52 protein-coding genes and 4 riboswitches (1 of these 56 only partly in view) are annotated in these 56561 nt (G+C 62.6%); of the genes, 29 read left to right on the forward strand and 23 right to left on the reverse strand.

What is annotated here, in order from left to right:
* Positions 1 to 51: 51 nt before the first annotated feature.
* Positions 52 to 2619 (reverse strand): GumC family protein, encoded by a 2568-nt coding sequence (locus tag AC07UC_RS32155; RefSeq protein WP_494908687.1) that lies wholly within the window; start codon positions 2617 to 2619, stop codon positions 52 to 54.
* Positions 2620 to 2816: 197 nt separating this feature from the next.
* On the opposite strand from AC07UC_RS32155, the gene AC07UC_RS32160 reads away from it, so the two are divergent.
* Positions 2817 to 4112 carry a lipopolysaccharide biosynthesis protein gene (locus AC07UC_RS32160; RefSeq protein WP_494908688.1) on the forward strand — a complete coding sequence of 432 codons (1296 nt, stop codon included), beginning with the start codon at positions 2817 to 2819 and terminating at the stop codon, positions 4110 to 4112.
* Positions 4113 to 4130: 18 nt separating this feature from the next.
* On the opposite strand, the gene AC07UC_RS32165 is transcribed toward AC07UC_RS32160, so the two are convergent.
* Genes AC07UC_RS32165 through AC07UC_RS32175 form a run of 3 tightly spaced genes read right to left on the reverse strand, consistent with a single transcriptional unit; the run spans position 4131 to position 7017 of the window.
* On the reverse strand, positions 4131 to 5057 hold the full coding sequence (locus AC07UC_RS32165) for a DUF6492 family protein (protein ID WP_494908689.1): 927 nt from the start codon (positions 5055 to 5057) through the stop codon (positions 4131 to 4133).
* Positions 5054 to 5848 carry a WecB/TagA/CpsF family glycosyltransferase gene (locus tag AC07UC_RS32170; RefSeq protein WP_494908690.1) on the reverse strand — a complete coding sequence of 265 codons (795 nt, stop codon included), beginning with the start codon at positions 5846 to 5848 and terminating at the stop codon, positions 5054 to 5056. The genes AC07UC_RS32165 and AC07UC_RS32170 overlap by 4 nt, the downstream gene beginning before the upstream one ends.
* Positions 5845 to 7017, reverse strand: a complete 1173-nt coding sequence (locus AC07UC_RS32175; RefSeq protein WP_494908691.1) for a glycosyltransferase family 4 protein — start codon at positions 7015 to 7017, stop codon at positions 5845 to 5847. Before AC07UC_RS32175 ends, AC07UC_RS32170 begins: the two co-directional genes overlap by 4 nt.
* Before the next feature lie 172 nt (positions 7018 to 7189).
* Between AC07UC_RS32175 and AC07UC_RS32180 the strand changes: the two genes are divergently transcribed.
* From AC07UC_RS32180 to proC, 3 genes are read left to right on the forward strand one after another with little or no spacing between them, the layout of a single operon-like run.
* The gene (locus tag AC07UC_RS32180) at positions 7190 to 8188 is read left to right on the forward strand and encodes a glycosyltransferase family 2 protein (RefSeq protein ID WP_494908692.1); all 999 of its coding nucleotides are present in this window, start codon (positions 7190 to 7192) and stop codon (positions 8186 to 8188) included.
* The gene (locus tag AC07UC_RS32185) at positions 8157 to 9485 is read left to right on the forward strand and encodes an O-antigen ligase family protein (RefSeq protein ID WP_494908693.1); all 1329 of its coding nucleotides are present in this window, start codon (positions 8157 to 8159) and stop codon (positions 9483 to 9485) included. Before AC07UC_RS32180 ends, AC07UC_RS32185 begins: the two co-directional genes overlap by 32 nt.
* 60 nt (positions 9486 to 9545) lie before the next feature.
* Positions 9546 to 10361, forward strand: coding sequence for a pyrroline-5-carboxylate reductase (proC, locus tag AC07UC_RS32190; RefSeq protein WP_140774818.1), 816 nt, complete (start codon positions 9546 to 9548; stop codon positions 10359 to 10361).
* Between the two features lie 2 nt (positions 10362 to 10363).
* Here the strand turns inward: proC and AC07UC_RS32195 are convergent, their stop codons facing one another.
* Positions 10364 to 11680, reverse strand: coding sequence for an NAD(P)H-dependent oxidoreductase (locus tag AC07UC_RS32195; RefSeq protein ID WP_494908694.1), 1317 nt, complete (start codon positions 11678 to 11680; stop codon positions 10364 to 10366).
* A 339-nt stretch (positions 11681 to 12019) separates the two neighbouring features.
* Between AC07UC_RS32195 and AC07UC_RS32200 the strand changes: the two genes are divergently transcribed.
* From AC07UC_RS32200 to AC07UC_RS32210, 3 genes are all read left to right on the forward strand, one after another.
* Positions 12020 to 13426: a PTS galactitol transporter subunit IIC gene (locus AC07UC_RS32200; protein ID WP_140774816.1), complete on the forward strand. Its 1407-nt coding sequence runs from the start codon at positions 12020 to 12022 to the stop codon at positions 13424 to 13426.
* A 74-nt stretch (positions 13427 to 13500) separates the two neighbouring features.
* Positions 13501 to 13962, forward strand: a complete 462-nt coding sequence (locus tag AC07UC_RS32205; protein ID WP_494908695.1) for a PTS sugar transporter subunit IIA — start codon at positions 13501 to 13503, stop codon at positions 13960 to 13962.
* A gap of 21 nt (positions 13963 to 13983) precedes the next feature.
* The gene (locus AC07UC_RS32210) at positions 13984 to 14271 is read left to right on the forward strand and encodes a PTS sugar transporter subunit IIB (RefSeq protein ID WP_140513359.1); all 288 of its coding nucleotides are present in this window, start codon (positions 13984 to 13986) and stop codon (positions 14269 to 14271) included.
* A 37-nt stretch (positions 14272 to 14308) separates the two neighbouring features.
* Here the strand turns inward: AC07UC_RS32210 and AC07UC_RS32215 are convergent, their stop codons facing one another.
* Positions 14309 to 15703, reverse strand: coding sequence for a multicopper oxidase family protein (locus tag AC07UC_RS32215; protein WP_494908696.1), 1395 nt, complete (start codon positions 15701 to 15703; stop codon positions 14309 to 14311).
* A gap of 202 nt (positions 15704 to 15905) precedes the next feature.
* Positions 15906 to 16119: riboswitch (cobalamin riboswitch) on the forward strand.
* Between the two features lie 102 nt (positions 16120 to 16221).
* Between AC07UC_RS32215 and metE the strand changes: the two genes are divergently transcribed.
* The gene (gene metE, locus AC07UC_RS32220) at positions 16222 to 18552 is read left to right on the forward strand and encodes a 5-methyltetrahydropteroyltriglutamate--homocysteine S-methyltransferase (RefSeq protein WP_494908697.1); all 2331 of its coding nucleotides are present in this window, start codon (positions 16222 to 16224) and stop codon (positions 18550 to 18552) included.
* A gap of 104 nt (positions 18553 to 18656) precedes the next feature.
* Here metE and AC07UC_RS32225 read toward each other — a convergent pair whose 3' ends face one another.
* The 4 genes from AC07UC_RS32225 to AC07UC_RS32240 are packed head-to-tail and all read right to left on the reverse strand — an operon-like array spanning position 18657 to position 21315.
* A complete protein-coding gene (locus AC07UC_RS32225; protein ID WP_494908698.1) occupies positions 18657 to 19886 on the reverse strand; it encodes an aromatic ring-hydroxylating oxygenase subunit alpha in 1230 nt (409 codons plus the stop codon).
* Between the two features lie 49 nt (positions 19887 to 19935).
* Complete coding sequence (locus AC07UC_RS32230; protein WP_494908699.1) at positions 19936 to 20997, reverse strand: homocysteine S-methyltransferase family protein; 1062 nt, start codon at positions 20995 to 20997, stop codon at positions 19936 to 19938.
* Positions 20998 to 21015: 18 nt separating this feature from the next.
* Positions 21016 to 21138, reverse strand: a complete 123-nt coding sequence (locus tag AC07UC_RS32235) for a hypothetical protein (RefSeq protein WP_494908700.1) — start codon at positions 21136 to 21138, stop codon at positions 21016 to 21018.
* A 33-nt stretch (positions 21139 to 21171) separates the two neighbouring features.
* Positions 21172 to 21315: a hypothetical protein gene (locus AC07UC_RS32240; RefSeq protein ID WP_494908701.1), complete on the reverse strand. Its 144-nt coding sequence runs from the start codon at positions 21313 to 21315 to the stop codon at positions 21172 to 21174.
* Between the two features lie 107 nt (positions 21316 to 21422).
* Positions 21423 to 21628: riboswitch (cobalamin riboswitch) on the reverse strand.
* 165 nt (positions 21629 to 21793) lie between these two features.
* A riboswitch (adenosylcobalamin (AdoCbl) riboswitch) is annotated at positions 21794 to 21883 on the forward strand.
* A 44-nt stretch (positions 21884 to 21927) separates the two neighbouring features.
* Between AC07UC_RS32240 and AC07UC_RS32245 the strand changes: the two genes are divergently transcribed.
* Both AC07UC_RS32245 and AC07UC_RS32250 read left to right on the forward strand, forming a co-directional pair.
* On the forward strand, positions 21928 to 22137 hold the full coding sequence (locus tag AC07UC_RS32245) for a CbtB domain-containing protein (protein WP_140774809.1): 210 nt from the start codon (positions 21928 to 21930) through the stop codon (positions 22135 to 22137).
* A gap of 105 nt (positions 22138 to 22242) precedes the next feature.
* A complete protein-coding gene (locus tag AC07UC_RS32250; RefSeq protein ID WP_494908702.1) occupies positions 22243 to 22989 on the forward strand; it encodes a CbtA family protein in 747 nt (248 codons plus the stop codon).
* A gap of 83 nt (positions 22990 to 23072) precedes the next feature.
* Here AC07UC_RS32250 and AC07UC_RS32255 read toward each other — a convergent pair whose 3' ends face one another.
* From AC07UC_RS32255 to AC07UC_RS32265, 3 genes are all read right to left on the reverse strand, one after another.
* A complete protein-coding gene (locus AC07UC_RS32255; protein WP_494908703.1) occupies positions 23073 to 24191 on the reverse strand; it encodes a ribonucleotide-diphosphate reductase subunit beta in 1119 nt (372 codons plus the stop codon).
* A 24-nt stretch (positions 24192 to 24215) separates the two neighbouring features.
* Positions 24216 to 27104 carry a ribonucleoside-diphosphate reductase subunit alpha gene (locus tag AC07UC_RS32260; protein ID WP_494909024.1) on the reverse strand — a complete coding sequence of 963 codons (2889 nt, stop codon included), beginning with the start codon at positions 27102 to 27104 and terminating at the stop codon, positions 24216 to 24218.
* A gap of 106 nt (positions 27105 to 27210) precedes the next feature.
* Positions 27211 to 27422: riboswitch (cobalamin riboswitch) on the reverse strand.
* A gap of 67 nt (positions 27423 to 27489) precedes the next feature.
* A complete protein-coding gene (locus tag AC07UC_RS32265; RefSeq protein WP_202323938.1) occupies positions 27490 to 28308 on the reverse strand; it encodes an alpha/beta fold hydrolase in 819 nt (272 codons plus the stop codon).
* 191 nt (positions 28309 to 28499) lie between these two features.
* On the opposite strand from AC07UC_RS32265, the gene AC07UC_RS32270 reads away from it, so the two are divergent.
* From AC07UC_RS32270 to AC07UC_RS32290, 5 genes are all read left to right on the forward strand, one after another.
* Complete coding sequence (locus AC07UC_RS32270; RefSeq protein ID WP_202323939.1) at positions 28500 to 29753, forward strand: ABC transporter substrate-binding protein; 1254 nt, start codon at positions 28500 to 28502, stop codon at positions 29751 to 29753.
* A gap of 3 nt (positions 29754 to 29756) precedes the next feature.
* On the forward strand, positions 29757 to 30494 hold the full coding sequence (locus AC07UC_RS32275; RefSeq protein WP_494908704.1) for an ABC transporter ATP-binding protein: 738 nt from the start codon (positions 29757 to 29759) through the stop codon (positions 30492 to 30494).
* Entirely contained in the window at positions 30491 to 31204 is a 714-nt protein-coding gene (locus AC07UC_RS32280) for an ABC transporter ATP-binding protein (protein ID WP_056566014.1), read from the forward strand. The genes AC07UC_RS32275 and AC07UC_RS32280 overlap by 4 nt, the downstream gene beginning before the upstream one ends.
* Positions 31205 to 31316: 112 nt before the next feature.
* Positions 31317 to 32192 (forward strand): branched-chain amino acid ABC transporter permease, encoded by an 876-nt coding sequence (locus tag AC07UC_RS32285; protein ID WP_115144875.1) that lies wholly within the window; start codon positions 31317 to 31319, stop codon positions 32190 to 32192.
* Positions 32189 to 33223, forward strand: coding sequence for a branched-chain amino acid ABC transporter permease (locus AC07UC_RS32290; RefSeq protein WP_494908705.1), 1035 nt, complete (start codon positions 32189 to 32191; stop codon positions 33221 to 33223). Before AC07UC_RS32285 ends, AC07UC_RS32290 begins: the two co-directional genes overlap by 4 nt.
* 22 nt (positions 33224 to 33245) lie before the next feature.
* On the opposite strand, the gene AC07UC_RS32295 is transcribed toward AC07UC_RS32290, so the two are convergent.
* From AC07UC_RS32295 to AC07UC_RS32335, 9 genes are all read right to left on the reverse strand, one after another.
* Positions 33246 to 34562 (reverse strand): M20 family metallopeptidase, encoded by a 1317-nt coding sequence (locus AC07UC_RS32295; protein ID WP_494908706.1) that lies wholly within the window; start codon positions 34560 to 34562, stop codon positions 33246 to 33248.
* Positions 34563 to 34603: 41 nt separating this feature from the next.
* Positions 34604 to 35509 carry a MurR/RpiR family transcriptional regulator gene (locus tag AC07UC_RS32300; protein ID WP_140774800.1) on the reverse strand — a complete coding sequence of 302 codons (906 nt, stop codon included), beginning with the start codon at positions 35507 to 35509 and terminating at the stop codon, positions 34604 to 34606.
* 171 nt (positions 35510 to 35680) lie between these two features.
* Complete coding sequence (locus AC07UC_RS32305) at positions 35681 to 37330, reverse strand: peptidoglycan L,D-endopeptidase MepK (RefSeq protein ID WP_494908707.1); 1650 nt, start codon at positions 37328 to 37330, stop codon at positions 35681 to 35683.
* A 225-nt stretch (positions 37331 to 37555) separates the two neighbouring features.
* Positions 37556 to 38698 (reverse strand): hypothetical protein, encoded by a 1143-nt coding sequence (locus AC07UC_RS32310; protein ID WP_494908708.1) that lies wholly within the window; start codon positions 38696 to 38698, stop codon positions 37556 to 37558.
* Between the two features lie 209 nt (positions 38699 to 38907).
* Positions 38908 to 39447, reverse strand: a complete 540-nt coding sequence (locus tag AC07UC_RS32315; protein ID WP_494908709.1) for a prepilin peptidase — start codon at positions 39445 to 39447, stop codon at positions 38908 to 38910.
* 9 nt (positions 39448 to 39456) lie between these two features.
* Positions 39457 to 40011 (reverse strand): tetratricopeptide repeat protein, encoded by a 555-nt coding sequence (locus AC07UC_RS32320; RefSeq protein WP_494908710.1) that lies wholly within the window; start codon positions 40009 to 40011, stop codon positions 39457 to 39459.
* Positions 40012 to 40064: 53 nt separating this feature from the next.
* Positions 40065 to 40988 carry a type II secretion system F family protein gene (locus AC07UC_RS32325; protein ID WP_494909025.1) on the reverse strand — a complete coding sequence of 308 codons (924 nt, stop codon included), beginning with the start codon at positions 40986 to 40988 and terminating at the stop codon, positions 40065 to 40067.
* Positions 40989 to 41031: 43 nt separating this feature from the next.
* On the reverse strand, positions 41032 to 42003 hold the full coding sequence (locus AC07UC_RS32330) for a type II secretion system F family protein (protein WP_494908711.1): 972 nt from the start codon (positions 42001 to 42003) through the stop codon (positions 41032 to 41034).
* Positions 42003 to 43391 carry a TadA family conjugal transfer-associated ATPase gene (locus AC07UC_RS32335; protein WP_140774795.1) on the reverse strand — a complete coding sequence of 463 codons (1389 nt, stop codon included), beginning with the start codon at positions 43389 to 43391 and terminating at the stop codon, positions 42003 to 42005. The genes AC07UC_RS32330 and AC07UC_RS32335 overlap by 1 nt, the downstream gene beginning before the upstream one ends.
* Positions 43392 to 43920: 529 nt before the next feature.
* Between AC07UC_RS32335 and AC07UC_RS32340 the strand changes: the two genes are divergently transcribed.
* The 12 genes from AC07UC_RS32340 to AC07UC_RS32395 all read left to right on the forward strand — a co-directional run bounded on the left by AC07UC_RS32340 (position 43921) and on the right by AC07UC_RS32395 (position 52618).
* Positions 43921 to 44100 (forward strand): Flp family type IVb pilin, encoded by a 180-nt coding sequence (locus AC07UC_RS32340; protein ID WP_140774794.1) that lies wholly within the window; start codon positions 43921 to 43923, stop codon positions 44098 to 44100.
* A gap of 46 nt (positions 44101 to 44146) precedes the next feature.
* Positions 44147 to 44326, forward strand: a complete 180-nt coding sequence (locus tag AC07UC_RS32345; RefSeq protein WP_140774793.1) for a Flp family type IVb pilin — start codon at positions 44147 to 44149, stop codon at positions 44324 to 44326.
* Positions 44327 to 44444: 118 nt separating this feature from the next.
* Positions 44445 to 44627, forward strand: a complete 183-nt coding sequence (locus AC07UC_RS32350; protein ID WP_140774792.1) for a Flp family type IVb pilin — start codon at positions 44445 to 44447, stop codon at positions 44625 to 44627.
* Positions 44628 to 44702: 75 nt separating this feature from the next.
* Positions 44703 to 45758 carry a Flp pilus assembly protein CpaB gene (gene cpaB / locus AC07UC_RS32355; RefSeq protein ID WP_140774791.1) on the forward strand — a complete coding sequence of 352 codons (1056 nt, stop codon included), beginning with the start codon at positions 44703 to 44705 and terminating at the stop codon, positions 45756 to 45758.
* Positions 45759 to 45813: 55 nt separating this feature from the next.
* Positions 45814 to 47259, forward strand: a complete 1446-nt coding sequence (locus tag AC07UC_RS32360) for a type II and III secretion system protein family protein (RefSeq protein ID WP_494908712.1) — start codon at positions 45814 to 45816, stop codon at positions 47257 to 47259.
* Positions 47260 to 47263: 4 nt separating this feature from the next.
* Entirely contained in the window at positions 47264 to 47542 is a 279-nt protein-coding gene (locus tag AC07UC_RS32365) for a hypothetical protein (RefSeq protein WP_494908714.1), read from the forward strand.
* Positions 47543 to 47620: 78 nt separating this feature from the next.
* On the forward strand, positions 47621 to 49123 hold the full coding sequence (locus tag AC07UC_RS32370; RefSeq protein WP_494908715.1) for a TadE/TadG family type IV pilus assembly protein: 1503 nt from the start codon (positions 47621 to 47623) through the stop codon (positions 49121 to 49123).
* A 5-nt stretch (positions 49124 to 49128) separates the two neighbouring features.
* Positions 49129 to 49671, forward strand: coding sequence for a TadE/TadG family type IV pilus assembly protein (locus AC07UC_RS32375; RefSeq protein WP_246683325.1), 543 nt, complete (start codon positions 49129 to 49131; stop codon positions 49669 to 49671).
* A 2-nt stretch (positions 49672 to 49673) separates the two neighbouring features.
* Positions 49674 to 50309, forward strand: coding sequence for a TadE/TadG family type IV pilus assembly protein (locus AC07UC_RS32380; protein ID WP_140774786.1), 636 nt, complete (start codon positions 49674 to 49676; stop codon positions 50307 to 50309).
* Positions 50306 to 51469: a CpaE/TadZ family protein gene (locus AC07UC_RS32385; protein WP_494908716.1), complete on the forward strand. Its 1164-nt coding sequence runs from the start codon at positions 50306 to 50308 to the stop codon at positions 51467 to 51469. Before AC07UC_RS32380 ends, AC07UC_RS32385 begins: the two co-directional genes overlap by 4 nt.
* A complete protein-coding gene (locus AC07UC_RS32390; protein ID WP_494908717.1) occupies positions 51453 to 52043 on the forward strand; it encodes a L,D-transpeptidase in 591 nt (196 codons plus the stop codon). Before AC07UC_RS32385 ends, AC07UC_RS32390 begins: the two co-directional genes overlap by 17 nt.
* A complete protein-coding gene (locus tag AC07UC_RS32395) occupies positions 52040 to 52618 on the forward strand; it encodes a hypothetical protein (protein WP_494908718.1) in 579 nt (192 codons plus the stop codon). Before AC07UC_RS32390 ends, AC07UC_RS32395 begins: the two co-directional genes overlap by 4 nt.
* Before the next feature lie 56 nt (positions 52619 to 52674).
* Here the strand turns inward: AC07UC_RS32395 and AC07UC_RS32400 are convergent, their stop codons facing one another.
* Positions 52675 to 53211, reverse strand: coding sequence for a hypothetical protein (locus AC07UC_RS32400; RefSeq protein ID WP_494908719.1), 537 nt, complete (start codon positions 53209 to 53211; stop codon positions 52675 to 52677).
* A 446-nt stretch (positions 53212 to 53657) separates the two neighbouring features.
* Here AC07UC_RS32400 and AC07UC_RS32405 point away from each other — a divergent pair, with 446 nt between their 5' ends.
* Positions 53658 to 55106, forward strand: a complete 1449-nt coding sequence (locus tag AC07UC_RS32405; protein ID WP_494908720.1) for a TolC family protein — start codon at positions 53658 to 53660, stop codon at positions 55104 to 55106.
* Positions 55107 to 55146: 40 nt separating this feature from the next.
* A protein-coding gene (locus tag AC07UC_RS32410) for a type I secretion system permease/ATPase (protein WP_494908721.1) crosses the window boundary here: on the forward strand, positions 55147 to 56561 show its 5' portion. The gene runs 718 nt beyond the window's last position; only the first 1415 of its 2133 coding nucleotides appear in the window; it begins with the start codon at positions 55147 to 55149; its stop codon lies beyond the right edge, outside the window.

Genomic DNA, 56561 nt, shown 5'->3' on the forward strand with positions numbered 1-56561 from the left:
TACGCGAAACCGGGTTGCTTTTGTTCGGCCTCGACCACGTATCTTTGTGGCTCAGAAGTAGCGGCGGCGGGCGCGGCTCTCGGTGAGTTCGCGAACCGCCTCTCGGAATTCGCGCAGGCTGGCGCGGATTTCCTCGATTGGCGCGTGTTCGGCGCTTTCCTCGACCTGTGATGGCTCCACCGGCGACTGGGCCGGATAGGCCGGTTGCTGCGGCGGAACGGGCTGCGATGGATGCGGCATTTGCCCGGCATAGGGCGCCATGGCCTGGGCGTAGGGATTGCTAGCCGGCGACTGCGCCTGCCACGGCTGCATTTGCGGATAGCCGGCCTGCTGTGCGGGGGGATAGGGCGGCGGCGGATAGAGCGGCTGCAGCGGCATTATCGGCGACCGCGACGGCGGCCCCATCGGCTGGGAATAGGCGGCATCGAAGCCTGGCGGGAAAGGCGGCCGCGCATAGTCCGACGACCGAGGCATGAAGGCGGAATCCGGATTCGGAAAGCCGGAAGGCATGGCAGCATCCGCCGGCCCCGCGTGTTCACCAAAGGCGGCGAATTCGCTGGCATCATCCGCCTCTGCGGAGGGCTTGCGGGACACGGCATCGCGCAGCTTCGCCATCAGTGCGCCGATCCGCCCGGGCCGTTCCGCGGGAGCGGCTTCGGTCTGCGCGACGGGCGGCGGTGATGCAGGTGGCGGCGGCGGCGCCGGAGGCACCGGCGCCGCCGGCATAGGCGGCGCGGGCGGTGGTGCTGTCCGCAATGTCTGATCTTCGAGAGGCGGCTTGCGGTCGCGGCGCGACCGCGATGTCGCGGTCTCGCGCAGGCTTTCATAGGCACCGCGCATGGCGCCGAGGCCGACGCCGGAGGCAAAGCCCAGGAGCAGGCCGGCAAGTGCTATCACGACCCGCGACGGACCGTTCGGCTCGAGCGGAACGGAGGGCGGCGAGATGACGGTCATATTGGCGGTGTTGATACCCTTCTGCTCGCCAATCTCCTTGGCGCGCAGCAGATATTGTTCATAGACGGAACGCTTGGCCGCGGCGTCGCGCTCCAGTTCGCGCATCGAGACGAGGTCGCTGTTGACGTCACCGCTACGGACCTTCATCTGCGCCAGTTGGGACGCAAGGTCCTGCTGGACCTGGATCGAGCGCTTCAGGTCAACCTGCAGCGACGAGGCAATGCGGCTGAGTTCGGTGGCGATGCGATCTCGCGCCCCGGCAATTTGCGCGTTGAGCGCCTGGAGTTCGGGATGACGCGGACCCAGCCGAACCGCCGCGCGATCGGCCTCCTGCTTGAGCGTGGCATATTGCGCGCGCAGGTCGCTCATCGTGTTGGAATTGATTTCTTCCGGCAACGTACCGCCGAGTACCGAATTGACATTGATCGACCGGGCGGAGGCAGCGCGGGCGTTCAGTTCCGCCGTACGGGCGCGAGCAACGGACAGTTGCTCGTTGACCTTGAGCATCTGATCATCGCTGATCAGGTGGCCCTGCGCATCGACTAGGTCGTGCGTGGCCCTGAAATCCTCGACCTTGCGCTCGGCCGTCTCGACGCTTTTGCGCATCTCCTCGAGTTTCGCCGTCAATTCGTTGTTGGCCCGGCCGGCGGTGAGGGATTGAAATTCACCCGAGGTCTGCAGAAAGACATCCGTCATCGTTTCTGCGATGAGCGCCGATTTCTGTGCGTTCTGCGTGGTGACGCCGATCACGATCGTGGAGGTCTTGCCCGCGCGCTCGACCGAAAGCCTTTCGGCCAGATTGCCTACGGCTAGCGACAGGCGACGCGGTTCATCGCCACCGCCCGGTCCGTCGTGGCGCAACAGGATCGTGCGGATCAGTGACATGACGCCCAGGCCGCCCGTGCCTTGGCCATTGAACTCCGGGTCGTCGGCAAGATTGAGCTTGTTGACGACCTTGCCCAGCACCGTGCCCGAGGTCAGCAATCTGATCTGGTTCTCAACGTTGACGAGTGTCGCGTCAGGAACAACCGCCATCTGGGTGAGATCACGGTCCGAAAGTTTCAGGTCGCGCGGATCGACGACCAATTCGGTCATTGATTCGTATTTCTTCGGCGTCGACAGCGCGATCGCTATGCCGAGGCCGGCACCGATCAGAGTGGTGGTGATGATCAGCAGCTTCGACCTGGCAATGCCGCGCACCACGTGCATCGGATCGATCAGCGGCTTCCATTGCTGGTCGTCCCCACGATCGCCAAAGGAGGCATCCGCTTCACCCGCCCGGCGGGATCCGGATGTTTCGTCGGAACGAACGCTGCCGGGAGGTTCTCCCGCGGCCGGCCGTGCGCGCGGCATGGCCGGCGGCAGATCGCCGCTGCCGGCGTCCTCCCGCGAGCGCCAGGCGTCATCCTGTGCGGCCGCTTCCGGCTGCTCGTCCGGCTGGAACGGCTCAGCTTCGACGGCGGCCGCCGATGGCGTTGGCTTCGCCCGCGCCTCACGCCGTGAACGGGCAAGGCGGTGGCGCGTGGCGGCATCCTCGCGCCATGCCGGATCCGCCCGATCCCCTATCGAGACCAGGGACGCGTCGTCCTCACCGCGCATGGCCTGGCCGAGCGCCAGCAATGAACGCTCGCGCCTCCAGTCTTCACGGTTTTCCCTGTCGACCATGTCTTGGAGCTTCACTCTTTAGCCACTTGGCAGCAGCGGTCGGCTATTCGTTAAGTCACGCTAAACAAGCATAGGAAACAAAAGGTTAATTTTGGCCGGCCGGCGGGTAAGCTTTTCATAACCTCAAGGGCTGGAATCTCAACGCATCCGGGCCTCAGAACGGCACGTTAAGCTTTCCCGCTTATGGCTTCCCAGACATGACCGAAGCTCGCGGCATACCGCAAAGGCGCAGTTTCGCCCGGATCGGCACTTTCGTGGCCGAGCGACGGGGGCTGGTCCGCGACTATTTCTCGGCGATCAGCGGCGCCGGCGGGCGGCTGGTGTTTTCACTGGCCTATTTCATCGCCCTCGCCAACACCTTGTCCATCTCCGAATTCGGCATGTTCGCCACCGCTTCGGCGGCCGGGGTGATGCTGTCGCGGATCCTGGCCTTCGGCTTCATCTCCGCGCTCTATCGCACCGCCACCATCCGCCCCAATCTGATCGGCACCTTCACCGCCGGCTTCCTGCTGCTCGGCATCGTTTCGCTGCCGCTGCTGGCCGCGGCCTCGTTCGGCGTCTACCTGGTCTTCTTCGCCGGTACCGTGCCGCTGTCGGTGTTCTCGGCGATCGTGTTTGCCGAGGCGCTGTTGTGGCGGCCAGTCGAGGTGGCGCTGATCGTCAACAACGGGCTGGGAAAGTTCGGCCGTGCCGCCATACTGGCGATCGTGGCAACGGCGTTCCGGGCGCTTGGCGCAGTGCTGTTCATGGTCTCGGCGCAACACAGCATCTGGGCGTGGTCGTGGTTCTATATCGGCGCCAACGCCGCCTCGCTGCTTCTGGCTTTCGGCTGGTTCTATCCGCGCCAGCGGCTGCGGCTGCGCATCGAGCTTTATCTGCGGCGGCTCGCCGATTCCATCTATGTCGCCGGCGCCGAGGTGCTGTTCTATCTGCAATCGGAATTCGACAAGCTTCTGGTGCTGGCGATCGGCGGCCCGCATCTGGCCGGTATCTATGCCATCATCATGCGGCTGGTCGACCTGACCGCGATCCCGATCCGCACCTTCTCCATGATGCTGGTGCAGCGCATGATGCGCGCGCCGGACCTGTTGTCGCGGCTGACGGTCAAGAGCGGCATCGAGGGGGGCGTCTTCCTCGTTTCGACGCTGGCGCTGCTGGCGCTTGGCATCGTGCTGCACTTCTTCCCCAACGCGCTTGGCAGGAATGTCTCCGAGGCAGCACCCTTGGTGGCGCTGGCGATCTGCGTTCCGGGGCTGCGCAATCTGGTCGAATACCAGGCCGAGCTTCTCTTCGCGCGCGGCCAGACGCTGGTGCGGGCGCTCAATCTGGGCCTGCTTGCCGCGCTGAAGGCGCTGTTGCTCACCTATGTGCTGACCACCATCTCCGATACGTCGAAGTTGGTGCTGTCGCTCAATGTCGTCTTCCTGCTGCTTTATCTCGCATCGATGCTGCTGACCTATTCGGCGCTGCGCAAACCCGCGAAAGCAATCTAGAGCCAGCCGGCCTGATCTCTATCTATCCAGCCCAATCAAACGCCGGATGCGGCCGATATCGGTGCCGATGAAGGATTGCATGCCGATTGCCACCTGCTGCGGCGCCATGCCGGCAACGAAGCGGCGGAACTCGTCGTCCGACAGCGCTTCGCCCGTCCAGTGCACGCGGCAGAATTCTTCCGAACCGTGGAAGTGGCCGGCTCCATCCAGCAGATCGTCGACATAGCGGCCATAGATCATGCATTCGGAGAATCTGCGCGCCGAGCCGACGACCTCGACCCAGTCGCGGCCATGGACCTTCTCGATCTGACCGCACATGGCAAGCACGGTGTCGCGGCGCCAGGCAATCAGGGTCGAGATGTAATCGTGGGTTGATACGCGGGACGGGTCGATGCCAAGTGCCGAACCCGCGTTGCGCGACCAGATGCGATGCTCGTCATGACCTTCGTCCGCCAGCACGCCGTCGCGGCGAAACAGGCGCGCCTTGCCGTCGCGCCAGAAGGCGGCGCAGTCGAAAGGCTTGAGGAAAGCGACGTCGGAATCGCAGAAGACCAATATGTCTTCGCTGGCATGGGCCGATATGGCGATGCGGCGCAGTTGCTGCACGTGCCAGCCGCGCAGCGGCTGCGTCTTCAGGCTGAGCCAGACACGCCGGCGAAACAGGCTGAGCGGATCGTCCAAAGCGCGCAGCCAGCGCGGCAGCAGGTCGCGCTCGTCGACGACAGTGCGCCGGCTTGTTTCCAACTGGCGGAAAAGCGCAACGTCTCGATGCTCGACCAGGATATAATGGTGCGCGGCCCCCGAAACATGCCGGTCGAGGGTCTCGCACAACAGGCGGCAGCGCTCGAAATCCGGCGCGTAGCTTGCCGTCACCACCGCCGCCGCCGGCGTCCTCGGCAGCAGGCCCGGGCCGGCAAGCACGTCTGGAACGAACCGTTTGTTCAACGGAGTTCTCCCGCCGTCTCGGCTCCGCGCGACCATCTCTGCCTGACGACCCGCCACAAGAACACCGGATTGCCGACCACATAGCGGCGCCAGAGCCGGCCCGGCTCGACCGCCAGCCGGAACAGCCACTCCAGGCGCAGGCGGCGCATCCACAGCGGCGCGCGCGGCACCGAACCGCTGAGGAAATCGAGCAGCGCACCGACAGCGACCGGCATGGTGCAATGGCGCTCGTCGATATGGCGCGCTATCCACAGTTCCTGTCTTGGCACGCCCATGGCGACAAGCAGCATGTCGGGCCGCAGCGCCGCGATCCGGCCGATGATCTCGGGTTCCTGCGCGGCGGAGAAATAGCCGTCATGAACGACCACGAAATTGTGCTGCACGGCAAGGGCGGCCAGCTTGACCGACGCCGCTTCGGCATTGACACGCGTCGCGCCGAGCAGCCCGACGGTCAGCGGCCGTGTCGAGGCCTGCAGGAAGGCCGGCACGAAATCGGTGCCGTTGAGATTGTCCGGAAACGACGAGCCATAGAGAAGCTTGGCGGCGAGATCGACGCCGATGCCGTCCGGCAGGATGAGGAAATCATCGAGCGCCTCGGCGAAGACGGGGTCGGTATAGGCGATGTTGGCATTGTGGGCGTTGAGGAAACTGACCTTGGTGAAGCGCCGCTCGGCAATCAGCCGGTTCAGCAGGGCGATCGCATCGTCCCAGCGGATGGCAAGCACCGAAATGCCTAGGACCGTCTTCAGGCTGTCGAGGCCGAATGCGGCGCGGGCGGTGTGCATGTTCATGCAAACACCTCCCGCCTGACCGCCCCCAGCTTTTCCAGTCCGAGTTGGATGGCGGCATCGAGCGCCTTGACCTGCCGGCGATGGAACGCGCTGCCGTCGACGTCCCGGATGTCGGCCGCGGCGGCCTCCAGCGCCCTGGCGAAAGCGGCTGGATCGTCGGTGACGACGCAATTGTCGGGACGATGGTCGATGCCGCGCAGCGAGCGGCCGGTGGCGACCGACGGCAGGCCGAGTTCGAAGGTTTCGATGGTCTTCAGTTGCACGCCGCTACCGGCGGTGCTGATCAGCGGGATGACGGCCGCGCCGCTTACGAACGCCCTTGCATCCGGGACACGGCCGACAAACTCGACACCCGGATGCGCCGAGGTCACACCGGAAGGCATATGGCCGGCGATGCGGATGCGGAAATCCGGCCGCAGATGCGGCACCACCTTGCCCAGGAACCAGTCGAGGCCGATGCGGTTCGGCTGCCAGGTCCAGGTGCCGATCAAGGCGGCGTCGCAGTCGATCCGGCGCGGACCTTTCCGGGCGGGCGCCCTGGCGCCGGTCACCAGCGGCAGCACGGCCGAGCGGTTATCGGTGGCGACGCCGAGTGCCGCGCGGTCTTCCTCGGCCAGCGTGAAGACGAAGCGCGCGCGGCGGCAGAGACGCTCTTCGACGATCCCGAGCAGCCTTGCCTCGCGGCGGAAAAGCAGGCGCTGGAAGAGGCCGCCGGCGGCGGCCGCGTTCTCCCGCGCCGAGAGATGCTCGACATTGTGGGCGACGAAGAGCGAAGGCCGGTCCTCCAGGAGCCGTTCGAAGGCACCGGCGAACTGCACGGAATTCAGCACATAGCCATCGAATGGACCGGCCCGTTCGAGAGCGGCCTGAACATCGCGGTCGGACACCGCGCGCAACTTGACGGATGCGAAGGTCAGGCCTGACAGCATCGCCTTGCCGACCCAGGTGAGCTTTGTCAGTGCCGAGGCACTTTCCGTGCGAACGTCGACCGCACCCAGCACCACGGTATTTTCGGGATCGGAAGCAACTTTCCCGGGCCAAATGAAGCCGATGACCGTGACGCGCGCGCCAGCCCGCCGCAAGGCGGCGATGATCGCAGCATTGGCGATCTCGTAGCCCGAGGCGAGAGCACCGTCGGGCACGATCGATGTGGCGAACAGCAGATGCATCTCACCTATCCTGTGGTGTAGCCGGTAGCAAAACGCGGTGAACCCTTGATTAAGCGAGCACAATCAACGCCCGAAAGCCCCTGTCCGTCGGGCTTCTCCGTGCAAGGTGATTAACGAAACCTTATCACCGTACTGCTACCAGAGCCCCAACTCACCATGTGGCTGGACACGGATGATCCCTTTGCCATCGGATGGTTCGGTATCGATCGCTGGACGGTCTCCCCGGCTTGACGTGGAGGCTGTCGAAGCGGTGGTCACCTTGCCGACCTTCAAGCGGCCCGAACAGGTGCTGGAGACGCTGGCTTCGCTCCGCGCACAGCGGACCGGCAGGCGCTTTGCCGTCATCGTCATGGAGAACGAAGCCGAGGCGCGTGACGGCGCCAAGGCGGTGCTACCGCTGTTCGAGAGCGGCGAGATACCGGGCATGGTCATCATCGCGCATGAGCGCGGCAATTGCAGTGCCTACAATGCCGGCTGGCAGACGGCGATCCTGCACTTCCCGAACTTCAGGCATCTGCTGGTCATCGACGATGACGAGATCGCCGATCCGCATTGGCTGGAGCGCATGTGCCTGGCCGCCGAGACGCTCGGCGCCGATATTGTCGGCGGCCCGCAGGTGCCTGTCTTCGCCGACCCCGCCCATGCGAAATGGGCCGAACATCCTGTCTTCGCGCCACCCTACCGGGAGACCGGACGCGTGCCGGCGCTCTATTCGTCGGGCAATCTCCTGGTCGGTCGCAACGTGCTGATCGCCATGGGGCCGCCCTTCCTCGATCTCAGATTCAACTTCATGGGCGGCGGCGATTCCGACTTCCTCAGCCGATCGGCGCAAAGGGGCTTCGTGCTCGGCTGGTGCGCCGAGGCCAAAGTGCACGAAACCGTTCCGGCGCGGCGTATCGAAGTCGACTGGATCCGGGCCCGCAGCCTGCGCAACGGCGTGATCTCGACATTGGTCGAGAAGAAGAAGCGCGCCGGCACGCCGCTGGCCGGCGCCAAGGTATTCGCGAAGAGCCTGGCGCTGCTTGCCGCTTCGCCGTTTCGCGGCCTGATCCGGCTGGCGCGGACCGGATCGCCGGCGATCGCCATCTACCCCATGCATGTGGCGCTCGGCCGCGTGCTGGCCGAATTTGGATATGCCAATGAGCAGTATCGCCAGCCCGAGAAAAACTGAGCGCGCCCCGCTCAGCGCCGCGTTCACGCGCGACGGCGTGGCGACCGCGATCGCCGCACTCCTGTTCACCGTCATCATGGTGTCCTTCCGCCCGTTCCAGCCGGCCGGCGCCGAACTCACCGGCGAGGGCGGCGACATCGTCAACCAGCTCGGCTTTGGTTCGCTCGGCGCCATTTCGATCTTCTCGTTGATGGCCTTCGCCGATCCCCGCATCGTGCGCTCGCTGCTCAGCCCCTCCTGGGTGCTGATGCTGGGTTTCTTCTTCCTGTCGGTGGTGCTGGCGACCGACCCGCCCTCGGCCATGCGCGCGGCTTCCTTCACAATGATCGGCATCCTGACCATGGCAACGATCCTGGCGCTGCCGCGTGATGCCGAGTCCTTCTCGAAAGTCATCATCTTCACCGCCGTCGTGGTCATGGGCCTTTCCTATCTCGGCCTGATCGTCTTTCCGCACGAAGCGTTGCACACGGCCGACTCCCAGGAACCGGAACATGCCGGCCTGTGGCGCGGCGTTTTCACTCACAAGAACATCGCCGGCCCGATCATGGCCTGCTTCAGTTTCGCCGGCCTTTACCTCTACCGGCGCGGGCAGCGCTGGTGGGGCGCGGGGATCTTCTGCGCGGCGATGATCTTCATGCTGCACACCGGCTCCAAGACCACCGCCGGGCTGGTGCCGTTCTCGATCCTGATCGTGGTGCTGCCGAGCCTGATGGGGATGCGGCTCGGCACGCCGATCCTGTTTGCGCTGGCGATCATCGCGACGGCGGTCGGCACGCTGGGCATTGTTTTCCTGCCGCCGGTGAAACATCTGGCGGCGATCTATTTCCCCGACATGACCTATACGGGCCGCACGACGCTGTGGGAGTTCGCCGGCTCGATGCTGGCGAAGAAGCCCTGGACCGGCTACGGCTATGAGAGCTTCTGGGGCACGCCGCTGCTGCTCAACCAGGATCAGCCCTTCGATCGTCCCTGGGACATCAGAACCATCGTGCACGGCCATGACGGCTATCTCGACATCGCCGTGCTGATGGGCGTTCCGGCGCTTTGCGTGGCGGTCTACACTTTTCTCATCGCGCCGCTTCGCGACTACATGCGCATTCCGCTGCGCAAGGAAAACATCTATCTCGGCGACTTCTTCATGATGGTGGTGCTGTTCACCGCGCTGAACGCCTTCCTGGAAAGCTTCTTTTTCCATCGCGGCGATCCGGTTTGGCTGTTATTCGTGCTTGGCGTGCTTGGCCTGAGGCAGGTGTCGCTGCGTCCGATCGCGGTGCGCAACCCTTCCCGCCCAGTCTGACAGGGCTTTCCGGACGCGGCGCGAACGTTTATGTGAGGCCTTTCCTCGGAGGGCTTTCAAATGACGATCAGGCTTGTTCTCGCCGGCTGCGGCAATATGGGTTACGCCATGCTCGCGGGTTGGCTGAAATCCGGCAAGCTTGCGCCGTCAGCGGTTTTCGTCGTCGAGCCCAACGCCGATCTTCGCCAGCGCGCCGCCGCACTCGGTTGCGGCACGGCTGGAGATGCCGGCGCTCTTCCAGCCGACGCGGTGCCTGATCTGGTCGTCATCGCGGTGAAGCCGCAAGTGATCCGCGACGTCACCGCCGACTACAAGCGTTTTGGGGACGGGCGCACCACGTTCGTCAGCATCGCCGCCGGCACACCAGTGGCGACTTTCGAGGAAATCCTGGGAAACCGCGCGCCGATCGTGCGCTGCATGCCCAACACGCCTGCTTCGATCGGCAAGGGCATGATGGTGGTGTTCTCCAATCAACTGGTTTCCGACGACACCAAGCGTTTCGTCGCCGACCTGCTGTCGGCGAGCGGCGAAGTGGCTGATATCGACGACGAGGGCCTGATGGATGCCGTGACCGCCGTGTCGGGATCGGGGCCGGCCTATATCTTCCACTTCATCGAAGCGCTGACCGTGGCCGCGGAGAAGGCGGGCCTGCCGCCGGCAACCGCCAAGCTGCTCGCGATGCAGACGGTCTATGGCGCCGCCTCACTCGCCGCCGAAAGCCAGGAGGAACCGGGCGTGCTGCGCCAGCAGGTGACCAGCCCGAACGGCACGACAGCAGCCGCCCTTGGCGTGCTGATGGGCGAGGACCGGCTGACCAATCTGCTCACCGAAGCGGTTGAGGCGGCGCGGCTGCGGTCGATCGAACTGGGGAAATAAGCTCAGGTTGCCCCGTACAGCATCTCGTCCTGCAGCCGGCGCAAGGCGAACAGCCTCGTCGTGGGGTCTGGCGCGGCGTTGTCGGCGGTCAGCAGTTCGCCTTTCCTGACCGGCTTCAGCACCTTGCCACCCTCGAGCAGGCCGACCGGCAGGGCACGCTGCGCGCGGGCATCCTCGACCGTCATCGTCCAGGAGCGATAGCAGGTCTCGCCGATCGCATCGAAAATCTCGCCGGCGGCCAGGTCCCGCTTGGCGACGGCGCAGACTTCGGCGACGGGCCTTGGCAACGGCACCATGTCGGGCTTGCCGAAAAGCATGATGCGGGCGGCCGTCAGCGGCACTTCCAGCGATGTCAAATGGTAGGGCCGGAACAGGCTGTAATAGGGACCGTGGCCGATATGCAAATCGTCCATGCGCTCGATGATGCGCGGATGCGTCGCCTCGACGATGACGAAGACACCGGGCGCGACGCCCTTGCCGATTGTGTAGTCGACGACGCCCTTTTTCGTGAGCAGCCCGCCATCCTCGCGCGGGATAAGCACCTTGACGAGGTCGTCGCGGTCAGCCTTCGGGCCATGCATGCCGGGCACGTCGGGCACCAGGCCGGTGGCGTTGGCGATGGCGCACATCTCGACCATGGTCTTGGAACCGTCGACGAACTCGACCAGCATGCGCGGGTTCATGTTGCGGCGGATCGCTTCCTCGCGATAATCGTCGGGCACGGCGTCACGATTGAGCGGGTTGTTCTTGCCCTTGCCGGCCGAGACGATGGTCAGGCCGAGCGCGGAAGCAAACTCGATCAGCTCCATGCAACTCGACGGCTCGTCGCCGGCGCCGACCGAATAGACCACGCCAAGCCGGTCGGCCTGTTGCTTCAGATAACAGCCGATGGTGACGTCGGCCTCGACATTCATCATCACCAGATGCTTGCCATGCTCCATCGCCATCAGGTCGAAATCGGCGGCGACGCCCGGCTTGCCGGTGGCGTCGATGACGACGTCGATGAGCGGATTGGTGACCAGCATCTCGTTGGAGGTGATGGCGATCCTGCCGCTCTCGATGGCACCGGTGACTTTCGACGCGGTGTCGGCTTCGACCGCCATCGCTTCATCGCCATAGGCGATGCGAATGGCCTCGCGCGCGGTGTGGGGACGCCGCGTGGAGACGGCGCAGACCGAAATGCCCGGCATCAGCATGCCTTGCGTGACCAGATCTGTGCCCATTTCGCCCGAACCGATGACGCCGATGCGCACCGGGCGGCCCTCATCGGCACGATGGGCGAGATCGCGGGCAAGGCCGGTCAAGGCGACATTGGTCATGCAGGATGTCCACAGCTTCTTGATTTGCGGCCGGATTAGCAGGGACCGGTCGCGTGTGCCAATGAAACCGCTCGCAAGCCGCGATTCCGAGCCCAAAATGCCCGAAAAAGGCACCTTCCCCGGACCGATTGGCCCAAAGGGTTGCCAATTGACATTGTTGTGAACAGTCTAAATAAAACATTCGTTTGCTGACAAAGGCAAATGTTCATCGAGCCGATAGGTCGACGGGCATTCGCCGCGGGCAATCTGGGGAGTGCCTTTGCGCCAGACTGGCGGCAAAGGCGTGGATGAGATCAAGGAGCATTGCGAGGCGTAGGCTCGCGCTCCAGGGGAGGAAGAATGGATACAGTTCTCGCTGGCCTGAAGGGGGCCATCGACACGCTCGGTGCGACAATCCTGCTGCCGATCGTCATTTTCATCATAGCCGTGGTCTTGGGTGCCAAGGTCAGCAAGGCCTTCCGTGCCGCCGTCACCATCGGCGTCGCCTTCATCGGTATCAACCTTGTGCTTGGGCTGATGTTCACGTCGATCGGCGACGTCGCCAAGGCCATCGTCACCAACACCGGCATCCATCGCGACATCATCGATGTCGGCTGGCCCTCGGCGGCGGCGATCGCCTTCGGCTCATCGGTCGGCCTGTGGGTCATTCCGGTCGGCATCCTGGTCAATATCGTGCTGTTGCTGACGCGCATGACGCGCACGCTCAATGTCGACGTCTGGAATTTCTGGCACTTCGCCTTTGTCGGCTCGCTCGTCGTCGCCGCCACCAACAATCTGGCCTACGGCATTGCGATCGCAGCCCTGGTCGCGGCCCTGTCGCTGCTGTTCGCCGACTGGTCGGCGCGCGCGGTGCAGCAATTCTACGGCGTGCCCGGCATTTCGGTGCCGCATCTCGCCTCGGCGCAGATCCTGCCGATCGCCATCATCCTGAACTGGATCATGGACCGCATTCCCGGCATCAACCGCATCAACATCAACACCGAGACCATCGAGCGCCGCTTCGGCGTGTTCGGCGAACCGGTTGTGCTCGGCCTGATCATCGGCCTCGTGCTCGGCGCCATCGCCTTCTACAACGCCGGTGATCTCAGCGTGGTGCTGGCCAAGGTACTGGGCACCGGCATGACACTGGCGGCTGTCATGCTGCTCCTGCCGCGCATGGTGAAGATCCTGATGGAGGGCCTGCTTCCGGTTTCCGACGCGGCGCAGGAGTTCGTGCGCAAGCGCACTGGCGACCGCGAGTTGCTCGTCGGCCTCGACTCGGCGATCCTGATCGGACATCCGGCCGCGATCTCGTCGTCGCTGATCCTGGTGCCCATCGCGATCATCCTGTCGGTGATCCTGCCGGGCAACCGCGTCATCCTGTTCGCCGACCTCGCGGTCATCCCGTTCATCGTCGCCATGACCGCGCCTCTGGTCAAAGGCAATGTGTTCCGCATGGTGGTGATCGGCACGGTGACGCTGGCCATCGGCTTCTACGTCGCCAACGCGCTGGCGCCGCTGTTCACCAGCGCGGCCGTCGCATCGGGCTTCAAACTGCCGGCGGATGCGCTGCAGATCACCTCGGTGGTCGACGGCTTCCTCTGGGTTCCCTATGTGATCATCGAAGCGATCCAGGGACTTGGGCTGCTCGGCATCATCCTGATCGCAGTCGTCATCGCCGCGCTGTTCATCCTCTACCGCCGCAACCCGCTCGGCTGGGAACGAGCAGCGGGCGCCGAGGACGAGCCGGCCGAAGGCACCGCCTAAGCGCCATCGCGCCTTGAATTTGAAACGGTCGTGCGCCCTCCTCGGGCGCACGACTTTTATAGACGGAGCAGAACATGTCCGACAGCCTCATGCAGCTTCTGGATCCCGAAGCGGTCGTGCTCGGATCGGATGCCTCGACCAACGAGGAGATCATCCGCGTCCTGGCCGGCCGGCTCGAGAGCCTTGGCTATGTCAAAAGCTCCTATGCCGACGCGGTCGTGCGCCGCGAAATGACCATTCCGACGGGACTGCCGCTGGAGCGCGCCGACAATGTCGCGGTGCCGCATACCGATCCCGAGCATGTGCTAAAGCCCGGCATCGCGATGGGCACGCTGAGAAAGCCGGTAACGTTCGCCAACATGGAAGATCCCGACGAGAAGCTGCCGGTCGGCTTCGTCTTCCTGCTTGCCATCAATGACAAGGACAAGCAGATTGAAGCGCTGCAGTCCGTCATGGCCACCATCCAGAATCCAGAGGCATTGGACGGCTTGAGGTCCGCCAGGACGCTTGACGACGTACGTGCCGTGCTCGGCTGATAACCCAAGGAGAAGCAAGAGATGTCCAGACAGAAAACTATTCTCTTTGCCTGCGGCACGGGCATCGCAACATCGACGGCGGTCAATGTCGCCGTCACCGAGGCCATGAAGCAGCGCGGCCTGACCTTCAACGCGCAACAGGCAAAAGCCACCGAAGTGCCGGGGCTGGCCGACAGCGTCGACTTCATTGTCGCCACCACCCCTATCTCGGCTTCGGTGACCAAGCCGGTCATCAAGGGCCTCGCCTTCCTCACCGGCATCGGCAAGGACAAGGTGCTCGACGAGATCGAGGCGCAACTGCGCAAGTAGATCACCGACGACGCGGCTCCGGCGACGGTGCTCGGCTTCAGGCCACCCTGACGTAGCTCGTCATGCCCGATTTCTGGTGCTCGATGATGTGGCAGTGCAGCAGCCAGTCGCCCGGATTGTCGGCGACAAAGCCGAGTTGAACCTTCTCGTTGGGCTGGATGAGATAGGTGTCGGAAATCAGCGGCTGCACTTGGCGTGTCGAGGACGACAGCACCTTGAAGCTCATGCCATGCAGGTGCATCGGATGCGACTGCGGCGTCAGGTTCTCCATGTCGATGACATAGCTCTTGCCGAGCTTCAGCTCGGCCAGCGGCGCGGTCGGATCGGATGTATCGCCTGGCCACGGCACCTTGTTGATGGCCCAGAAACTGTAGCCGAGCGAACCGCAGATGCCGTCGCTCGGGACGTTTTCCGCCGTGGCGCTCAGCGCCAGCGAAACATGCTGGGCGGCGGTGAGATCCACTTCCGCCACCGGATTGACCTCCAGCGGCGCAACATCACCAATGGCGCGCTTCAGCGAACGGCCGACCGCACGCAAGGTCGTGAGCACCTTGGGCTTGGTGCCCCTGACGTCTCGCAGGCTGACGACCGCGCCCTCCTCGTCCGGCATGCGGATGGCGAGTTCCATGCGCTGGCCCGGCCCCAGCAGCAAGGCATCGGGCGAAAAACGCTGCGGCACCGGATTGCCGTCCAGCGCCATCACGATCGCCTCGGCGCCGTCGACCCGAAAGGCGTAGATGCGGGTAACGTCTGATATCGCAACCCGCAGGCGCACCAGCCCGCCGGCCGGCGCGTCATATTGCGGCTGGTCGAGCCAGTTGGCGGTGCGCACCGTGCCGTAGGTGCCGGTCCTGGCGGCATCGCGCGGCCGGAACTGATCGATGAACTGGCCGTCGTCGCCAAGACGCCAGTCGCGCAGATTGAGGACGAACTCGGCGTCGAATTTCGGATCATTCGGATTCTCGACCACGATCACGCCGGTCAGGCCGTGGCCCATCTGCTCCAGCGTGTTGCAATGCGGGTGATACCAGAATGTGCCGGCGTCGGGCGGGGCGAAGGCGTAGTCGAAATGATCGCCGGTGTAGACATAGGGCTGCACCAGGAAAGGCACGCCATCCATCTTGTTGGGCAGACGAATGCCATGCCAATGGATGGTCGTCGGATCGTCGATGGCGTTGACCAGGCGCGCGGCGAACGGTTCGCCTTTCTTCATCCTCAGCACCGGCGGCATTCCGGCGCTGCCATAGGTCAGCACATTGTTGGTCGGGCCGACGTCCATCAGGCTGGCCTGGATTTTCGCCGTCTGCAGCACCACCGGTTCAGGACTGGCGGCGGCCCAGCTGCCGAGCCTGCCAATGGCCGAGAGCCCGACCCCGCCGGCGCCAGCAACGGCTGCCATTTTCAAGAGCCCGCGGCGTGTCAATCCGGTCATTCAGCGCTCCAACTGCAAAGCGTGGGATTTATCGTCGCCTTGGATCACAGGCCAGCCACCAGTGCAAATGCCGATATTGGCACACCGCATCTCGCCATTACCATGGCGATGTTGGTGGCATTCGCCAGCGATCATAGCGTCACAAACACGTAAAGATATAAACATCTCTTTATATCTTTCTTGACATGAAGCCTGTGTTGGTGGAACATGGTGGCGTCGTGGTTCTCCGGTCCTGATCGAGGTCGGAGCTAAGAGGGAATCCGGTGAGCATGGCCCGTGCCATGGCGATGCCGGAGCTGCCCCCGCAACTGTGAGCGGCGAGCCGCTGTCCAGGATGTCACTAGGCAAATGCCTGGGAAGACGGACAGAAGCGACGACCCGTGAGCCAGGAGACCTGCCCCGACGAACTGAAACGTCCACGGGCGGGGTGTCCCGGTGGTAGCCTGCAGGCCGCGGCCTTCGCTGCTGGTTCTGCATGCATCCGCTTGACCCATGCCCCCAACCTTATGGGGTATGCAATGTCTACTTTCTCAGTCCCGACCGCCACGCTCGGTGTTCCGCGCATCGGCCGGCATCGCGAGCTCAAGGCCGCGTTGGAAAGCTACTGGTCGGGCAAGAGCTCGGCCGAAGACCTGCTCCAAACCGCCAAGCGCTTGCGCGAGGCCAACTGGATCGAACAGCGCGATCGTGGCATCACGAAAATCCCCTCGAACGATTTCTCGCTCTACGATCATGTGCTCGACACGGCCATCATGGTCGGCGCGATTCCGAAAGCCTATGGCTGGAACGGAGGCGAGGTTCCGCTCGACGTCTATTTCGCAATGGCGCGCGGCGATCAGGGCAACGACCATGAAGCTTGCGCCCATGGCGGTCACGCCCACGGCGTTGCCGCGCTTGAGATGACGAAGTGGTTCGACACGAACTACCACTACATGGTTCCCGAACTGTCCGCCGACCAGACGTTCGAACTCCGTTCGACCAAGCCGCTCAGCGAGTTTCGCGAGGCCGCAGCCCTCGGCATCCGTACGCGCCCGGTGATCCTCGGCCCGGTCACCTTTCTCAAGCTGGCCAAAGCGCGCGGCAGCACTTTCGACCCGATAGCGTTGCTGCCAAGGCTGCTCCCGGTTTACGCCGAGCTTCTCAAGCAATTGTCGCAGGCCGGTGCCCGCTGGGTGCAGATCGACGAGCCCTGCCTCGTGCTCGACCTCGATGCTGCCGAACGCATCGGTCTCGAACTGGCATATCAGACGTTCGCGGCGGCGGCTCCCGATCTCGACATCATGCTGGCAACCTATTTCGGCGCGTTGGGCGACAATCAGGAAACGGCGCTGGCCTTGCCTGTCGCCGGCCTGCACATCGACCTTGTGCGGGCGCCGGAGCAGTTGGAACCCGTTGCCCGCCTGTCGCGAAAGGACCAGGTCCTTTCGCTCGGATTGATCGACGGCCGCAACGTCTGGCGGGCCGACCTGCCCGCCATTCTCGACCGCATCCGCCCGGTCGTTGCCGGCTGGCCGCTCGACCGCATCGAGATCGCGCCCTCCTGTTCGCTTCTGCATGTCCCGATCGATCTGGAGCTGGAGACCACGCTCGATGCGGACCTCAAATCCTGGCTGTCTTTCTCGGTCCAGAAGATGGACGAACTGACGCTGCTCGCGGAGGCGCTTGTCGAAGGCAAGAGCGCGGTTGCGAAGGAGTTGCAGGCATCGGCCGAGGCCGTCCAGTCCCGCGCCACATCGCTCAAGGTGCATGATCCGCTGGTGGAAGGCCGGCTGCTGGCTGTCACGGAGCCGATGCGGCGCCGGCAGGGCGCGTTCGCCGAGCGGCGCGAGTTGCAGGCACGAAAACTTGGCCTGCCGAACTTTCCGACGACCACGATCGGCTCGTTTCCGCAGACCCCGCAAGTGCGCAAGGCGCGCTCCGCTCATGCCAAGGGCGAGTTGAGCTATATCGATTACGAGGCCTTCCTGAAGAAGGAAACCGAGACGGCGATCCGCTGGCAGGAAGAGATCGGCCTCGACGTGCTGGTTCACGGCGAGTTCGAGCGCAACGACATGGTGCAGTATTTCGGCGAACAACTCGCCGGCTTTGCCTTCACCAAACATGCCTGGGTGCAGAGCTATGGCTCGCGCTATGTCCGGCCGCCGATCATCTTCGGCGACGTGTCGCGGCCACGTCCGATGACGGTCTCGTGGTGGCACTATGCGCAGTCGCTTACGGACAGGCCGGTCAAGGGCATGCTCACCGGGCCGGTGACGATCCTCAACTGGTCCTTCGTGCGCGACGACATCCCACGCAGCGTGGCCTGCCGCCAGATCGCGCTCGCCATCCGCGACGAAGTGGTGGACCTGGAAGCGGCGGGCGCGGCAATGATCCAGATCGACGAAGCCGCCCTGCGCGAAGGGCTGCCGCTGCGCAAGTCCGACTGGCAGACCTATCTCGACTGGGCGGTCGAGTGCTTCCGCCTGGCATCGTCAGGCGTTGGAGACGGCACGCAGATCCACACTCATATGTGCTATTCCGAGTTCAACGACATCCTCGATGCGATCAGCGCGATGGACGCCGACGTCATCTCGATCGAGACGTCGCGGTCGAAAATGGAGCTTCTCGACGCGTTCCGGACCCACAAATATCCGAATGAGATCGGCCCGGGCGTCTACGACATCCACTCACCTCGGGTTCCGGCGGTCGGCGAAATGATCGATCTGATGACGCTGGCCCGGCAACGCCTTGCCGACGGGCAGCTCTGGATCAATCCGGATTGCGGCCTGAAGACCCGCGGATGGGACGAGGTCCGTCCGGCACTGGTCAACATGGTGGAGGCGGCAAGACAGCTCAGGGCCGCGGCCTGATCCCGGCGGAGCCGCCAGCGCATCCGATGGCGGCTCCGCTATCTCATTGTCTTGACGCAATTCCCAAGGGAAAGCCTCACACTTTTCCTGGAAATTGCCCTGGCTCAGGGTCGGCTGATCTCCTCGAGATACCAGCCGATATAGCGCAGCTCGTTGTACTCCATCGGCGCGATCGGTCCGGGTACGAAATAGTGCGATCGCACGCCGCGCGCGGTGTGCTCGATGATTTTCTTGTCCTCGTCGGTGGTGACCTTCCACAGCCAGGTCAGCTTCTCCAGATCGTAATCCTGGCCCTCGACCGCGTCACCGCGCACCAGCCAGATGAGTTCCATCTCGCAGGTATCAGCCGTCTTCGGAATGAAGCGGTAGATCATGCCGTGGTCGGGGTAGCAGACGAGGAAGCTCGTGCCGCCGAGATGGATGGAGGTGACGCCACCATCGTAGTCGGTGAAGCGGCCCATCAGCGGTGCCACCGGCGAGCCGTCCTGGCTGCCGCTCGAAACACCATCGTAGAGCGCATAGCGGAAAGTGTGGATGGCTTCCTGTCCGGCGGCCGAGTTCCGCCAGTGGTCGCCGCTGCCGATCTCGACGCCGAGCGCGCCGGTTCGTTGCTCCATTGCGGCGTTGAGCTGCTCGATCATTTCTGCCGGCTTTTCCAGCGCATGCGTCTGCGAATATTCCGGATGCGCCGGACCGCAATGATAGCACTCGACATAGTTCTCGACGGCGAGCTTCCAGTTGGCGTCAACCTGATAGGTCTCGCGATGCGCCACCCTGGCATCAGCCCAACCATACTGGCCGCAGCTGGTTCGCAGCGACTGTTCGACCGGATCGAAATCCAGTGGCATCTCGGCGAAGGAAATGAACACCAGACCTTCGGCGAGGCGGACATGCAGCTTCTTCAATCCATGCGCGGCGCGGTCGAAATCCTTCGGCATCAGGCGGGCGGCGCGCAGCGAACCGTCACTGGAATAGGTCCAGGCATGATAGGGGCAGACGAAGGCTTTCGCATTGCCCTTCTGCCTGGTGCAGACCTCGGCGCCGCGATGACGGCAGACGTTGAGCATGGCATGGATGGCGCCATCCATGCCACGGGTCAGGATGATTGCTTCATCGCCGAGTTTGAACAGCTCGAAATCGCCGGGGTTTGGAATGACGCTGGAATGCGCGAGGCAATGCCAGTGGCGGCGAAAGACGCGTTCCATGTCGCGCTCGAAGATCGCCCGATCATGGTAGAACGCACGCATCAGGCCGTGGCCTGGCCGGTGCGCGGCCACCAGCCGGTCGATCGTATCGCCGTCGGCATGGGTTTGCTGGAGAGGATGCACGTTCATAACCCATTCCTGTCTGGCGATTTGGATGTCTATGGTGGCCCGGTCCGTGTCAGATCTCGAGGCGCCGCCCCTTGTAGGCGTCTGGGATCGCCGCATCGCTGCCGAAGAAGGCGTGCCTGGACATGTCGGGCGAATAGCGACTGCCGGGTACGGTGCGGCCAAGCGCTTCGGCCACGGCGCGGATGTGATGCGGGGCCGCGCCGCAGCAAAGCCCGATATAACGGACCCCGAGATCAAAGGCTTCCCGTGCGAATTCGGCGCATTCGTAGCGATTGCAGGTGAACAGATCGAGCGCGGTCGGGAACGGCCGGTTGCCGGGAATGCAGGAACAGGCGCGGTCGGTCAGCGACTGGAAGGTCGGTTCCGCGTCAGTCGTGCGGTAGGGCACCGGCAATGCGGCGACATGGCATGAGATGGCGTCACGCACTTTGCGCACCACCGGCATCAGCGTCTTCGGCCCGCGCTGGCAGTTCAGTCCAACGACGTCGGCGCCCGCCGCCTCCAGCCGCTTGCAGGCATCGACGACCGAGACGCCGTCGAACATCTTTTCCTCACGGTGGACGGAGAGCGTGACCACGGTCGGCAGGCCGGTTTTCTTCATCACGTCGAGCGCGATCTCGGCCTCGCCGCACCAGTCGATGGTCTCGGCGATGAGGAAGTCGGCCCCCTCCTCCACCGCCCAGCCGATCTGCTCCTCGAACATGGCGCGCACGGCATCGTGGGTCTTCCTGTCGTCGGCTTCATAGGCATTGGTGTTGCAGATGTTGCCAGCCATAAGGCAATCATTGCGGTCGGCGACATCCTTGGCTATGCGCAACGCCTGACGGTTGATCTTTTCCAGAATATCCTCACGGCCGATCACCCTCAGCTTCTGGCGGTGAGCGTAATAGGTGAAGGCTTCGACAACCTCCGAGCCGGCATGGACGAAATCCTCATGCAGACGTGTCACCGCGTCCGGATGTTCGAGAACCACTTCCGGTACGAACGGGCCGGCCTGCAGATAGCCGCGACGTTCGAGTTCGAACAGATAGCCTTCGGCACAGATGACGGCGCCGGCGTCGAGACGTTCGAGCAGGCCGCGCTTGGCCGTGAGAGTAGATTTTGCAGACATGATTTCTTTCCTCGGCACTTAGAGATTGCGGACGCGCGACGGCCAGGCGCTGGTTCCGGCGACGACGGCAAGCAAGGTGCGCAGCCGCAAGACGTCCGGATGCAGATGGCCGCAGCGGTCGATCAGCGCAATCTTTTTCAAGGCCGCGGCCTCCAGATCGGCGTCATGCGGCACCTACAGCAGCCAGTCGGAGAACACTTCTTCCGGTGGCGGCAGCGGCGAGACGGCGCGCATCGTCGTCGCATTGACGCGACGCACCGTGCGAGGGCGTTGCGGTCTGCCGGGCGCGAGCCCGGGTATTTCATTGTGCGAATCCATGTTCGTCCTTCTTTGCAAGGACTGAACCTGGTGGTGATGGAGGAAAGCCACGGTCGGCGCTAAGGCCGGTCCGCATCTACCTCTTGACCGCCCACCGCGATCAGTCGAGTTCAAATCTGTTCGAGGCTGGTTTCCGGGCTCCGAAGGGGTCTTTTTGGACCGGTTCCGACACCTTCCCAGGCATTTGCCCAGTGGTCTGTTGTCGGAACGCACGCTTCGCTACCGTTGCGGGGGCAGCGCCGGAATCTCACCGGCTTCCCAATTATCCCTCCGGCCGAATCGACTGAAGGGCACCTTGAACCCCACGATATAAGCACCTGCTCGCCAAGGCCGTCCACACGGAAACGACACGGTCGGGGCGGAAAGCCGATAGAGCACCGACACGAGGGCCTCGTTCCGGCAGGTCGAACACATTCCCGTGTGATCGATCACATCTCGTTGACAGTAACAGCGCCGGCTGAATAGGCTGGCGTTAAAGTTACGGGTTTGGAAGCCGGTGAAATTCCGGCACGGTCGCGCCACTGTGATCAGCAATTGTTCTTGCTGAAAGTCAGGCCTTCTCCCGTAAAAATGGTTTCGATCAACGGGACGCTGAATCCCAGGAGAGCCTTAATGTCCAATACCACCTTTGCACCAACCTACGGTCCGGTTCCGATCCCGGCGAAAGAGCTTCTTCCGTGGGCGATCTTCGGCGGTCTCTTGTGCCTGCTTGCGATCTATTTCGTCGGCGCGGAAGAAGGTGCCACCTCGATGATTTCGGGCATGTATGTCCATGAATGGGTACATGACGGTCGCCACCTGCTCGGCTTCCCTTGCCACTAAGAGTTGGCCATCCCGAAGGGATGCCGTCCTGATCATTTGTTTTAGCGCGTGACAGCAACCGAAAGGCCGGGGGCTTTTCGAGGTCATGCTTCGGGGATCATGAACATGGTTGGTAGTCTTCTGCTGCGCGGCATGCTGGTCGGCATCGTCGCAGGGCTTCTCGCATTTGGTTTTGCCAAGATCTACGGCGAGCCGCAGGTCGACCGGGCCATTGCCTTCGAGGAACAAACCGCCCAGGCCGCTGGCGAAGCGCCCGAGCCTGAACTCGTCAGCCGTCCTACACAGGCCGGGTTCGGCCTCCTGACCGGCGTGCTGGTCTATGCCGCGTCGATCGGCGGGCTGTTTTCGCTGGTCTTCGCCTACACCTATGGCCGCATCAGCAGCCTGGGACCGCGCGCCACCTCCGCAGTACTGGCCCTGGCAGCCTTCGTTTCAATCGTTCTGGTTCCGGACCTGAAATATCCCGCCAATCCACCTTCGGTCGGCAATCCCGACACGATAGGGTCGCGGACAGTGCTGTTCTTCATCATGCTGGTGATCTCCATTGCCGCATTGACGGCGGCGGTCGGGCTGTCACGAAGGCTTTGGGCACAGTATGGCCCTTGGAACGCGACGATCATTGCGGGCGCGGCATTCATCGCGGTCATAACGGTCGCCATGTACGTGCTGCCAACCATCAACGAAGTGCCGGAGAAATTCTCGGCCGATCTCTTGTGGCGCTTCCGTGTTGCCTCGCTTGGCATCCATGTGGTGCTGTGGACCACCATCGGTCTTGTCTTCGGCGCCATCGCCGAGCGCAGCTTCGCCGATCAGGGCTCGCGTTCGGCGTCCTCTCGTCCTGCCTTGCGTTAAATACGTTCCGAAGGTTGAGGAGGCTGTATAGTGCGGCGCCCTTCATGGCCGCCGTTCTATCGTTCGCGAATAGCTGCGTGCTGTTAGTCCCAGGCCAGCGCACCGCCATTCTGGTATTCGATGACGCGGGTCTCGAAGAAGTTCTTTTCCTTCTTCAAGTCCATGGCCTCGGACATCCACGGGAACGGATTCTCGACCTCGGCGAAGACCAGTTGCAGGCCAAGCTGGGCGCAGCGGCGGTTGGCGATAAAGTGCATGTAGGTTTCGCAGAGGGCCGCATTGAGGCCAAGGAAACCGCGCGGCATCGTGTCCCGTCCGTAGGCGGCCTCGAGTTCGGCCGCCGTGCGGATCATGCCGCGCACCTCCTCCTGGAACGCCTTCGTCCACAGATGCGGATTCTCGATCTTGATCTGGTTGATGACGTCGATGCCGAAATTCAGATGGATGGATTCGTCGCGCAATATGTACTGGTACTGCTCGGCGATACCCACCATCTTGTTGCGGCGGCCAAGCGACAGGATCTGCGCGAAGCCGGTATAGAACCACATGCCCTCGAAGATGACGTAGAAGGCGACGAGGTCGCGCAGGAACGCCTGGTCCGCCTGCGGCGTGCCGGTGCGGAAATCCGGATCGTCGAGATGCTGTGTGTGCTTGAGCGCCCAGGCCGCCTTGTCGGTGATCGACGGCACCTCACGGTACATGTTGAACAGCTCGCCTTCGTCCAGGCCGAGGCTTTCGACGATGTACTGGAAGGTGTGCGTGTGCACCGCCTCCTCGAAGGCTTGCCGCAGCAGATACTGCCGGCATTCCGGGTTGGTCAGATGCCGGTAGATCGCCAGCACGATGTTGTTGGCGACCAGCGATTCCGATGCCGCGAAGAAGCCGAGATTGCGCTTCAGCATGCGCCGTTCATCGTCCGTCAATCCGTCCTTCGACTTCCACAGCGCGATGTCGGCCTGCATCGACACTTCGGTCGGCATCCAGTGGTTGTTGCAGCCGTTGAGGTATTTTTCCCAGGCCCAGCGATACTTCAGGGGCAGCAGCTGGTTGACGTCGGCACGCGCGTTGATCATGCGCTTGTCGTCGACACGAACGCGACCGCCGCCGCGTTCGATGAGACCAAGGCCGGTGGCATCGGCGAGCGGAGGCTCCGTCGGCGCGGGATGGCGGGCGGCGGCGGTTGGTTCTGACCAATCGAGCATTTTTTCTTCCTGTTCTCTTGCTGCTTACTGGCAGGCTTCGCATTCGGGATCGTCGACGGCGCAGGCCTTGCCCCAGGCGGCATCCTCACTGATGACGATTGGAGCGGCGGCAACGGCGGCAACCGACGACACCGCATTGAGCTTTCCGTCGGTGCCCTTGAGCGTCGATTTCTCGACATGCGAGGCCGAGCGCGAGCGCAGATAGTAGGTGGTCTTCAGGCCCATGCGCCACGCCAGCCGGTAGAGTTCATCGAGCTTCCTGCCGGAGGGATTGGCGATGTAGAGGTTGAGCGACTGCGACTGGTCGATCCATTTCTGGCGCCGCGACGCCGCCTCGATCAGCCAGGCGGAGTCGATCTCGAAGGCGGTGGCGTAGAGCGCCTTGAGGTCGTCGGGCACGCGGTCGATCTGGCCGACCGAGCCATCGAAATATTTGAGGTCGGAGACCATCACCTCGTCCCACAGGCCGCGGGCCTTGAGGTCATGCACCAGCGCGGCATTCACCACGGTGAAGTCGCCAGACATGTTCGATTTGACGAACAGGTTCTGGTAGGCGGGCTCGATCGACTGCGCGACGCCGCAGATGTTGGAAATCGTCGCCGTCGGTGCGATCGCCATGGTGTTGGAGTTGCGCATGCCGGTCTTCCTTACCCGCTTGCGCAAGCTCTCCCAGTCGAGCGTCGATGAGCAATCCATGTCGACCTTCGCGCCGCGCGCGTCCGACACCAGCCCGATCGAGTCGATCGGCAGCACGCCTTTCGACCAGAGCGAACCTTCGAAGCTGGGATAGCGGCCGCGCTCGGCGGCGAGATCGCAGGAAGCGGAAATCGCGTTGTAGGCGATCGCCTCCATGCTGGTGTCGGCGAAGGCGATCGCCTCGGGCGATGCATAGGCAATGCGCAGCGCCTGCAGCGCATCCTGGAAACCCATCAGGCCGAGACCGACCGGACGGTGGCGCAGATTGGACTGCCGTGCCTCGGGGATGGTGTAGAAATTGATGTCGATGACATTGTCGAGCATACGCATCGCCGTACCGGTCGTCCGCGCCAAGTGATCGAGGTCGAGGCCTTTCAGGGTGACGTGGTTGGCGAGATTGACGGAACCCAGATTGCAGACGGCGACCTCGTCCTTCGAGGTGTTGAGCGTGATCTCGGTGCACAGGTTCGAGGAATGCACGACGCCGACATGGCCTTGCGGCGAGCGGATGTTGCAGGGGTCCTTGAAGGTGATCCAGGGGTGCCCGGTCTCGAACAGCATGGTCAGCATCTTGCGCCACAGGTCGAGCGCGCGAACCTTCTTGAACACCTTGACACCGCCGGCGGCGGCCTTCGCCTCAAAGGCTTCGTAGGCCACCTTGAAGGCCGTGCCGTAGAGGTCGTGCAGGTCGGGCGTTTCATCAGGCGAGAACAGCGTCCACTCGGCATCGGCTTCGACGCGGCTCATGAACAGGTCCGGCACCCAGTTGGCGGTGTTCATGTCATGCGTGCGGCGGCGGTCGTCGCCGGTATTTTTCCTCAGGTCGAGGAACTCCTCGATGTCGACATGCCAGGTCTCGAGATAGGCGCAGACCGCGCCCTTGCGTTTTCCGCCCTGGTTGACGGCGATCGCCGTGTCGTTGGCAACCTTCAGGAACGGCACGATGCCCTGGCTCTCGCCATTGGTGCCCTTGATGTGAGCGCCGAGGCCACGCACCGGCGTCCAGTCATTGCCGAGCCCGCCCGAATATTTGGCGAGCAGCGCATTGTCCTTCACGGCCTTGAAGATGCCGTCGAGATCGTCGGCGACCGTGGTCAGGAAGCATGACGACAGCTGCGGCCTGAGCGTACCCGAATTGAACAGCGTCGGGGTCGAGGCCATGAAGTCGAAAGACGACAGCAGGTCATAGAATTCGATGGCGCGCGCCTCGCGGTCGATCTCCCTAATCGCAAGCCCCATGGCGACGCGCATGAAGAATGCCTGGGGCAGTTCGAAGCGCTTGCCGCTGGTGTGCAGGAAATAGCGGTCGTAGAGCGTCTGCAGGCCGAGGAACTGGAACTGCAGGTCGCGCTCCGGCTTCAGCGCAGCGCCGAGGCGGGCGAGATCATAGCGGCCAAGTTCGGGATCGATCAGTTCGGCCTTGATGCCGGTGGACATACATTGCGGGAAATAGGAGGCGTAGCGGCTCGCCATCTCGGCATGCGTCGCCTGTTCCGCCCTGCCGGCGACAAAACTCAGCGCCTCGCGCCGCAGCCGGTCGAGCAGCAGGCGGGCGCTGACGAAGGCATAGTTCGGTTCGGTCTCGACCAGCGTGCGCGCCGCCAGGATCGGCGCCAGCGACAATTCATCCAGCGTGATGCCGTCATAGAGGTTGCGCCTGGTCTCGGTGAGGATGGTTTCAGCTGAAACCGCTTCCAGGCCGGCGCAGGCCTCGTCGATGACCCGACGCAGCCGCGCCTCGTCGAGCGGCGCCAGGCTGCCGTCGTCCGCCTTGACCTTGAGCACCGACGACGACGCGTCCGCCACGCTCGCGCTGTGGGCCTGGCGGTCGCGACTGCGCTCCTCGCGGTAGAGCACGTAGGCGCGTGCCACCTTGTGGTGTTCGCTGCGCATCAGCGCCAGTTCGACCTGGTCCTGGATCTCCTCGATGTGGAAGGTGCGGCCAGCGTCCGCACGGCGGGTGAGCGCTGCCATAACCTGCGCGGTCAGTTCCTCCACGACGTCATGGACACGCCGCGAACCGGCGGCCACCGAACCCTCGACCGCCAGAAAAGCCTTGGTCAGCGCAACCGCGATCTTGGTGGCGTCGAACGGCGTCACCGAGCCGTTGCGGCGGATGACCTGATAGGCCGGCCGCGCAGGCTGGGCCGATGTATCGATGCGAGAGAAAGGAACCCGATCGGTCCCGTTGGTGTGGATGGTGGAAGTCGCCGGCATCATGATCCCCGATTGGTTGGAGACGGAGGCCTTGGCGCACGCATGCCTGAGTGACGGCCGGAGATTCGGCCGCAGCAAGCGCACCACCGGGACACCCCGCCCGTGGACGTTCAAATTCATCGCGGCAGGTCTCCTGGCTCGCAGGTCGTCGCTTCCGTCGGCCTTCCCAGCGCGTCCACGCCAGTGGCATTACTCGACTTAAGCTCGCTGCTTACAGTTGCGGGGGCAGCGCCGGCATTGCGAAGAATCGCTCACCGGCTTCCCTCTTAGCTCCCGAATCCAAACAGATTCGAAAGAACCACGATGGCTATATGTAGCGTCTCCGGACCCCAACCTGTCAATGGCTTGACGATTCGAATTTTGGATCGTCAACAGGGCGTCGACCCTAAGCCTTGTCGACGCTCGCCAGGAAGCGGGCGAAGATTGGATCGAAGCGGCCGGGCGAATCCCAGAACGGCGCATGGCCTGAATCGTCGAGCAGATGCGCCTTGCCTTCCCACAGGTTGGAAATTTTCACGGCCGCGACGAAATCGGTGTTGACGAACGGTTCGTCGATGCCGTTCAGAACGGCGATGGGCGGCGTCTTGCCGGCGACGATCTCGCGCTGGTTGCGGCCGGTGCCGGCCGCGAATTTCTCGAACATCAGGCGCCGTGCGCGACCGTCAGTGCGTGCGACAGTGTCGAGGAGAAACGGCTCGAACGGCTCACCGCAGGTGCTGCGCGCATAGGCCTCGACATCGGCGGCAGTGAAACTTTCCTGTCCGGCAAGGTGCATGTGCGGGCTCGGTTTGAAGCCGTTGCCGACCTCCGAGGGCGCCACTGGCGGGGTGCCTGTGATCATCAGGCCGAGCAGGCCGGGAAAGCGGTCGATCATCTCCAATCCGATATGGCCGCCAAGCGACCAGCCGAAGACGATGGCCTTGTCGATGCCGAGCAGCCCGAGCACTTCGGTCATCGCATCGGCATAGCCCTCCATGCTGTAGGAGCGGTCCGGATCGATCGCATCACCTGATGCCCCGTGGCCCGGCAGATCGGGAGCGATGATACGGTAGCGCTCGCCCAGCTGGCTCTCGAGCTGGTTGCGGAAAACAGCTCCGGAAGAGGAATTGCCGTGGATCAGCAACACGGCGGTGCCTTTGCCACCGGTCTCGCGAACGGCGATCTTGCCGTGGCTGGTTTCAAGGGTCTTCTGCGAGATCGTCATGGTCCGCTCCGTCTGGAATTGCCTTGTTTTAGTGCAGATGCGCAGCAAAGCGCCACGGCTTCCATACCTTTTGCGGGAACCGTCTTCCCGGTCAGGCTGCGTTGAAAAATCCTTTTCAAATAAGAACAATTATGCGTAGATTGTCAATTATCCAACTCCCGATGAACGGGAGGAAAACAGGGAACCGCACGATGAAATTCAAATCCGCAGGCAACAGAATCCGCCATATGCTGATGAGCAGCGCGCTGATCGGCGTGTTTGCCACGGCGAGCGCGCCCGCTTTCGCCGACGTCGTCAAGATCGGCCTGCTCGCGCCTATCACCGGGCCCGCCGCGGCGGACGGGCAGGAATTCCAGCGCGGCGTACAGATGGCGATCGACGAGGCAAACGCGGCCGGCGGCGTTGCCGGCAACACGTTCGAACTGGTGGTCGGCGACGTCAAGGATCAGTCCGCTGGCAATGTCACCAGCGCGGTCGAGCGCCTGCTTGGCGATCCCGGCGTGCAGTTCATGCTCACCGGTTACGCCAGCTTGACGAATTTCGAGATCGACAACATGGCCGAGGCCGAGATGCCCTACATGCTCGCGGCCACCTCGCAGCAGACCAAGGATATCATCGCGCCGAACCCTGACAAATACATGTGCTGCTGGTCGCTGACGCCGTCCTTCGACGCCTATAACACCGACGTCACCCTGTTCGTAGAGAAGCTCGCGGCCGACGGCAAGATCACCTTGCCGACCAAGAAGGTCGCCATCATCTCCTCGGACAACGCCTATTCCAAGACCATCTCCGAAGGCATGAAGAAGACCTTCAAGGAAAAGGGCTGGACCATCACGGTCGACGAGATCGTTCCGTTCGGCGAAGTGACCGACTGGCGCTCGATCCTCGCCAAGGTGCGCGAGAATGTCCCGGACGTCGTCATCAATACCGACTATCTGCCGGGCAATTCGGCATCCTTCCTGAACCAGTTCCTCGAGCAGCCGACCAAGAGCCTGGTCTTCCTGCAATATGCGCCGAGCGTTCCGGAATTCGTCGAACTGACCGGCAAGAAGTCGAACGGTGTGATCTACAATCTCCTGGGCGGGGCGCTGACGACGCCGAAGAACCCGCGCGCCGACGAGGTGGCGGCCAAGTTCAAGGCGAAATACGGTGTCGAGAGCGGGACCTACGGCGTCGGCCTCTACGAAATGACCAATGTCTATTTCGACGCGGTCAAGAAGGTCGGCGGCGCATCGGACCATGCCGCGATCATGAAAGCGCTGTCGGAGACCGACAAGCAGGTCGCCGAGGGGCGGCTGAAGTTCGATCCCGCAACCCACCTTGCCACGCAGGGCGACGACTATATCCCAATCACCTTCTTCCAGATCTGGGACGGCCAGCGCACGCTGATCTCGCCGGAGAAATACGCAACAGGCGCCTTCAAGCCACAGCCCTGGATGCAGTGACGGATGGCCCTGCTTGAACTGGACGACGTGTCGAAGGCCTTCGGTTCGCTGAAGGCCGTCGATGGCGTGTCGTTCAAGGTCGAGGCCGGCGAGATTTTCGGCATCGCCGGCCCGAACGGCAGCGGCAAGAGCACGCTGTTCAACATCATCACCGGCATCCCGTTCGGACCCGACCGGGGCCGCATCCGCTTCGACGGGACCGCCATCAACGGCAGACCAGGGCACGCCATCGCGCGCCTCGGCCTTGCCCGCACCTTTCAGCGCGAGACCTCCTTCGACGGGCTGACCGTTTTCGAGAACGCCTTGATCGGCGCAAGCTACGGCAAGCAGGAAAAGACGGCCGCGGCCGCCCGCGAAGCCGCCGCCGAAGCGCTGGAGTTCGTCGGACTGGGCTCCGCGTCGTTCGGGCGGGTGGCCGGCGAACTGTCCGTCTTCGAGCGCAAATGCCTGATGCTTGCGACCGCGATCGCCATGCAGCCGCGCATGCTGTTGCTCGACGAGCCGGCGTCGAGCCTGACCAAACCCGAGATCGAGACATCGATCGGCCTGATCCGCCGCACCGCCGAACGCGGCATCACCATCCTCCTGATCGAGCATGTGCTGACCTTCCTGATGAGCCTGTCGCAGCACCTGCTGGTGCTCAACAATGGCCGCGTACTCGCCGCCGGCGAACCGGGGAGCGTGATCGCCGACCAGCGCGTCATCGAAGCCTATCTCGGAACCAGGAGGGCGGTGGCGTGAATCCCATTCTCACCGTCGAGGGCGTGACCGCAGGCTATGGCCGCGTCACCGTGCTGCACGACATTTCGCTGGAGGCAGGCCGTTTCGGCAATGTCGGCCTGTTCGGGCCCAACGGCCATGGCAAGACGACGCTGCTGCGCGCCATCTCCGGGCTGTTGCAGCCGAAAAGCGGCCGCATCCTGTTCGACGGGCAGGACATCGCCGGCCGTAGCGCTCGCGCCATCGTCGGCACCGGGCTGATCCATGTGCCGCAAGGCAACCGGCTGTTTCCCGACCTCTCCATCGCCGACTGCATGGCGCTGGGCGCCTATTCGTCGCGCGCCCGCCCGCATGAGGCCGAAAACCGCGAGAAGGTGGTCAAGCTGTTCCCCAAACTGGCCGAACGCTGGCGCCAGCGCGTGCGCACGCTGTCGGGCGGCGAGCGCCAGATGGTGTCGATCGGCACGGCGCTGATGAGCCATCCGCGGCTATTGATCCTCGACGAGCCGACGCTGGGGCTGGCGCCCAAGATCAAGGACGAGCTCTGTGCGTCCGTCATGGACATTTCGCGCGGCGGCGTGCCGCTGATCGTCGTCGAGCAGGACATCGAATTCCTGCTCGAACTGACGCAGCAACTCTATCTCGTCAATCATGGCGCGGTGGCGACCGAGATCAAGCCGGGCGAAAGCCTCGACCACGGCGAGATCATGTCGATGTACTTTGGCCACTAGAGCGGGATGCAATTGAATTGGCTCCGGCATCCCGCTCTATCGGTTTGTTTTTGCCGCATTTCTGCGACGCCAAGCGATGCCGCTTGGCTGCAAAATGCTTGAGGATCCGAACATGAGCGCATTGGCGGAAATCCTGTTCGGCGGCCTGTTCCAGGGCTCGCTCTACGCCATGATGGCGGTTGGGCTCGCCCTGGTCTGGACGACGATCGGCGTGTTCAATTTCAGCCATGGCGTGTTCATGATGCTGGGCGCCTACATCGCGTGGCAACTGGTCGAACTCGGCCTGCCGGCAGCGGTGGCCTTTCCGGTTGCCGTCGTCGTCATGGCCGGCGTCGGCTGGATACTGCAGGCGAGCGTCGTGCGGCCGCTGATCGGCCGGCCCAACATCGTGCTGGTCGTCGTCATCACCACGCTTGCCGCCGGCTCGCTGATCGAGAACGGCGCCCTGACCATCTGGGGGCCGCGTTCGAAGCAGATCCCGGCGCTGATCGACGGCAATGCCACCATCGGCGGCGTCGGCGTTTCGCTGCACCAGATCGCCATCATCGTCATCACGCCGCTGATCCTGGCGGCCCTGTGGATGTTCCTCAACCGCACGCGGCTCGGGCTGGCGCTGCGCGCAGTGGCGCAGAACGAGGATGCCAGCCATCTGGTCGGGCTGAACGTGACCGCGCTCTATGGGCTGGCCTTCGCCATCGCCGCTTCGCTGGCGGGGCTGGCCGGCATCTTCATGGGCGGCTATCGTTTCATGTCGCCTGTCATGGGCAGCGACCCGCTGCTCAAGGCGCTGATCGTCGTCGTCTTCGGCGGCATATCGAGCATATCGGGACCAATCTTCGCCGCTTACCTGATCGGCTTCTTCGAGGCCGCCTGCAGCTACTATTTCGGCCTCTACTGGACGCCGGCATTGCTGTTCGGCGTGCTTATCCTGACCCTGATGGTGCGCCCCGAGGGCATCTTCGCCAGCCGCTCGCGAGGCCTCGCATGACCGACACGACCTCGACGATGGCACCAGTCCGCACAGCAGCGGCAACCCCGATCGCGCCGGGCCGCACGCCGTGGAAGCATGAGGCCGTCGGCTTCGTGCTCGGCTTCGCGCTGCTGGCGCTGCTGCCGCTGGTCTTCGGCGACACCTATGCCCGCCACATCCTGATCATGGCCTTCATCTATGCCATCGTCGCCTCGAACTGGGACCTCAGCCTCGGCTATGGCGGCGTCTTCAATTTCGGCCATCTGGCGCTGTTCGGCATCGGCGTCTATACCTACAGCCTGTTGACCAAGCTGGCCGGACTCGACCCCTGGGTCGCGCTGTTTGCCAGCGGCATCATCGCCACGCTGGCGGCGATCCTGGTGACCATCCCGATCCTGCGGCTGAAAGGCATCTACATCATCCTGGTGACGTTCGGCTTCGCGCAGCTGGTGATGCAGGTGATCCTCAGCCAGTCCGACATCACCGGCGGCACGCAAGGCATCGTGCGCATTCCAGGCCTCTACTGGTTCGACCACAACATGGTCCGCGACGGCAAGTTCGCCTATTTCTACATCGCCCTGGCGCTGCTCGTGGCAAGCACTTTGTTCCTGCGCGTGTTCGTGCGCTCGCGTGCCGGCGCCAGCATCGTGGCGTTGCGCGACAATGAGGAATACGCCATCAGCCGCGGCATCTCGATCGTGCGCCAGCGCATGCTGACGCTTGCGGCCAGCGCCTTCTTCACCGGTGTTGCAGGCGCCTTCTATGCCGCTTACCAGCGCAATGCCTCGATCGATGTCTTCGGCATGAGCCTGGCGACCATCATCCTGTCGATGGTGCTGCTCGGCGGCACCAGCACCATCTATGGCGCCATCATCGCCTCCTTCGTGCTGACCGTCTTTGCCGAGTGGATGGCCGATTTCGGGGCATGGCGGCCGATGATCACTGCGGTGCTGATCATCGGCGTGATGCTGGCCTATCCGAGCGGGCTGGCCGGCATGATCAAGGCCGCATGGGGTGCCGTCGCCGGGCGGATCAAACGCCCGGCCTGAGTGCCCGAAACAGCAGCGCTGCTCAGCGGACGCCGCACCAGTCGATCACCGAAGCGGCAATCACCTTGGCGGTCTCGACCACCGACTCCACCTCGACATATTCGTTGGCGCCATGGAAACCATCGCCCGATGGACCGAAGATGACGCCGTCGACACCGGCGCCGGCATAGTGCGCGGCATCGCACACGGCGACGAAGCCGCGTGCCTCGGGCGCCTTTCCGACCGCGGCCTTGCGCTTCATCAGCGACGTCACCAGCGGATGGTCGACCGGCGTGTTCATCGGCGGGAAATGCAGACCGCCGAGCTCCCACTGGATGGTCGGCGGATTGTCGCGCAGCCAGGCGTCGGTCTGGGCGAAATGATGAACGAAATTTTCGAAGTCGCGGCGATAGTCGGCAGAATTCTCATCCGGCAGGAACTTCATGTCGAGATCGAGCACGGCGACATCGGGGATGATGGCCGGGTTGGTCATCACCGTCGGCAGGCCATGCTCGCCAAGACCTGTGCCGCCATGCACGACGCCGATATTGATGGTGTTCATGCCGAGCGGCAGCAGCGGATGCGACTTTGCCCGCGTCCGGTCCAACTCATACTGGCGGACGGCTGCAATGAAGCGCGCCGCGATCTCGATCGCGTTGACGCCCGGCTTCAGCCGGTCCTTGTCGTGGCGCTGCGGATAGATTTCGTTGTAGCGCAGCGCCGAATGCGCGTTGCGGCCACGGATCGTCACCCGCGCCCATTCAAGACCGCCCTCGACCGGCAGCACGTCGCCCCAGGTCGGCTCCGCGACAAGCACCGCCTTGGCGAGCTTGCCCTTCTTCACCGCGTCTATCGCGCCGAAGCCCCCGGCCTCCTCGTCGACGACGGAATGGATCGCCAATCGGCCTTGCAACGTGATGCCGGCCTTTTTGATCGCATGCGCGGCGGCGACGCAGGCCGCGACGCCGCCCTTCATATCGACCGCACCGCGGCCATAGAGCCGGCCATTGGCGATCTCGCCGCCGAACGGATCGACGGACCAATCCTTCATCTCGCCGACCGGCACCACATCAATATGTCCGCACAGGATCAGGCTGCGGTCTTCGTTTCCAGCCCACTCGCCAACCAGATTGGGCCGGCCGGGCAAGGCATCCCATTGTTCGGTGCGGAAGCCATCCCGCTTGAGGATCGGTTCGAGCAGCGCCTGGACATCCGCCTCGCGGTTGATCGCCGGGTTGGCTTCGAATTTGGGATTGACCGAGGGGATGCGGACCATGTCGCGGGTCAGCCCGATCAACCAGTCGCGGTCGGCCTCGATCTCGGCCTGCACGGCATCGATGATGGTCTGGGTGTCGGGCATCGTCGTTTCCTTCCTCGCATCGCCGCGCCGGCGCTTCGACGCTATTTCCTGGGGGGTCTGGGTTTGGCGGTTTCGTTGTCCGGTGCCGAGAGGGCGGCATCGAGGGTGACGGCATTGGCGCTGCGGATCTTCTCGATGTCCTCGATGCGCTTGCGCACCCCGGCGCCATGGCCTTCCAGCGCATGGGCGAAGACGGTCTCCATCTGCGCCACGGCGGTGGCCAGCGTGTCGAAGGGTGAATTGGCGTCGATCGCCGCGACCATGGTCAGGTCGGCGATCTCGGCGATCGGCGACAGCCAGACGTCGGTGAACAGCAGCACGGAGACGCCGCGTTCATGCGCCTGTTGCGCGAAGCTCACCACGTCCGACTGGTAGCGCCGATAGTCGAACACGACGAGAAGGTCGCGCCTGCCAAGGTCGATCAGGAGATCGAAATCGGCAGGGCTGAGCGAACCGATGTCGCGTACGCCGGAGCGGAATTGCAGGAGGTAACCGGCAAGCATGGAGGCGATATGCCGGCTGAAGCGGCCGCCCAGCAGCACGACCTGGCCCTTGGTCTCGAGCAGCAAATTGACCGCGCGCGTGTAAGCCTGCAGCGGCACCGCCGTGCGCGTGCGCTCCAGGCTGTCGGAGACCGAGTGGAAATAGGCCAGTGCGGTGCCTTCGCTGGAGCCGCCCGGGCGCTTGGCCTCCATCATCAGCAGCGGCGAGTGCAGCCTGGATTCGACCTCGGTGAGCAGACGCGCCTGGAAATCGGCAAAGCCGACATAGCCGAGCTTGGTCATCAGCCGTGTCACGCTCGGGTCGCTGACCCCGGCGCGCCGTGCCAGACGGGTCGCTGTTCCAAGTCCCGACATCGGATAATCGGCAAGCAGGACCTGGACGATCTTTTCTTCCGCCGACGTGAACGCCAAGGTCGTGTTGGCCAGTTCTTCGCGGATCGACATGGTCATCGCCTCTCGCTGACGGGAAGACGATTACCTTACAATTTCATGCATGATTGTCAAATTTGGAAAATATCTTACAGAACCGTCGGCGCGGCTTCGGCAGGGGTGACGGCCCGAGCATCCGTATTGCACCACACCTGCCCACGCCGGTTCGAACGGTGGCGTTCGCCCCTATTTGAAGCTGGCGATGGGCAAGAACTTGACCGCCGAGCCGGTGAAGCGGCGGTGATCGGACGTCTGTCCACGCGGCTGGAATCCGTCGAGATAGACCTGCTCCGGCGCCGTGCGGATGAAATTGGCGGCGATGACAGGTGCCGTCGTTGGCCCGGCGGCTATGCCAAGGCGTGCCGCAAGCGGCCGACCGGTCGACGCGGCCGGCACGATCATGGCGGTGGCTTCGGGATCGAGACGTGGCTGGACACGGTCGGCCTTCGGGCTCGTCCTGACGCGATCTTCGGGTTTCGACGCAGGGACGGCAACCTGCCGAGCGGCCAGTCCATGCCCATCGTCAGGATGATGCATGGCCAGCAAGGCAGCGACGGCATCAGCGGATTTGGCTGCTTCCGGCTGAGGCGCCGGGCTTGTCCGGCTTTGCGGCCGCCATGTCGGCAAGGGGATGTTGAGCGCCACCATGTCCGGCGCGACGGCCGCTGGAGCGGCATCCGTCTTGCCCAAGGGCATTTCGGCATTGGCTGCCGCCGGCTTGGCGCCCGGCAATTCGGCACGTGCCGCGGACGCGCTGGCTATCGCGAACGGTGCGGTTTGCGGCGTCGGTATGCTGGTGGTCGGCTCGGCGCGCGGGGCGAAGGCGGGCAACGGCACCGCACTGGGCGCCATCGCCATGACGATCGCTTCCGGTGTCTTGCTGTTTTGCTCGGCGAGCGGTTCTTCATCGGCACCGGCGGAAGCCATTTGGATGTCAGCCCGCTGGGCTGCCTCCGGCGGCACGATGGCGATGCCCTGTCCGGCGGTATTGGGTTCGACGGACCTCGCCGGTTTGCGTGGCGCCGGCACGGCCTCCGCCACATCCTCCGCGTCGTCCGCGCCGCGTCCGCCCAGAAGCGTCGCCAGCAGGCCACGCGCCGGCCTGCGTTGACCGCCGTCGGCGCTTGCCAGCTCGATATTGGGCGTGCCGGCGGATTTGCGCGACTTGTAGGCGGCAAGCGCCTGGTCATAGCCGGGCAGCGGCCGGCCGTCGCTCGGCACGTGCAGGGTGTTGCCGTTCGGGAAGACCCTGGCAAGTTCCTGCCGGCTGATGCCCGGCCAATGCCGCACATTGCCGACATCCATGTGAATGAAAGGCGAACCGGAGGTCGGGTAGTAGCCCACGCCGCCGCCCTGCATCTTGAGGCCGATGTCGCGCAGCTTCTTCAGCGGCACGTCCGGCAGGAAGAAATCCATCGCGCGGCCAACCATATGCTGGCTTTCCCGGGCCACGCCCTTCGAGCGACTGCGCAGCATGGCGTTCGTCGCCGGCGAGCGATAGGCACTGACGACATGGATGTAGGATGTCGAACCGCTGGCGCGATAGGCCTGCCAGACGAGGTCGAGCAGGCGCGGATCCATCCTGGTCGGCTCGTTGCGACGCCAGTCGCGCAGCATGAAATTGATCTTCTTCAATCCCGCCTGATCGTAGCGCCCGTTGCGCTTGAAGACGATCTCGGCCTTCTCGCCGGTATGAAGATGTTGAATCCTCAAGGCGCGCGTCTCGGCGGACGCGCTGGTGACGCACAGGCAAAGGAACGCGACCACGATGGCCGGCAGCCATGTCCAACTGTGGGAGGCGCCGGGCGCGTTCTGTTCGCTTTCAATCACGTTCATGCCTTGCACATTGTTTCTGTTTCGGGCGATTTGACGTCTTTCGCCGGCTGCTGAGCCTTCTTTTCGAAAACCTCGGCCTGACAAGCAGGCTTGAACAGGCAGACGGGCATCCGTCCCACAAACTCGTCCTGTCGATGAACAGCATCTTGGTTAACGAATCGTGTCCGTACCGGGAAAGAGCCTTTCCGCACTGGCCGCTGCCCGGACTGAATTCAATCGACGGCTTCAGCGGAACAGATATTTCGAGACTTCCGGATTGCCGCGCCGCCACATCACATTGTCCAGGAAGTAATGGTGCACGTTGATGAATATCCAGGCGATGAACAGGAACAGCGACGAGCCGAGCACCGCCTTGTTATAGGGAACGATGGCGGTCAGCGCCATCGGCACCAGCCAGAACCCGAGCGCTCCTAGAATTGCGCCAAAGACGATGAACGCCAGGACGCGCAGCCTGTAGCGCGGTCCAAGAATGGACAGCGCCTTCAATCCCGGCCTCGCGACGGCATCCGCGCGGTCGCGCTCGACATTGGTCTGGTAGCGCCAGACCACCGCCAAGTATTGCAAGGAATGGAGCGCCGGCACGACGAGCAGCCAGAGCGGGTTCAGCGTCACGAACAGGATCCAGGCATAGAGGGACACGACGTAGGCAACGACGCCGTTGTAAGGCAGCGCCCCACCATGCCTGCGCCAGCGATTGATGAACATCACGGCGGTGGCGGCCGATGAGGCAGCGGCAATCGACATGGCGATGGTGATGAGCCATGGCGGGACCGCGAAGGTGTAGTACTCCAGACCCCAGAACTGTCTTTCGGTGATGACCACGTTCGTCTGAAGCCAGGCGAACAGCCACACGGCGTAGCCGTTGAACAGCAACACCTTCTTGTCCTGGTCACTGAAGAATTTGCGCTTCAGCACGGCATCCACCATCAGCATCCCGTAGCCTTGCTTGACATAGTGCCAGCCCACGAAAAATCCCATCGCGTTGGTCGCATAGCCCAGAAGACGGACGTTGCCGGTCAGCGAGCCATAGGCAAAGAAGGCAATCATGGCGAGTGGGACGACAATGCCGGCGATGACATAGCGGATCTGGAGATTGCGGCCGTACCCCTCACCGCGCACCTTGCGGGCGAAATTGCGATAGAAGATCTGGTACGAATGACCGAAATGCGGCTGGTTTATGAGGTGCGAGAGCAAGAACATCGTGAGCGTAACGGCAGCTTCGTAGCGCAGAGGCAGAAAATACAGGACCGGCAGGATCAGAAGCGCGCTTCCGCCAAGCATGAAGAAGTCGATGAACGGGCCAAAGAGATATTTTTGTGGCGTGGCCGCGACCGAAGCCGGGGCATCCGCCGAAAGGTGAAGTGCCATAATACCTTCCCCTGTGGATCGTTTATCTAGCCATCGAATTGATTGCTGGACAAGCCATGACCGCCGACAGGCAAGGCGGAGCGGATAATGTAGGTCGTTGCGAAGATGGTGATGATGCTTCCCTGCCGTGCCCGGATGGCATGGGCGAAAAGCCCACGCCGGCTGGACTTATCATGGTGCGCGAATTCAGCGGGACCGGCCTGTAGAGTTCAGTTGAACTGGCCCAGGACTCCAGAATTGGTCGCCTGCACCAGATTTTCATAGATAAGGAAGGCTATCGTGCAGATCGCGGCCAGCGAGATCGGAACGCCGAACGGCACGACACCCTTGCGGTCGAGGTGCTGAGCATAAAGGCGGAAGGCGCCTTCGGGCAGCATGAAAGGATTTTTGACGATCAAGGCCGTGGTGAGGGCAAAAACCAGCAGAGGGAAAGAAAAGACCGCAAGGCCACTGCCCCCGATCACGAAAGGCATGACCGCCATCAGCTTGACATCGCCCGCCCCAACCTTGTGCAAGACCCAGAATGGGAAGAGCGCGAGAAACAGGAGAAGGCCAGCAAGCGCACTCAAGCCCATATCCCACCATGACCCGGCCTGAACCGATAGAAGCTGGAGCGATCCGAGCCCCATACAAAGCAACAGCAGTACATTCTGGTTGGATATTTTCTGGGTGGTGAAATCGAGCCAGGCGACCCTGGCCAGCAAGGGCATGGCAAGCGCTTTCAGCAGCAAGGATGCGACAAGCAGCATACGGGCACCCTAGCGCTCGATGTTCTGTACGCTCGACGACAGCAGCTTCAGATTGTTGGCCACGGTCGGATCGTTAGGCGCCAGTTCGTAGGCCTTGAGGAAGTTGCTGCGTGCATCCTGCAGCTTGCCGCGCAGCAGGTAGGAATAACCGACATTGTTGTAATATTCCGGCGTCGCACCAGCCAGCTTGAAAGCCCGGCCATAGGCCCGGTCGGCGAGGTCGAAACGGTGGATGCGATCGCACGAAGCGGCCAAACCCATCCAGGCGTTACCATCATTGGGGGCCAGTTGCGTCGCCTTGAAGAACAGGGCGCCGGCATTGCCGTAGTTTTCCGCGCGGAACTGGTTCTTGGCTTCTGCGACTGCCTGGTCCGAAGCGTAATATTCGACGTCGCTGACAGTTTTCAACCCATCGAAGGCATCGCCGAAAGACGTGACGTCGCCTTTCGATGGCTCGTTGGTGCGCACGACACCACCAGTGGTATCCGCCCCGTTCGTTTGACAGCCGGCGAGCGTCATTATCGACAGAATGGCTGCGGCTGCGAGGCGCATTGGCCTTGTCATTTTTGCCCCCAAGAGTCCCACGACTCTATTTTAGAACCAAAGCATATACCTATTCAGAAGAAAATGCCCTTCATGCGAATGATGAGAGGCAGCATGATGACCATCATCACCACCGGGAAAATGCAAAGTCCCAATGGAATCATCATCTTGACCGGCAAGGCATTGGCGCGTTCCTCGGCCAGAAGAATCCGCTGGCCGCGCATCTCGTCGCTGTAGACGCGCAAGGCGTCGGTCAGGCTGGTGCCCAGTTCTTCCGACTGCCGGAACAAAACCGCCAGCGCCCGCGCCTCTTCGAGGCCGATACGGTCCGAGAGCTCATGCAGCGCTTCTCGCAGCGGCTTGCCGGCACGCAACTGCAAATTCATGATCGATAGCTGAATGCCGAGCCATTTGTGGGTGCTGGCCAATTCAGTGCCGACGCGTTCCACCGCCGCCTCCAGGCTCATGCCCGCGTCGGCGCAAGTGATCATCATGTCCATGAAGTCAGGAAAGCTACGGCGATATATCTGCTTTTGCCCATTCTCGAAGCGGTCGAGCAGGATACTTGGCACCACGATGCAGGCGAGGCCGAAGAGAGCAGCGCCGGCAAAGGCGAGAAACCCGGGCAATTGGGGCGGCAACAGCCGGGACAGGAGTGCGTAACCAGCCAGAAAACCGACACAGACCGCACCGAGCCGCGACAGCGTGTAGATTACCGGCGCACTTGGCTGATGGAACCCGGCTCGAAACAATTTCGCTTCCAGCGCATTCGGCTGACCGCGCTCCTTCTCCAGCGCGCGGAAGTAGGCATCCACCGGCCGCTGCGCCGAAATCCTGGCCAGTTGTTCCTGGCCCAAAAGCGAGCGGCGATTGGTTATGCCCTCGGACAACAGGTTCCGGGCAACCAGCCTTCTGGTCTGGAGGACCGGCGTGATGACGAGCGCGGCCACCAGAAAAAGCGCCGCCGCCGCCCCAAAGACGGCAAGAGAGAGCAGCATGGGCGAATTTCCAATATTGGTCACGAAGTCTATGTCCCGCCCCTCAGAGATCGAAATTGACCATCCGATACATGATGAAATCGCCCAGCAGCGCCCAAAGCCCAAAGATCAGAAACACCGGCAGAATGAGCGGACTGCCCCACACATCGCCGTAGAATGTCGGAGCGACGACATAGAGGATGCCGAACATCAGCACTGGAAACAGCGAGATGATCCAGGCCGACACACGGCCCTCGGCTGAAAGCGCCCTTATCTTCAGCCGCATCTTGCGCCGTTCGCGCAGCACGGATGACAGGTTGGACAGGATCTCGGTGAGGTTGCCGCCAGTCTTGGATTGGATCGAGAGCGATACGGACAGAAGGTGAAGTCCCTCGAATCCCACCCTCTCCGACAGCTTTCGAACCGCCTGTTCGAGACTGAGGCCGAATGTGATTTCATCGGACACGATGCCGAATTCAGTTCCTAGCGGATCCGGCATTTCACGGGCGACCAGCCCGATCGCCACGGTAGTCGGGTGGCCGGCGCGTAGCGAGCGCACGATCATGTCGAGCGCATCTGGCAGTTGCGTGGCGAATTTCTGGATACGCTTGTTTCGGGCGCGCCGTAGAACGAGAAGCGGCAACGCGAATCCGACAAGCAAAAAAACAATGACCGCGACCGGAACGGAAAAACCCAGAAGCAATGTCAGCACAAGTGCCAGCGAGAGGCCCGCAAACAGGAACACGGCCGCGAAAGCCAGTGGGTTACCGGTGATGCCGGACTGGGTGTAGAGCCGGTTCAGCCCTATCGCGCCGAAGCTGAAATCGCCGGAACCGGTCAGGCCGCGCTCTTGCAGCAGTCCCTGCAAACTCTGTTCAGCAGTCGATTCTTCTCCCAGCCGCTTGAGCCGCCGGTTGATCGCGCCCGCACGCGCTCGTCTTCCGGCAAAGGACAGATAAAAGGATTCGCCGGCAAGGATGACCGACGCCGCCGCCAGCACGTAAATGAAGTAGAGCAAGGTCTGCCCGGTCAGCATCAGAGTGGAACCTGCGGGTTGAAGGCATCCTTGGCGAACTGATGGCCGAGTGTCGCCGCTTCCTGGGCAAAGCGCGGCCGAACACCGGTGGCGCGGAATTCGCCCACGATGCTGCCGTCCGCGCCCATGTCGCGCCGGACGAAATGGTAGATTTCCTGGAGCTGGACGACATTGCCCTCCATGCCGGTGATTTCCGATATGGACGTCACGCGCCGGCCGCCGTCGGAAAGACGTTGCGTCTGCACGATGATATCGATGGCCGACGCGATCTGCGCCCGGATCGAGTCATGGCTCATCGGCATGCCGGCCATGCCGACCATCTGCTCGAGCCGCGAGATGGCGTCGCGCGGCGTGTTGGCATGGATGGTGGTCATCGAGCCTTCGTGACCGGTGTTCATCGCCTGCAGCATGTCGAAGGCTTCCTCGCCGCGTACCTCGCCGACGATGATGCGGTCGGGCCGCATGCGAAGCGCGTTTTTCAGCAGTTCGCGCTGGCGGACTTCGCCTTTGCCCTCGACATTGGGCGGCCGCGTCTCGAGCCGGCCGACATGCGGCTGCTGCAACTGCAACTCCGCCGCATCCTCGATGGTGATCAAGCGCTCCCTGGACGGGATGTAGCTTGACAGGGCGTTGAGCAACGTCGTCTTGCCGCTGCCGGTGCCGCCGGAGACCAGTATCGACTTGCGCGCCTGCACGGCGATGCGCAGCAGCTCGATCATCGGCTGGCGGATTGAATTGAGCGCCATCAACCGTTCGAGCGAATATGGATTCTTGGAAAATTTGCGGATCGACACCAGCGGGCCGTCGACCGAGACCGGCCGCACCGCAATATTGACACGAGACCCGTCTTCCAGGCGGGCATCGACCATCGGCGCCGACTCGTCGACGCGCCTGCCGATCGCCGAAACAATCTTGCCGATGACGCGCAGCAGATGCGCCTCGTCGCGAAACCGGATCGCGGTCTCCTCGATTACACCGCGGCGTTCGATGAAGACGCGGTCGTGGGTGTTGATCAGGATGTCGGAAATCGAATCGTCCTTCAGCAGCGGCTCGATCGGCCCCAGCCCCAGCATCTCGTCGGCAGTGTCGCTGGTCAGCTGGTCGAGTTCGCGTGCGTTCAGCGGCACGCTTCTGTTTCGAACGAACTCACGAACGATCGGGCGGATCTCATTCAGGATCTCATCCTTGGAGGCATTTTCAAGAGTGGCGAGGTTGAACCGATCGATAAGGTGGCGATGAAGCTCGACCTTGAGCGTCAGAAAATCGTCCCCATGCGATTCGATATCAGCGGCTGGCGAAAGGGACGGAGTGACAGGCAGCACCGCCGCCGACTCGGCCTTTGTCGCCGCCTGCTGTTCGCCTGCCCCCCTGATGAATCGCCCCAGCATAATCGCCTATATTCCCCTCAGACGCATATTAGCGGAAACTAAACGTTAACCACCGCCGGCACAAGCGCCAGGATGGCCTGCGAACAGCCAATACTTTCAACATAGTTAAAGTCATCGACCCGGCATTCATTTGTTTATTTGATGCGGCTCGCGACATGCAGCCATTCGATTCGCGCCCCTTCCATGCCCGAACGTCCCCTCCACCCGGACTCATCGCAGTATGCCTCTTAAACCCTTAGATATAAAGGAATATGCGGAATAGCTAATTCTTCTATAATCCCGTCGCATGCAGGGCGGAATTGTGAACGAATGGTTAAGAACGATTGAAAAATGATACGAATCAATCTCTTGCTAAGATTTTTATCCGCTGTCTTCTTGTCAAATCAGGTATATGAAAGTTAAAGGACCCTTAATCCCGTTTGACTCTGCTTTTTTGCGCGACCTAGGATCAACGTGACGGGGGATGCTGGGTATGGGGTACATCCTTGGCTCTGTCTCGTCGGGTTCAACTCCAAAAGGAGAAATTGACATGAAGAAACTCATGACGATGACCCGGCAGTTCCGCGACGATGAGAACGGCGCTGCCATGGTCGAATACACGATCCTGCTCGGCATCATCACCGTGGCAGTGATCGGAACCATCGTGACGGTCGGCACATGGGTCGGCAACAAGTGGACAGTCTTGAATTCCACGATCAACGGCCACTGATCTGAAGTCGGTTCAGACCGAAGAAACCAAAGAAGAGGAAGTTTTCGTGAAAGAGCTCATGACGATGACCCGGCAGTTCCGCGACGATGAGAACGGCGCTGCCATGGTCGAATACACGATCCTGCTCGGCATCATTACCGTGGCAGTGATCGGAACCATCGTAACGGTCGGCGGGTGGGTCAACACCAAGTGGACGGCCCTGAACGCTAACCTTACAGGCCACTGAATCTGAGAATCCGCAAAGGACCCAGGCTCATGTGGCTTGGGCCCTTTGCAAGAGAAAGTCAGGACGGATTGGTTCCTGCTCTTCTCATCCGGTTCAGACCGAACAAGAGGAAGTTTCCGTGAAAAAGCTCATGACGGTGACCCGGCAGTTCCGCGACGACGAAAACGGCGCTGCCATGGTCGAATACACGATCCTGCTCGGCATCATCACCGTGGCAGTGATCGCAACGATTGTGACGGTCGGCGGATGGGTCAACACCAAGTGGACGGCCCTGAACGCTAACCTTACCGCCGCCAATTGACGGTCGATACCCAGGCCTGAGCCCTGCGCCCAGGCCTGGATCTTTCCAGTGCAATAGCGGCCGAGGGCGGGAACCATGCGCGCTAATACTGTAATCATGATCGTTCTTGCCGGCGTGTTCGGCGTGCTGGCTGTGGTGCTCGCCAATATCTGGCTGGCAAACCAGCGTAGCGCGATGGCACAGACAAATGACGTTCAGCGCGACACGGTTGTCGTGGCCGCCGTGGCACTCAAGTTCGGCGATACGCTGTCCGCCGACAAATTGCGTGAGGTCGCGTGGCCGTCTGGCGCGGTTCCGGCGGGCGCCTTCAAGACCGCGGAAGAACTTCTGACGAAGGACGTTCCGGCCGGCGGAGGCCCCAAGCAGGCATTGCAGGCGATCGGCGTCAACGAACCCGTGCTCGCCAGCAAGATCACGGGTCCGGGCCAGCGCGCCACGCTTTCGGCTGTGCTCGGCGAGGGCATGAAGGCCGTTTCCATCCGCGTCAATGACGTGCTCGGCGTCGCCGGATTCGTCTTTCCGGGCGACCGCGTCGACGTGTTGCTGACGCGAACCGTGCGCGGCAATGATGGCGCGGACCAGAGTTTTGTCGACGTGCTGCTGCAAAGCATGAAGGTGCTCGCCGTCGACCAGGTTGCTGATGCGAGCAAGGACAGCCCGACTGTCGTCAAATCGGTGACGCTCGAGGCCAGCACCAAGGATGCGCAGAAGCTGACGCTGGCGGCAGGCGCCGGCCAATTGTCGCTGGCGCTGCGCCAGGCCGCGGCCAGCAAGGGCGAGACCACCGAACGCGTGACGCTTTCCGACCTGACCGGCGAAACGCCGGCTGACGTCGCCGTAAGGCAGGCTGAGCTCAACAAGAAGGCCGCGGCGGAAGCGGAGGCCGCGGCTGAACGCAAGCGCGCGGACGACAAGATCGCCGGCCTTGCGCAGGCGGTGGAGCGAGTCGGCAGCCAGATCGACCAGTTGAGCAAGGTGAAGCCCGCTCCGGCCGTGGTGTCGGCGCCGGAAGTCCACGAAGTCGTCAAGGAAGTCGTCAAGTACGTGCAGCCGGAACCGCCGGCGCGCGCGACGGTGGGCGTCTTCCGAGGTGTGAAGCTCGAAACATATGACGTGCCGCGGCAGCCATAACAAAGGCGCCGCGACCAGGTTGGCGCCGCCGCCAGCGGCGATTGGGGAGACGGGGATGCAAGGGTCTTGGGTGAGGATGGGGGCGGCCGCGTTGTCGGCTCTGGCTGCACTGTTGCTATCGAGCCTTGCGGCCGATGCGGCCGACCGCTTCATCGACGTGTCGAGCCCCAGCGTCCACCGTGTTTTCCTGCCGATGTCGCAATCGGTGACTTTGCAGGTGAATGCCAATCTGGGCGATATCGTCGTTGGCGACGAGAAGATCGCCGATGCCCAGCCGATGACCGACCGCACGCTCTATGTCATCGGCAAGGGCGCCGGCACCACCACGGTCAATCTGTTCTCGACCGACAAGCGCTCGCTCGGTGTCATCCAGATCGAGGTCGGCGTCGACGTCGGCGACATGGCGCAAGCCATCAGGCAGGTGGCGCCCAAGTCGCGCATCGAGATCGGCTCGGTCAATGGCAGGGTCAGGCTTGCCGGCCACGTCAAGGACGGCGCCACGCTGGCGGCGATCATGGAAGTCGCGCAGCAATATGGTCCTGACGCCATCATCAACTCGGTGATCGTCGACGACAGCCAGCAGGTCAATCTCGAGGTGCGCGTGCTGGAAGCCAAGCGCAACTCAGGCCGCGACCTCGGGGTGTCGATCAAGAGCACGAATAGCAGCGGCACGACCAAAGTCGGAACGGGCATTGCCGCGGTCGATGAAAACAAGGAAGTGCTCGGCTCAGGAGCTCTGCTCAGCGACCTTCTGTCCACCTCCACTCCCTTTGGAGCGCTGCTCACTCGCGTCATCGACAGCAATATCAAGGTCGATTTGTATATCGAGGCGCTCGAGGCCAAGGGCGCGGTGCGCACGCTTGCCAATCCCAATCTCACCACGCTTTCCGGCGAGCAGGCAAGCTTCAACGCCGGTGGTGAAGTCCCTATCCGAACTCTCGACAAGAATGGCGAAATAAGCATCGTCTACAAGCAGTTCGGCGTTAATCTTCTGTTCACGCCGGTCGTACTTGACGATGGCAAGATCCACATGAACCTGGCGCCGGAAGTCAGCGACCTAAACGGCTTCACCACCGCCGGCGACCCGATCTTCACCAACCGCAAACTGTCCACCGTCGTCGAATTACGCGACGGCCAGAGCTTCGCGGTCGGCGGGCTTTTGTCCAGCAAGACCACCAAGCTGCAGAACCAGGTGCCGTGGCTTGGCCAGGTCCCGGTCATCGGGACGCTGTTCCGCAATTCGAGCAGCCAGAAGGAAGAGACCGAACTGGTGGTCATCGTCACGCCGCACATCGTGCGGCCCGTGAAACCCGGCGAACAACTGGCGACACCGTTCGACAAGACGCGGCCGGCCAACGATCCGGAATTCTTCGTCCTTGGTCAGCTCGAGGTGAACAAGGACATGATCCGAAAATATGAGACCGGCGACGGCGTCACCGGCCCCTATGGGCACATGCTCGACTTCAAATCGAAGGACAAGATGCTCTATGTCAAGAAATAGGATCTTGATCCCCATCCTGTGCGCCAGCGCATTGTCAGGCTGCGCCGCGGACTATCTGAACCACTACGATTCAGTGACTTTGGCGGCCGGCGACACGCAGAGATACAACTCGCTGCTGCAGACGGTCGATCCGTTCAATCCGGCATCCAGGAATACACGCATCGAAGGCGACGGTGCTCGCGCAGCCGCCGTGGCGCACAACTACAAATTTCCACCACCGCCGCCGCCACCACCGGCCATCACGGTCAATGTCGGCGGGGCGGGTGTGACTACGGGGCAGTGAACAGAACGGAAGGACGCGGTTTCAGCACGCCGGGCCATACGAGGGATCCTGGCGTCAGGGGAGCAAGGGGCAAGGGCTATGCTGCGGACCATTCGCGCATTCTGGCGCGACCAGAGGGGGGTAGCGCTGATCCTCGTCAGCATTACGCTGCCGGCGATCATCGGCTTCTCGCTGCTGGCGATCGACATGAGCCGGGTCAACAATCTGCACAATGATTTGCAGAAGGCGGCGGATGCCTTCGCGTTGGCTGGGGCCGCCGAACTGGACGGCTTGCCCGGTTCATGGGCCAGGGCCGAACGCGCCATGGCGACGCTGGTTGCCAACGATGCCACTTTCTCAACCGTAGGCTCTACCGGCCGGTTCACCCTGACGTCCGGGCAACCAGGCGGCACCGCACAATGCAACAGCGCCGGCAACATTTCGTGGTGTTTCCTGAAGACCATACCCGCATCGGACGGAACTCTGGTCACCAGCGCAAACTATGCCAATGCAACGCAATCCGTCGGCGAGGATGAAACCGCATTCATTGAAGTGAAGGTCACGCCAACCGGTTTCGCCGCGATATTTCCAGCGTCGTTTCTGACGGGCAATTCGGCCAGCAATAGCATGAGCATAGCTGCCCGGGCGACTGCCGGGTTCACGTCGGGCGTCTGCGATTACACGCCTGTTTTCATGTGCAATCCGTATGAGGACACAACCATCACCGGCGGCGTTACGCTGGAACAGGCGGCACAAACCAGGCAATATCGGCGCCGCCAAATCGTGCTGCGCGGAGACGGATCCTACTTTCCCGGCAACTTCGCTTTCCTGGCTTCTCCGTTCGGCAACGGTGCCAACCAGCTCGAAAAAATGCTCGCCGACTCCAAACCGCAGAATTGTTATTCGCGCGACGGCGTCACCACCGAGCCGGGGCAGAACGCTGGCCCTGTCGAGAACGGCATCAACTCGCGCTTCGGCATCGATTCGTCCAACTACTCGGACGGACCCGCGGTCAATGTGCGCAAGGGCGCCAAAAACGGCAGCCAGTTCGTCAAGAGTAACAAGGTCGACTATGAAACAGACCCGACAAAGGGTGTCGGGCTTGAGCGCGATTCCTGCCAGATCGCCGGCAACTGCACCATGATGGGCGGCCGCATGGGCGCCGGTGACTGGAATTTCGCGCGCTACTGGGCCGCCAATCATCCCACACGTGCCGTGCCACCGGCTCTGTCAGGAACCGGCGTCAATCTCCCGACGCGTTATGAAGTCTATCGCTACGAGATCGACAACAATATCTATCAGGACCCTGCCGTCGGTGGCGAGACAGGCATCCCGCCTGGGGGAGCCGGCACCCCGATCTCGATCCCAGATCGCCGGTTGCTTTACGGCGCAATCCTCGACTGCAATGCGCTCCAGGCTTCGGGCACGAATTTCAGCGGCCGCCAGACGGGCATCCCGGTCAGGAGGTTCGGCAGTTTCTTCATTACCGAGCCCATCAAGGACGGGAAGAATATCTATGTCGAGCTGGTAGACATCACCGGCAAGGGCGGCAATGGCACGCTCGACAACTACCTGCGCGATGAAGCGCAGCTCTATCGGTGACCGCGATGTTCCAGACGCTGTCCCGATATCTTGATCGATTTCGACACGACCAACGGGGCGCGGTGATTGTCGAGATGACACTGATCACGCCGCTGATGCTGATCTTGTCGGCCGGGGTGTTCGAGTTCGGCAATCTGATCCACGACAAGCTGCTGATGGAGGCCGGACTTACAGACGCCGCCCGCTATGCCGCGCGCTGCAACAGTCAATTGTATACCGACTCCGGGCTGGCGGCGATCAACTGTACCACCATTGCCGCGAACATCGCCGTCTACGGCAAGCCATCTGTAACGGTTGTTAACGGCGTCGTGACTGATACTGCGCGGGTGAGTGGCTGGCAGACATCGAATGTCACCGTGACCACGAACAATTCCTGCCAGGACACCGTGGTGGGCGGCGTTACCCAATATCGCTCCACCACGGCACAAGTCTGCACCGTCCGCGCGTCCGGTACCTACCCATATACCGGTGTCGGGATGCTGTCGTTCATCGGCATCGGTCCGATAACGCTGCAGGGTTCCCACGACGAGCGGTTGATCCGGTTCTGACCATGATCCAGCGTTTCGCAAAATCGGAAGACGGGGCGGCGATGGTGGAAATGACCATCGTATCGTCGCTGCTGTTTGCGCTCGTATTGGGCTTCGTCGACTTCGGCTACGCCTTCTATCAATGGAACGCGGCCACCAAGGCGGTGCAGGTCGGTGCCCGGCTGGCTTCGATATCGGATGCGGTAGCAACCAACCTCGCGACTGCGGGCCCGATCTCTTCTCCCGGCGCCCCGATGGTTGCCGGCGCCTATGGTCCCTTCGTCTGCACCTACACCGCCGGCACGGGCGGCTGCAGCAACAGCGGCGGCTTCAGCGCCGCCAATTTCAGCCGCATCTTTCGCGGCGACACCACAAACACCAATGACGACGTCTGTCCCAATCTGGCTGCAAACCAGCGGCCGGGCATGTGCCACTTCTTCCCGGGCCTGCTGCGCAGCAACGTCGTCGTCACCTACACGGCCACTGGTTTGGGCTATCAGACCCGGTTAGGCGGTCCGGTGCCGACTATCACCGTCAACCTCCAGAATATCACCTTCCAGTTCTTTTTCCTGAAAGGATTGATGGGTTTCACCAACATCAACATGCCCTCCATGCTGAGCACGGTTACGGGCGAAGATTTGAAGAGCACCTGGCCATGAACGCCATCAACACCAAGGTTACACCGACCAAGCGAAAGCAGGTGGCGTTGTTTTCGTCCGATCCGGCTTTCAAGCGCGAGGTGGCGACGCGGCTCGATGCCCTGGCGATCTATGATGTCAGGATCTCCGAGACGGATGATTTTCTGAAAGGTCCGCCCGCCGATACGCGCCCCGGCATCGTCATCCTCGATCTAGCCAATGGCGGCCTGCTCGGCAGGTCAGGCATTGTCGAGGCGCGCGCGCTGTGGGCGTCGGTGCCGCTGATCGCGGTTTCCGATGAGCTGACGTCGGAACAGACGCGCGTGCTGGTGCGCATGAACGCTTCGGACTGGCTGCACAAGCCGCTCGACGGCAAGGAACTGCTCAACGCGGTGACCTTCCATGATACCGGCAACCAGGGAACCAAAAGCCGCATCATCACCTTCATCAGCGCCAGCGGTGGCGCCGGTGCCACGACGCTTGCCTTGTCGGCGGCCGAATTCCTGGCCTCGAAATCGACTGAGCGCGCGGCTTCGACCTGCCTGGTCGATCTCGATTTCCAGAGCGCCAATTGCGGCGCCTACCTCAATCTGTTCAACCAGTTCGATCTGGCGGGCATCATCGGCCAGCCGGAAAGGCTCGATGTCGAGCTGATGGATGTCATCAAGCTGTCGCGCCCGTCGGGTCTCACCCTCTACGCGTTCGAGAGACCGCAGCTGCCGTTCGAGCCGCAAGGCAGCGATTTCGTCTTCCGGCTGCTCGACCTCGTCGCCTACCGCTTCGACGACATCGTCATCGACCTGCCCAATCTCGAGACGCCGTGGCACAATTCGGTGCTTTCGACGAGCGACGAGATCTTCATCGTCTTCGAACTCAACGTCGCTTCGCTGCGGCAAGGCAAGCGGCTCTACAAGAAGATCCGCGAGCTGCGCGGCAATGCGATCAGCATCACGCTCGTCGCCAACAAGCACAAGCGCAAATGGTTCGGGAACCATTTCTCGCGCAGTGAGCTCGAGAAGATATTCAAGGCGCCGCACATCAAATCGGTGGCCCTGGACAACACCCTTCTGGCCGATGCCTTGAACCGGGCGATCCTGCCTTCCGAAGTGGATGGCCGGGCACGCTTCAACAAGGATCTGAAGAAGATGTTCAAAGAGCGGCTCGATGACGCTGCCCGGTAGACATGACGCCGCTGCGAGACTGATCGGCGCCTGCATGCTCAGCCTTGCGCTGGCGCTGTCGGCCCAGGACTTCGCCCATGCGCGATCGGGGCTTTCGGATCGGCCGCCACTGCCGGCGATGGGCCCCAGCCTGCGCAAGGCGGTTGCTTTCGCAACCACGGAGCAGCCGGGAACGATCGTCATCCGCAAGAACGAGAAGGCGCTTTACCTGGTGACCCGTCAGGGCCAGGCGCTGCGCTACCAGATCAGCGTCGGACGTGACGGATTCGGCTGGACCGGTGTCGTGAAGGTCGGCGCGAAAACGGAATGGCCGCAGTGGCGCCCGCCCAGGGAAATGCGCGCCCGCCAGCCGGAACTGCCGGAGCTGGTGCCTTCGGGCCCCTATAACCCGCTCGGCGCACGGGCGCTCTATCTGCTTCGGGACGGGCACGACACGCTCTATCGCATCCATGGCACCAACGATCCCTCTGGCGTGGGGTTCGACGGCACATCTGGATGCTTTCGCCTTACCAACACGGATGTGATCGATCTTTTCAAGCGCGTGCCAATAGGCACCAAGGTGGTGGTTCAATGACGACGATCAGTGACCCGCACGTGCCGACCGTGGCCGCCGAGCCAATCGAACCGCAACTGCTCGACAGGGATGCGAGCCGGTCGCGGCTGGCCGTCGTGGTCGGCGTCGGATTGACACTGTTTGCGGTGCTGAACGCGACCGCCGCCATCTACCTCTATCGCGGCATCACCGACCTGCGCGTCGTGGAGGGACGTCTGGAGGAGCTCGGCGCGTTCGAGCAGCGGATCGTTGCCCGGCTCGACACGGTCAACAACGGTTTTCAAAGCCGATTTGAAAGGCTGGACAGCCAGTTGCAGGGCAGTTTCAACGCAGTCAACGGCAGCCTGGCCCGGCTGGAACAAAACCCATCGTCAGCGCGCGACGACGGCAGCGCGGGCGCGGCGGAACCCGTCGTCGTCACCACCAGCACCGTGGCGGATGCATCCTCCAACACCAGCGATATCGCGGCCGAACCCGCCGCTGTCGATACGCCACGACCAGCCAAGCGCAAGAGCACCGCGCCCCCTGCCCCGAACCCCTCCTACCAGCGAACCGAAACGCCGGACGGCAAGGTCTATTATCGCAAGATCAATTGAGGCGGGATCCGAGAAGCTGCTGAGATATTGGCACTCTCGAACGCCGGTACGGCAGGCTAGATATCGCGTCCCAAAGCCATGAGACGCAGGGCCGGTGACTCTCCGCGCAGCCGCGTTTCGCGAAGGAACGCGACATGGCAGTACGCACAGGCCGCGAAGCCCAGAACAAGCACGAGACTGTTCTGCAAGGTAAAATCGACTTTCAGTGCGAATTGGAGGCCGTTCGACAGCGGAAATGCCGCGACGGTGCTCGCCGTCTCCGAATGACTGCTGGACGCGATCATCAGTCCGGCAAAGAGCAAGGCGACGTGGTTGGCCAGGAAGAAGGCGGCCGGCCGCCTCATGCGGCAAGCGCCCCAGCAAACCGCCGCCGCGGCAACCAGGATGACGGCATCCAGGACCATCGAACCGCCCAGCCCAAGATCGACCTGTTGCCAGAACATCGCCGACAAGGGGTGCAGTTCAAGCCAGATCCGCCACATGGCAGGGCTGGCGGCATAGGCTCCGAGCAGCAGGGTCGCTATTCGCTCGCTTGCCAGAAGCATCAGGATGAAAGCCGGAAAAGCGAAGAGTAATATCGACTTGCGCTTCATTTTATCCTCGACAATCTGGCGTCAGCATAGATTGCAGAGATTGCGTGAAGCTTAATGCGGGGCGCGACTGTGGCCTGCTTGGGGGCTCATCCCGACGGCCAGTACTTCAGCATCGGTCCATTCGTACCGCCACGGCGTGATCTTGGCCGAGATGTCATCAAATTTTCCGCGACGGCCTTTCAGGTCATGCGGGCTTACGATTCTCCCGCATCGACCATTTGCGCCTTTCGGCTTTCCGCTCCTGGCGACAGTCAGGCACGCCCCGACGGGCCGGTTGTTGTGCCATTTTTGCTACATTTCACAACCTTATGGTCAGAATCCAATTTTTAGGGACTTCTAATTTAATATTCACTCACGTATCGCGTGAAATTGTTGGATAATCAGGCGATATAAGGCTTGGTTGTAGCGCTGGAAAAGAGCGCTGGGGAAACGTTGGGGCGGATTAGATGAACACGACAAGCATGTCGACCATTGGCAGGCGCCTTGGTCTTTTGATGGCGGCTACGATGTTGACCTGCGGGAGTGCGAGTGCGCTTTCGCTCAAGGAAGCAGTGGCGGTCGCCGTCGAATCCAATCCCGAAATCGGCCAGGCCATAGAAAATCGCGAAGCAATCGAGTTCGAATTGCGTCAGGCCAAGGGGCTTTATCTTCCCAGCGTCGACCTGGAAGCGTCGGCTGGTGCTCGCCGTCTCGACAATTCCTCCCGACGCGTGCTCTCCATACAGGATGACGCGCTTTATCCGGCAGAAACCGATCTGACGGTATCGCAAACACTCTATGACAGCGGCGCGAGACGGGCCGAGTTGAACCGCCAGGCCTCGCGCGTCGACGGCGCGTCGTTTCGTGTCCTGGAGCGGTCTGAATTCATCGGCCTCTCGGTTGTCCAGGACTATCTCGAATACATGCTTCAGGCTTCGATCGTGGCCGAAGCAAAGAAGAACCTCGGCTTTCATCAAGCAATGCTGCACGACATCCAGGAAGGCATTGCCGGCGGCGGGTTGAACGAAGCCGACCGGCAGCAGGCCGAAGAGCGGCTGTTCGCGGCCAAGGCCCGCATGCAGGAGGCCTCGGAGGAGCTCGAGGCTTCGAGGATACGCTTCTACAAGACTGTCGGGAAACCGTTGACCAATGCGTCGCGGCCGGCCGATGTTTCCGGCGCGCTGCCAAGGTCCCTGGACGATGCGATCGGCCTTGCGCGGGAGAGCAATCCGCGCGTCCATATGGCCAACAGCGACATCGCCGCGGCGGCCTCGCTGGTCGACGCGGCCCGCGCGAAATACGGCCCCTCGATCGTCGCCGAAGGCGTCGCCCGGGCCGGGTATGACATCGACGGCGACAATGGCGACACATCGGACCTGCAGGCACGCCTGGTGCTGCGGTGGAACCTGTACCGGGGCGGCATCGACAAGGCCAACGAGCAGGAGCAGATCCGTCGCACCAGCGAGCAGCGCCTTGCGATGCATCAGGTGCTGCGGGAAATCGAAGAAGCCGTTCGCACCTCCTGGGATCGCCGCTTCCGGCAGGCCGACCTGGCAAAGACCCTGAAGCTGCAGGCCGCCTCCAACGAGAAGCTGGTTGCGTCCTATCGCGAGCAATTCAAGGTCGGGCAGCGCTCGTTGCTCGACGTGCTGGATGCACAGAACACGCGCTTCAACACGGCGACACTGGCGGACACCGCATCCTATGCCTCGCTCTTTGCCCAATATCGGCTTCTGGCGGCGACCGGGCAGTTGCTGAAGACGATGGACATCCGCCCGCCCAAGCAGGCCGCGGCCTACGCACGGACAGAGTTCGCCGCACCGGAAACGGCCGACACGGAAACCTACGCGCGCACGCCGTCGGAACAGAAGAACGACCTGCCTTTCGATATCCTGGCGCCGGTCAGGAAAAAGTAAGCGGATGTAAGGGGCGATCGAAAGTCCCTGCGGGCGGATCGTGAACCAGCAACCCAACATCCTCTCCCCGAAGGAGGCGTTCAAGGCCTGCTTCTCGGCCATTGCCGGGTATCTCGGCAGACCGAGTGCGCACACGGTGCTGTTCGCTGGCGTGCCGCTGTCGGACACGCGTATCGACATCGATGCCATCCGGCATCTTGCCGAGCGCATCGGCCTTGAGATCACCGAATTCAGCCATCGTGACTTCCTTCGGGGGCGCATCGATCTTCCCGCCATTGTGTTTCGCGCCGGCCAATTGCCGGTTGCCCTGCTGGCCGAAACCGCGGACGGCGCGTTCACCACCGCTCCCCAGGAAGACGGCCGCGTAACCATCACCAGATCCGAGCTGGCCGCCACCTACATCAGTGGCGGCGTTTCCTTCTCGATAACCTATGCCAACGCAGCAGAAGGGATGAGCGTCGGTTCCGCGCCGAAGATCGAGCGGCGACACTGGCTGACGGGAACAATGGGCCCGTTCTGGCGCACTTATTCGAAGGTCGTCCTGTCTGCAGTATTCATCAACCTGCTGGCCATCGCCTCGCCGATCTTCACCATGAACGTCTACGACAGGATCCTGCCGAACAAGGCGATATCGACGCTCTGGGTTCTGTCGATCGGCATCGCCGCGGTCATCCTGTTCGACCTGCTTTTGAAGACCGCCAGGGCGTCCCTCATCGACTATGCCGGACGCAAGGCGGATCTGCGCATCTCATACATGCTGTTCGAGAAAGTGCTGAACTCATCCCTGTCGGCACGGCCGGGCTCGACGGGCGAATACGCAAATCGGGTGACGCAGTATGAGTTCGTGCGCGAATTCTTCACGTCGAACACCATCAGCGTTTTCATCGACACGGCCTTCGTGTTCGTCTTCCTCCTGGTCATCTATGCGATCGGCGGCTGGCTGGTCATCATACCGGCTCTTGCCTTCGTGGCTTCCGTGATCGTCGGGCTGGTCACGCAGCGGAGCATCGGGAAGCGCGTCGCGGCCTCCATGAACGAGGCCTCGCAACGGCAGGCCCTGCTGGTGGAATCCATCTCCACGCTGGAGACGATCAAGTCGCTGCGGGCCGAGGCGTATCTGTTGCGAAAATGGGGAGAGCATTCCAAGAACGCATCAAACACGTCCGAAAAGATCAAGCAGTTGTCGGCGGCGGCCGGCAATATAACGCAGGCCATCCAGCAGCTGGTCACCGTCGCGCTGATCGTGGCCGGCGCCTACGCCTTTTCTGAAGGACACGTCTCCACCGGAGCCATCATCGGCACCGTGATGCTGGCCAGCCGGGCGGTGGCTCCCCTTGGCCAGATCGCCATCACCTTGTCCAGACTTCGCCAGGCCATGCTCTCCTTGCGCATGGTCAACTCGATCATGGAGCAGCCGGAGGATCGCCCGGACACGGTGGGTTTCGTCAACCGGCC

The organism is Mesorhizobium sp. GW821-FHT04C10, assembly GCF_059420305.1.

What these genes read in the sequence shown, in the direction of transcription:
- AC07UC_RS32230 (WP_494908699.1), bottom strand. Translation starts at nt 20,997, where the DNA reads ATGTCTGCAAAATCTACTCTCACGGCCAAGCGCGGCCTGCTCGAACGT.
- AC07UC_RS32335 (WP_140774795.1), bottom strand. Translation starts at nt 43,391, where the DNA reads ATGCTGGGGCGATTCATCAGGGGGGCAGGCGAACAGCAGGCGGCGACA.
- AC07UC_RS32255 (WP_494908703.1), bottom strand. Translation starts at nt 24,191, where the DNA reads ATGCTCGATTGGTCAGAACCAACCGCCGCCGCCCGCCATCCCGCGCCG.
- AC07UC_RS32310 (WP_494908708.1), bottom strand. Translation starts at nt 38,698, where the DNA reads ATGGCACTTCACCTTTCGGCGGATGCCCCGGCTTCGGTCGCGGCCACG.
- AC07UC_RS32315 (WP_494908709.1), bottom strand. Translation starts at nt 39,447, where the DNA reads ATGCTGCTTGTCGCATCCTTGCTGCTGAAAGCGCTTGCCATGCCCTTG.
- AC07UC_RS32170 (WP_494908690.1), bottom strand. Translation starts at nt 5,848, where the DNA reads ATGAACATGCACACCGCCCGCGCCGCATTCGGCCTCGACAGCCTGAAG.
- AC07UC_RS32270 (WP_202323939.1), top strand. Translation starts at nt 28,500, where the DNA reads ATGAAATTCAAATCCGCAGGCAACAGAATCCGCCATATGCTGATGAGC.
- AC07UC_RS32160 (WP_494908688.1), top strand. Translation starts at nt 2,817, where the DNA reads ATGACCGAAGCTCGCGGCATACCGCAAAGGCGCAGTTTCGCCCGGATC.
- AC07UC_RS32370 (WP_494908715.1), top strand. Translation starts at nt 47,621, where the DNA reads ATGCTGCGGACCATTCGCGCATTCTGGCGCGACCAGAGGGGGGTAGCG.
- AC07UC_RS32395 (WP_494908718.1), top strand. Translation starts at nt 52,040, where the DNA reads ATGACGACGATCAGTGACCCGCACGTGCCGACCGTGGCCGCCGAGCCA.
- AC07UC_RS32175 (WP_494908691.1), bottom strand. Translation starts at nt 7,017, where the DNA reads ATGCATCTGCTGTTCGCCACATCGATCGTGCCCGACGGTGCTCTCGCC.
- AC07UC_RS32295 (WP_494908706.1), bottom strand. Translation starts at nt 34,562, where the DNA reads ATGCCCGACACCCAGACCATCATCGATGCCGTGCAGGCCGAGATCGAG.
- AC07UC_RS32275 (WP_494908704.1), top strand. Translation starts at nt 29,757, where the DNA reads ATGGCCCTGCTTGAACTGGACGACGTGTCGAAGGCCTTCGGTTCGCTG.
- AC07UC_RS32260 (WP_494909024.1), bottom strand. Translation starts at nt 27,104, where the DNA reads ATGCCGGCGACTTCCACCATCCACACCAACGGGACCGATCGGGTTCCT.
- AC07UC_RS32195 (WP_494908694.1), bottom strand. Translation starts at nt 11,680, where the DNA reads ATGACCAATGTCGCCTTGACCGGCCTTGCCCGCGATCTCGCCCATCGT.
- AC07UC_RS32290 (WP_494908705.1), top strand. Translation starts at nt 32,189, where the DNA reads ATGACCGACACGACCTCGACGATGGCACCAGTCCGCACAGCAGCGGCA.
- AC07UC_RS32185 (WP_494908693.1), top strand. Translation starts at nt 8,157, where the DNA reads ATGAGCAGTATCGCCAGCCCGAGAAAAACTGAGCGCGCCCCGCTCAGC.
- AC07UC_RS32330 (WP_494908711.1), bottom strand. Translation starts at nt 42,003, where the DNA reads ATGCTGACCGGGCAGACCTTGCTCTACTTCATTTACGTGCTGGCGGCG.
- AC07UC_RS32405 (WP_494908720.1), top strand. Translation starts at nt 53,658, where the DNA reads ATGAACACGACAAGCATGTCGACCATTGGCAGGCGCCTTGGTCTTTTG.
- AC07UC_RS32325 (WP_494909025.1), bottom strand. Translation starts at nt 40,988, where the DNA reads ATGCTGCTCTCTCTTGCCGTCTTTGGGGCGGCGGCGGCGCTTTTTCTG.
- AC07UC_RS32375 (WP_246683325.1), top strand. Translation starts at nt 49,129, where the DNA reads ATGTTCCAGACGCTGTCCCGATATCTTGATCGATTTCGACACGACCAA.
- proC (WP_140774818.1), top strand. Translation starts at nt 9,546, where the DNA reads ATGACGATCAGGCTTGTTCTCGCCGGCTGCGGCAATATGGGTTACGCC.
- metE (WP_494908697.1), top strand. Translation starts at nt 16,222, where the DNA reads ATGTCTACTTTCTCAGTCCCGACCGCCACGCTCGGTGTTCCGCGCATC.
- AC07UC_RS32360 (WP_494908712.1), top strand. Translation starts at nt 45,814, where the DNA reads ATGCAAGGGTCTTGGGTGAGGATGGGGGCGGCCGCGTTGTCGGCTCTG.
- AC07UC_RS32385 (WP_494908716.1), top strand. Translation starts at nt 50,306, where the DNA reads ATGAACGCCATCAACACCAAGGTTACACCGACCAAGCGAAAGCAGGTG.
- AC07UC_RS32180 (WP_494908692.1), top strand. Translation starts at nt 7,190, where the DNA reads ATGATCCCTTTGCCATCGGATGGTTCGGTATCGATCGCTGGACGGTCT.
- AC07UC_RS32155 (WP_494908687.1), bottom strand. Translation starts at nt 2,619, where the DNA reads ATGGTCGACAGGGAAAACCGTGAAGACTGGAGGCGCGAGCGTTCATTG.
- AC07UC_RS32320 (WP_494908710.1), bottom strand. Translation starts at nt 40,011, where the DNA reads ATGACAAGGCCAATGCGCCTCGCAGCCGCAGCCATTCTGTCGATAATG.
- AC07UC_RS32250 (WP_494908702.1), top strand. Translation starts at nt 22,243, where the DNA reads ATGGTTGGTAGTCTTCTGCTGCGCGGCATGCTGGTCGGCATCGTCGCA.
- cpaB (WP_140774791.1), top strand. Translation starts at nt 44,703, where the DNA reads ATGCGCGCTAATACTGTAATCATGATCGTTCTTGCCGGCGTGTTCGGC.
- AC07UC_RS32240 (WP_494908701.1), bottom strand. Translation starts at nt 21,315, where the DNA reads ATGGATTCGCACAATGAAATACCCGGGCTCGCGCCCGGCAGACCGCAA.
- AC07UC_RS32400 (WP_494908719.1), bottom strand. Translation starts at nt 53,211, where the DNA reads ATGAAGCGCAAGTCGATATTACTCTTCGCTTTTCCGGCTTTCATCCTG.
- AC07UC_RS32210 (WP_140513359.1), top strand. Translation starts at nt 13,984, where the DNA reads ATGTCCAGACAGAAAACTATTCTCTTTGCCTGCGGCACGGGCATCGCA.
- AC07UC_RS32300 (WP_140774800.1), bottom strand. Translation starts at nt 35,509, where the DNA reads ATGTCGATCCGCGAAGAACTGGCCAACACGACCTTGGCGTTCACGTCG.
- AC07UC_RS32390 (WP_494908717.1), top strand. Translation starts at nt 51,453, where the DNA reads ATGACGCTGCCCGGTAGACATGACGCCGCTGCGAGACTGATCGGCGCC.
- AC07UC_RS32200 (WP_140774816.1), top strand. Translation starts at nt 12,020, where the DNA reads ATGGATACAGTTCTCGCTGGCCTGAAGGGGGCCATCGACACGCTCGGT.
- AC07UC_RS32305 (WP_494908707.1), bottom strand. Translation starts at nt 37,330, where the DNA reads ATGAACGTGATTGAAAGCGAACAGAACGCGCCCGGCGCCTCCCACAGT.
- AC07UC_RS32380 (WP_140774786.1), top strand. Translation starts at nt 49,674, where the DNA reads ATGATCCAGCGTTTCGCAAAATCGGAAGACGGGGCGGCGATGGTGGAA.
- AC07UC_RS32245 (WP_140774809.1), top strand. Translation starts at nt 21,928, where the DNA reads ATGTCCAATACCACCTTTGCACCAACCTACGGTCCGGTTCCGATCCCG.
- AC07UC_RS32340 (WP_140774794.1), top strand. Translation starts at nt 43,921, where the DNA reads ATGAAGAAACTCATGACGATGACCCGGCAGTTCCGCGACGATGAGAAC.
- AC07UC_RS32205 (WP_494908695.1), top strand. Translation starts at nt 13,501, where the DNA reads ATGTCCGACAGCCTCATGCAGCTTCTGGATCCCGAAGCGGTCGTGCTC.
- AC07UC_RS32215 (WP_494908696.1), bottom strand. Translation starts at nt 15,703, where the DNA reads ATGACCGGATTGACACGCCGCGGGCTCTTGAAAATGGCAGCCGTTGCT.
- AC07UC_RS32225 (WP_494908698.1), bottom strand. Translation starts at nt 19,886, where the DNA reads ATGAACGTGCATCCTCTCCAGCAAACCCATGCCGACGGCGATACGATC.
- AC07UC_RS32265 (WP_202323938.1), bottom strand. Translation starts at nt 28,308, where the DNA reads ATGACGATCTCGCAGAAGACCCTTGAAACCAGCCACGGCAAGATCGCC.
- AC07UC_RS32285 (WP_115144875.1), top strand. Translation starts at nt 31,317, where the DNA reads ATGAGCGCATTGGCGGAAATCCTGTTCGGCGGCCTGTTCCAGGGCTCG.